Origin of the sequence: Microbacterium sp. 22195 (assembly GCF_052056515.1) — a bacterium.
Classification (GTDB): domain Bacteria; phylum Actinomycetota; class Actinomycetes; order Actinomycetales; family Microbacteriaceae; genus Microbacterium.
Genome location: NZ_JBQEPE010000005.1, coordinates 1 through 55,397, shown reverse-complemented (window position 1 = coordinate 55,397; position 55,397 = coordinate 1). Strand labels below are relative to the sequence as shown.

The following is a 55,397-nucleotide window of genomic DNA, read 5'->3' as shown; positions in this document are numbered from 1 at the left end:
CCGCGACGTGCTCAGCACCCGCCTGCCGAGCAGATGGTTCCCCGTGCCTCCCACCACGGCGCCCACACCGAACGGCAGCGCCTTGCCGACGAACGACGCACCGCCGCGCGTGGCGAACTGCCGGATGAAAGCCGACTTCAGCCTGTCCACGATCGGGCCGACCGCGGCTCGGGGCAAGGACTTCGTGACCAGTTCGCCCCAGTAGGCCGCGCGCGTGTCGCCCTTGCCCGACGCCTGGCGGGTCAGCTGCCCGATCAGGTCGACGCCCTCCTTGCCGAGCATCAGCGCCATGACCAGTGCGCGGGCGCGCTCCGGATCCTGGATCGCGATGCCATGCACCTCGGCGACCGACTGAGCGAACAGCGCCGTCGACTCCATGAACCCGACCGTCTCGACTCCGGACAGCGCCAGTGTGATTCCCGTGCCGATGCCGGGGATCACCGCAGTCGCGCCGACCGCGGCGCCGCCGGTGGTCACGGCGGCGAGATAGCGGGTCTCGAGGATACGCACGATCTCCTGCGGCGTCGCATCCGGATGCCGAAGACGGATGCTGCGGATGTGCGCGACGACGAGCGGGCGCTGCACCGAGAGGACGCGGTCGAGGCCGCGCGCCGAGAACGAGCGCTCGTCGGCGACGCTCGGCGGCGCCGGAGCGAGCGCGGGCTCGTCCAGGATGTGGAGCTTGTGGACCTTCTCTGGCATGGGGCGATCCTATGCGCGGCATCCGCGAGAACGCCGAAAAGCCCCGCCCCTTGACAGGGCGGGGCTTTCAGTGCTTCGACAGCCTCGGCGACCCGGAGATCACACGAAGAGGTTCGCGCGCTCCAGGTCCTCGGCGAAGTCGACCTCGACCGCGTACAGGTCGGAGACGTCCATCGGCTCGAGCAGCAGGCCGTCCTCGGCGATCGACAGCTCGAGGCCGCGCTCGAAGTAGTCCTGGTCCTCGACGCGCTGCAGCTGGCGCATGAACGCCTTCTTGTCGGCGGACGAGATGTAGTTGATGCCCACGGCCTCGCCGAGACCGCCCTTGACCGTCTTCGACAGCTCCTTGATGAAGCCCTCGGCGGTCACGGTGTACTTGACCTCCTCGTCGCTCACCTTGGAGGTGTTGACGGTGACGAACGACTGGTCGCGCTCGATGTACTCGATCGCACGGCCGAGGATGCGCGGGTCGAAGACCACGTCGCCGTTCATCCAGAGCACGCCGCCCTTGCCGGTCGCGCTCAGTGCGCGCAGCAGGCTCTTGGAGGTGTTGGTCACGTCGTAGCGCTCGTTGTGCACGTAGTTCGCGGACGGGAACGCCTCGATGATCGTCTCGGCGCGGTAGCCGACGACGGTGGTGATGCGGGCGTCGCGTCCGAACGCAGCGCGGATGTTGTCGTGCTGCTGCTGCATGATCGTGCGGCCGTCGCTGAGCTCGGTGAGCGGCTTGGGCAGCGCGCGACCGAGGCGCGAGCCCATGCCTGCTGCAAGGATGACGGTCTGAAGAGTCACGGTTTCTCCTAAAAAGAACTTGTGTTCACTGTCGATTCATCGACGGGACACCTCTTCGTGCCAGGAACATGCTACTGATCGCACCTGGGAAGACCCGGGTCGCTGTGGTCGCCGTTGCTGTTTCGTGATGGTTCGCACACGTAACACTCAGGGTTCCGTGCGGCCGAATTCTGCGGTTTCCGACCATGACCCTCGCTCCGGGAACATTGCCTGCCGCTTGATACCGTAGTACGCGTGACAGCTTCTCTCGACTCCGGGGCCGACCGCGACGACACCTCCCAGCCGGGAAGCGCGGACGCCGCCGCTGCCCCCGCCGCCGCGAAGAAGCCAGCGCGCACGCCGGCGAAGCGTGCCGCGACGCCCCGGAAGACCGCCGCGAAGAAGGCGGATGCCGAATCCGTCGACGGCACTGCGGATGCCGCGGCGAAGAGCCCGCGCGCCCGGACGTCCACGACCCGGACCACCGCATCCAGGTCCAATGCCGCGAAGTCCACGGCGGCGGCGACGGCGGCGAAGACCGCTGCTGTGAAGAAGGCGGCCACGAGCACGGCTGCCGCGAAGACCGCTGCCACGAAGCGCACTGCCGCGACGGCGGCGGCGAAGACCGCTGCGGTGAAGAAGGCCACTGCCGCCACCGCGTCCGCGCGGGCGACCACGAAGGCCGCCGCGGCGAAGACCGCCGCGGAGAAGACGGCGGCCGCTGCGAAGAAGACCACGACGACGCGGGCATCCGCGACGACGAGGAGCAGCACGGCGGCGAAGGCGACGACCGCGACGAAGACGGACGCCGCGAAGCCCCCCACTGCGAAGACGACCGCGACGAAGACGGCCACGACGAAGACGACCACGCCGAAGAGGACGATTGCGTCGGCGGCGAAGAAGACCACGGCGAAGACGGCCGGCTCCAAGGCCTCGGCACGCTCCACCACGGCATCCCGCGCGGCCACCTCGAAGACAGCGGCGGCCGCGCCCGCACCTGCCGACGACGTCGTGACGTCTCCCGCGGCATCGCAGGCCGAGCCGACCGCGGAGGCCCCGATCGCCTACATCCCGGCTCTGCCCTCCTCCGGCGGACAGGCAGCGGATGCCGCTGAGGCGCCCGCTCGCCGCCAGACCGCCGCCTCGAACAGCGGATCGGCCGCCACGGAGGCCCGGGCGCCCCGCACTCCGGCGGACACTCCCGCTGCGGAAGCATCCGCGCCCGCCGTGGCATCCGATTCCGTGCCTGCAGCGTCCGATCCCGCCGCCGCTGCCCAGGCCTCTCCCGCAGCGTCCGAGCCGGCGGCGGTCGATGTCGACGCGGCCGCGCCCGCCGCCTCCGCGGCGGCACCCGACGCCATCACGAAGCCGTCGCCCGCCTCTGTCGAGTCGCCGCCGGTCGATGCGGCGCCCGGCGACGAGGTCCCGGCCGAGCCGGCGGCGGCGTCCGCAGTCGTCGTGCCGGACGCCGAACTCGTCGTGCCGGACGCCGAACTCGCCGAGCCGGTCCCCGCGTCCGCTGCCGAGCAGCCTGCCGAGCCCGAGGCGACGCCGGCGGCCACCCGCGCTCCGCGCCCTGCGTCCGCTCCGGCCACCGGCGCGGAGGCGATCCTCATCCGTGGCCTGGTCAAGCGCTTCGGCGACGCGAACGCCGTCGACGGCATCGACCTGACCGTGCCCGCCGGATCGTTCTACGGACTGGTGGGGCCGAACGGCGCGGGTAAGACCACGACGCTGTCGATCATCGCGGGGCTGCTGCGTCCCGACGCCGGCACGGTGCACATCAGCGGCATCGACCAGAAGGCGAACCCGCTCGGCGCGAAGCGCGTGATGGGCGTTCTGCCGGACCGGCTGCGCACGTTCGACCGCCTCACCGGCCGCCAGCTGCTGCACTACTACGGCCAGCTGCGGGGTCTGCAGCGTGCGGTCATCGAGAAGCGCGTCGCCGACCTGGCGCGCGCGTTCGACCTGAGCGAGGCGCTGAGTCGCGTGGTCTCCGACTACTCGGCCGGCATGACCAAGAAGCTCATGCTCGCGGGCGCCCTGATCCACTCGCCGCGTGTGCTCGTGCTCGACGAGCCGTTCGAGGCCGTCGACCCGGTCTCGTCGAGCGTGATCCTCGACATCCTGCGCTCCTACGTCGCCCACGGCGGCACGGTCATCCTCTCCAGCCACGGCATGGACCTGGTGGAGCAGGTGTGCACGCGCGTCGCGGTGATCGTCGGCGGCGAGGTGCTCGCCGAGGGGACCGTGGACGAGGTGCGCGCGGGCCAGACGCTCGCCGCGCGCTTCGTCGAGCTCTCCGGCACGGGCGGCGAAGTGGAGGGGCTGGAGTGGTTGCACACGTTCTCCGACTGAGGCTGGCGCTTGTCGCGGGCGCTCTGCGCGGCGAACGACTCGTGCGCAGCGTGCTCGCGGTGCTGGTCACGGCTGCGATCACCGTCGCCGTGTGCCTGGCCGTGCTCGGCCTGGGCAGCGCACCGCTGCCCACCGCGCGCGCGATCATCGTGTTCAGCGCCGCCGCGGCGTTCCTCGCCTTCTTCCTGGGCCCGATGCTCACCGGCACACAGGACCAGCTGGACCCGCGACGCTTCGCGCCCTTCGGCGTGGACGAGAAGCGGATGCCGTGGATCCTGGCGCTCGCGTCCCTGGTCAGCGTCCCGAGCACAGCGCTCCTCGTCGTCCATGCGTTCTTCGTCGCCGTCTCGATCACGGTCGGACGCATCGCGTGGCCGGTGGCGGTGCTGGCAGGACTCGTCGGTGTGATCTCCACCGCGCTGATCGCCCGCATCGGCATGGCGATCAGCGCCATCGCGCTGCCCGAGCGACGCTCCCGCGAGCTCACGGTGCTCTTCTGGATCCCCATCATCGTCGTCGCGTTCCCGGTCGCCGCGTACGTCTCGTCGATGGAGTGGAACGGCCATGTGCCCGACGGGGTCGCCGCCGTGACCGCGGCTGTGGGCTTCACGCCGCTGGCCGCCCCGCAGGCGTTCCTGTTCCACGTCGCAGCCGGCGAGGTCGGAGCCGCGTGGGGCAGCGGCCTCATCGCCGTGGCGACGCTGGCCGGCATCCTGGCGCTCTGGGCGTATCTCGTCCGGCGGATGCTGACGACCACCGAGCGTCCGTACGCGGCGCGCGAGCGCTCGGGCCTCGGATGGTTCTCGGTGCTGCCGGCCAACGCCTTCGGCGCCGTCGCCGCCCGCAGCCTGGTCTACTGGATGCGCGATCGCCGCTACATCGTGAACATCCTCATCGTGCCGATCGCCGGAGTGCTCACGGTGTTCCCGCTCATGGTGGCCGGCGTCCCGCCGTGGGCCGCCGCGCTCGTGCCCGTGCCGCTCATGGCGCTGTTCTTCGGCTGGCTGCCGCACAACGACGTCGCGTACGACTCCACCGCGCTGTGGGTCCACATCGCAAGCGGCGTCCGGGGACTGCCCGACCGGCTCGGACGGCTCGTGCCCGTGCTGCTGGTGTCGATCCCCGTGCTGGCGATCGCCGTGTCCGTGACCCTCGCATTCGTCGGGAAGTGGGAGCTGCTCCTGCCGCTCATCGGAGTGGCCGCAGCGCTTCTGCTCACCGGGCTCGGCATGTCGAGCATCGCCTCGGTCATCGCGCCGTATGCGGTGTCGCGTCCGGGGGACAGCCCGTTCCAGCAGCCGCAGCGCTCGTCCTCGCACGGGTCGTGGGGAGCCGCCGGCACGTTCGTCGGGGCGCTCGTCTTCAGCATCCCCACGCTGTGGCTGTTCGTGCTGACCGTCGTGGACGGCGACCGGCACGCACCGGCGACGTTCTGGACCGGCGTCATCACGGGTGTGCTCGTCCTGTTCGGCGGTGCGGCGATCGGCGGCGCGATCTTCGAGCGCAGCGGCGCGCGCCTGATGGAGTTCGCCGAGACCACCTGAGCCCCCGGGAACCGGGCCCCGGGCGGATCATCACGGCTAGAATCGGCGCATGAGTACTCCGCTGGACAGCCCCGATCAGGGTGGCGTGGCAACACTTGATCGCGAACTCGAAGAGCTCCTCCGCGAGGAGAACCTCGAGCCCGGCGACCATGAGCGCTTCTCGCACTACGTGAAGAAGGACAAGATCCTCGAGTCGGCCATCACCGGCAAGCCGGTGCGTGCGCTCTGCGGCAAGAAGTGGACCCCGGGGCGCGACCCCGAGAAGTTCCCGATCTGCCCGACCTGCAAGGAGATCTACGAGAGCATGCAGTTCTAGACGACGACCGTTCTAGTCGACGTCGACGCCCTTCGACTCGTCGCTCAGGAACCGATCGGCCCCTCCGGGGCATCAACAAAGTGGGTCGGGATCGCAGGGTCCGACTTGCTGAGCGCGAGGGCGCGCACCGGCAGCTCCTCGCGCACGCGCAGGTGATGCTCTCGGGCGGAGGCAGTGCCGTCGTGCCCCTCGTACGCGCTGTCGATCTCGCCGTTCTCGACGAGCACGACCTGCAGGGCGCGGGCATCCGGGTGGGATGCCGCCGTGTCGACCCGCTCGAATCCGTCGGCGACGGAGATCGTCTCGGCGACGGCGACGCCGTCCTCCAGCGTCCGGAACGCGGCCTTCCGCCCGCCCTTCGAACCCTTGTCGGCGGATGCCTTGGCCACGGCCACCCAGCCGCCTGCGGCGTCCTGACGCGCGACGAGCTTGTAGACCATTCCGGCGGTCGGATAGCCGGAGCCGGTGACCACGGAGGTGCCCACACCGTACGCATCCACGGGTGAGGCGGCCAGGGCCGCGATCGCGTACTCGTCCAGATCGCTGGTGACCGTGATCTTCGTCTCGGTGGCGCCGAGCTCGTCCAGCTGGGCCCGCACCTCACCCGCGACGATCGGAAGGTCGCCGGAATCCAGGCGCACCCCGCCGAGGCCCGTGCCGGCCACGCGGATCGCGGTCTCGACCCCGGTGCGGATGTCATAGGTGTCCACCAGCAGGGTGGTGCTCGCCCCCAGGCTCTCCACCTGGGCGCGGAACGCGTCCTCCTCACTGTCGTGCAGCAGCGTCCAGGAGTGCGCGGCCGTGCCCATGGTCGGGATGCCCCACCGGCGGCCCGCCTCGAGGTTGCTCGTCGCGCCGAAGCCGGCGATGTAGGCCGCACGCGCGGCGGCGACCGCGGAATGCTCGGCGGCACGACGCGAGCCCATCTCGGCGAGCGGACGCTCACCGGCGGCGATGCTCATCCGGGAGGCGGCCGTCGCGACCGCCGAGTCGTGGTTGAGCACGCTCAGCGCCAGCGTCTCCAGCACCACGGCATCCGCGAAGGTGCCCTCCACGGTGAGGATGGGGGAGCCCGGGAAGTACAGCTCGCCCTCGCGGTAGCCGAGGATCGTCCCGGTGAACCGGTAGTCCTCCAGGTACTCGACCGCAGCGGCGTCCACCACGTCGTTGTCGCGCAGATACCGCAGCTCGTCCTCCTCGAAGCGGAACTCGCGCAGCAGAGAGAGCAGCCGTCCGGTGCCGGCGACGACGCCGAAGCGGCGTCCGCCGGAGAGCCGGCGGGAGAACAGCTCGAAGACGGAGGGCCGGCTCGCCGTGCCGTCGCGGAGCGAGGCGGCGAGCATGGTCAGTTCGTAGCGGTCGGTGAGGAACGCGGAGCTCATCCGCTCAGTGTATGCGGCGCGCGCTGTCGCAGCCTGCCCGGTGACGGATTCCGCGCGCTGTGCCGCGCCTTCGAATCGGGGATACTGATGTCCGTGCCCGATGACTCCGAACGACGTGAGATCGAACGACTCGCCAACTCCGTGCTCTGGCCCGGATTCCTCGGCCGCGAGGTACCCGGCTGGCTCGCGGATGCTCTCCGTGACGGACTCGCCGGTGTCGTCTACTTCGCGCAGAACCTCGGCGGCGACATCGCGGCGCTGAGCGCCGAGATCCACCGCATCGCCCCGCACGCCCTGATCGGCATCGACGAGGAGGGCGGCAGCGTCACACGGCTGGAGACGACCACCGGGTCCACGATCCCCGGCGCCGCCGAACTGGGCGCGCTGGACGATGTGGAGGCGACGCGCGCCACCGGCTACGAGATCGGGCGCCGCGTGGCCGCGATCGGCGCCGACGTCGTGATCGCCCCCGTCGCCGACGTCAACACCGACCCCCGCAACCCGGTGATCGGCGTGCGCGCCTTCGGATCGGACACCTCGCTGGTCTCGCGGCACGTGGCCGCGGCAGTCACCGGCATCCAGGCCGCGGGCGTCGCCGCCTGCGCCAAGCACTACCCGGGACACGGCGACACCCACACCGACTCGCACCACGACCTGCCCCGGATCACTCTCGACCAGGACGAGATCGAGCGGGTTCACCTACCGCCCTTCACCGCCGCAGCGGATGCCGGGGTGCTGTCGATCATGACCGCGCACATCGCAGCACCGCAGTGGGGTGATGCGCCGGCCACCCTCAACCCCCTGGTGCTCGGACGACTGCGCGCGACCGGTTTCGACGGTGTGATCGTGACCGATGCGCTCGACATGGCCGCGATCCGCGAGAGCGTCGGCATCGGCGGCGGGGCCGTGCGCGCGCTCGCCGCGGGCGCGGACCTGCTCTGCATCGGCAACCCCACGAACCCCGGCGACGCGATGCTGGCCGACCAGGACCAACGCGACTACCGCGAGGCGCGGGATGCCGTGGTGGCCGCCCTGCGCTCCGGCGAGCTGCCGCGCGAGCGGGTCGAGGAGGCCGCGCGGCGGGTGGCCGCGATGGCCGCGGCGGTGCGGGACCGCGGTCCGGCCGCCGAGGTGCCCTTCCACGGTGACGCGATCGCCGACCGAGCGCTGCGCGTGGACGGTGCGTTCACCGCGTTCGATGACGCGCCCACGACGGTGATCGACCTGCGCCGGGCATCCAGCCTCGCCGTCGACAGCGCCGCCTCGCACGTCGCCCTGGCGCTCGCCGCAGGCGGCGAGATCATCCGGATGGACGCTGAGCGGGCCGCGGACGACGACATCGACGCGGCTGTGCGCTCGGCCGGTGCCGGACAGAGCGTCGCGCTCGTCGACCGCATCGACGTCGGGTCTCCGCAGCGGGTCGCGCTCGACCGCATCCGTGGCACGATCCCCGCCGTCGTGGCCGTCAACGTCGGGCTCCCCGTCGCGGACGCGGGAACCGTCATCACGGCATCCGCAGCGAGCCTGCTCGCGGCGCGAGCCGCCCGACGAGCGCTGCTCGTCTCCCACTGAACCCGAAGCCGCACCATCACAGACCCGAACAGGAAGAAGGACGAGATGTCCGACCGCGAACAGCTGCGATCCACCCTCGAGACGCTCTCGACCGAGCGCGTCGATCCCGCGTTCGCCCAGCTCGACCTGCTCGGCACCTCGGATCAGGTCGCCCTCATGGCGGAGCAGGGCGTCGTCGCGGCGCAGGCGGTCGCGTCCGAGCGGGAGAGCATCGCGCGCGCCGTGGACGGCATCGTCGGGCGCCTGCACCGCGGCGGCCGCCTGGTGTACATCGGCGCCGGCACCGCGGGGCGGATGGGCGTGCTGGATGCCAGCGAGATCCCGCCCACCTTCGGCACCGACCCCTCGCTGGTGACCGGCCTGATCGCAGGCGGGGAGCACGCGCTGCGCAACGCCGTGGAGAACGCCGAGGACGACATCGACGCGGGGGAGCAGGCGGGACGCGAGCTCGGTCCCGACGACGCCATCGTCGGGATCTCGGCATCCGGCCGCACCCCCTACGTCGTCGGCGCGCTGCGCGCCGCACGCGAGCAGGGCGCCTTCACGGTGAGCCTGGCCTGCAACCGCGACTCCGAGATCTCGAAGCATGCCGACGCGCCCATCGAGGTCGTCGTCGGGCCCGAGGTGGTGGCCGGCTCCACGCGGCTGAAGGCGGGCACCGCGCAGAAGCTCGTCATCAACACGCTCTCCACGCTCGCGATGGTGCAGTCCGGCAAGGTCTACGGCAACCTCATGGTCGACGTGCAGTCCACGAACGAGAAGCTGCGTGCCCGCGCCGAGCGCACCGTCATGCACGCCACCGGCGTCACCCCCGAGGCAGCCGCTGCGGCACTGGCATCCGCCGACGGCTCCGTGAAGCTGGCGATCGGCATCGTGGAGACGGGAGCGGATGCCGAGACCATGCGCCGTGCGCTGGACGCCGCCGGCGGGAACCTGCGTCAGGCACTCGCCGCGACCTCGTCCACGACCCGGGGTGCTGAGGACGCCGAGTAGGCTTGGGGATCATGAACGACGCGCCCATCGGCATCTTCGACTCCGGAGTCGGCGGGCTGACGGTCGCCAGGGCCATCCGCGCCCAGCTGCCCCAGGAGTCGCTCGTCTACATCGGCGACACGGCGCACTCGCCGTACGGGCCGAAGCCGATCGCCGACGTCCGCCGGTACAGCCTCGAGGTACTCGACACGCTGGTGGACCAGGGCGTGAAGATGCTCGTGATCGCCTGCAACACGGCATCCGCGGCCATGCTCCGCGACGCGCGGGAGCGGTACGACGTGCCCGTCGTCGAGGTGATCGGCCCGGCCGTGCGACGCGCGGTCTCGACCACCCGCAACGGCCGCATCGGCGTGATCGGCACGGTCGGCACGATCGGATCGCGCGCCTACCAGGACATGCTCGAGGTCAATGAGCGCCTCGAGGTGTTCACGGCCGCCTGCCCGCGCTTCGTCGAGTTCGTGGAGGCCGGCATCACCGGCACTCCCGAGGTGCTCGCGGTCGCCGAGGACTACCTGGCGCCGCTGCGGGACGCCGAGGTCGACACGCTCGTGCTCGGCTGCACGCACTACCCGTTCCTGCGCGGCGCGATCAGCTACGTGATGGGGGACGGGGTCTCGCTGGTCTCCAGTGACGACGAGACCGCCGCGGACGTCTACCGGCAGCTGGTGCGACACGACCAGCTCGCCCCCGCGGACGCCGTTCCCACCTACACCTACGAGGCGACCGGCGACTCGACCGAGGACTTCACCGTGCTCGCCAACCGGCTCATGGGCCACGAGGTGCGCGACGTGCAGCTCGTGCAGACCGGCGTGATCACCCTGCCGGACCTGTCCGGCGTCGACGGCGCCGACGCGCTGCGGCCCTGAACTCCCGAACCCCTTCCGAGAGGACACCATGTCAGACATCGTCCGCGCAGACGGCCGCAGCACCGACCAGCTCCGAGAGGTGACGATCGAGCGCGGCTGGTCCGCGCACGCCGAGGGCTCGGCGCTCGTCAGCTTCGGCGGCACCAAGGTGCTGTGCACGGCGTCGTTCACGAACGGCGTGCCGCGCTGGCTGACCGGCAAGGGCAAGGGCTGGGTCACCGCCGAGTACGCGATGCTGCCGCGGGCCACCAACTCGCGCAACGACCGTGAGAGCGTGAAGGGCCGCATCGGCGGTCGCACGCACGAGATCTCCCGCCTGATCGGCCGCGCGCTGCGCGCCGTCGTCGACACGAAGGCGCTCGGCGAGAACACGATCGTGATCGACTGCGACGTGCTGCAGGCCGACGGCGGCACCCGCACCGCCGCGATCACCGGCGCCTACGTCGCCCTGGCCGACGCCATCGAGTGGGGCCGCGAGAAGAAGTTCATCGGGAAGAACGCGACGCCGCTGCTGGACTCGGTGGCCGCGGTCTCGGTCGGGATCATCGACGGCGAGCCCATGCTCGATCTGGCATACGTCGAGGACGTGCGCGCGGAGACCGACATGAACGTGGTCGTCACCGGCCGCGGCCTGTTCGTCGAGGTGCAGGGCACCGCCGAGGGCGCGCCCTTCGACAAGCGCGAGCTGGACGCCCTGCTGGAGCTCGGCGTGAACGGTTGCGCCTCGCTCGGGGAGCACCAGCTGGCTTCGCTGGCGGCGGAGCGATGAAGGTCGTCCTCGCAACGCACAACCCCCACAAGGTCGCCGAGTTCCAGCAGATCGTCGCCGCCACCCGTCCCGACCTCGAGGTGATCGGCTACGACGGCCCCGAGCCCGTCGAGGACGGCGTGACGTTCGCCGAGAACGCGCTGATCAAGGCGCGTGCGGCCGCTGAGCACACCGGGCTGCCGGCGCTCGCCGACGACTCCGGCATCTGCGTCGACGTCCTCGGCGGTTCTCCGGGCGTGTTCTCGGCGTACTGGGCGGGGCAGAAGAAGGACGCCACGGCCAACCTCGAACTGCTGCTGGATCAGCTGCACGACATCGCCGACCCGCATCGCGCAGCGCAGTTCCACTCGACGATCGCGCTGGTGACCGCCGACGGCACGGAGCGCACGGTGCAGGGCATCTGGCCCGGCCGCCTGGCGCACCGCCCCGCCGGCCCCGGCGGATTCGGTTACGACCCGATCTTCATCCCGGACGGTCAGGACCCCGCATCCGAGCGCACCGTCGGCGAGTTCACGGATGCTGAGAAGCAGTCCCAGTCGCACCGCGCCCGCGCGTTCCAGGCGCTGATCCCGCTTCTCGCGGCGCTCTAGGGGCTATTGAGAATCATCCCCATTCCCGACTAGGCGGAATCGGCGCTGACCGGCGTCTTCCCGGCCTAGCCTGGAGGCATGCACGATCACGCACCCGCCCCGGGCGGCATCCGCGACGCCGGTCATCGGCGCCTGCTCGCCGTCTCGCTCGGCCTGACCGCCACCATCATGGTGGTGCAGATCGTCGGGGCCATCCTGTCGGGGTCTCTCGCGCTGCTGGCCGATGCCGCGCACATGTTCACGGACTCCTCGGCGCTCGTGATCGCGCTCATCGCGACGGCGGTCGCCGCGCGGCCCGCGGATGACCGGCGCACCTTCGGCTACCAGCGCGCCGAGGTGTTCGCCGCGCTCATCAACGCCATCATCCTCATCGTGCTGACCGTGAGCGTCGCCGTCGGCGGCGTGAACCGCCTGCTCAACCCGGGCGAGGTGGAGGTGGCTGGTCCCGTCATGCTCACCGTCGCCGTCGTCGGCATGCTGGCCAACGGCACCTCGATGTGGCTGCTCAGCCGTGCGCAGGAGAAGAGCATCAACGTCCGCGGGGCGTACCTGGAGGTCATGGGCGACCTGATCGGCTCGGTGATGGTCATCATCGCGGCGATCGTGATCGTCACCACGGGCTGGATGCCCGCTGACGCGATCGCCTCCCTCGTGATCGCCGCGATGATCGTGCCCCGCGCGATCTCGCTGCTGCGCGAGGTCTTCTCGGTGCTCGCCGAATCCGCGCCCAAGGGTATGTCGGTGGACGACATCCGCACGCACCTGAAGGGGTACGAGGGAGTCGTCGACGTGCACGACGTGCATGTCTGGCAGCTCACCCGCGGCGCCCCGGTGTTCACCGCGCACGTGAGCGTCGCCTCGTCCGTCTACGCGCAGGGGCGTTCTGCGGATCTGCTCACCAGGCTGCAGTCGTGCCTCGCCGACCACTTCGACGTGGAGCACTCCACGTTCCAGCTAGAGCCGGCCGGACACGATGACTGCGAGGCCACGCACGCCTGATCAGGACTCCCGGCGCACCTCTTCGGGGGACTTGTCCGGGCGCAGTCCGCGCCAGCGCGAGTGCCGCAGGATGCCACTGGGCGACCAGTTCGCGAACTCGACCTCGCCGACCAGTTCGGGCCGCACCCACTCGGCATCGGATGCGTCCGGTGCGGGCACGCCGTCCAGGCCCGGAGTGCTCGTGCGCAGCAGGTCCAGACGTGCGTTCAGGTCGGTCAGCATCCGATCCGTGAAGCCGGTGCCGACCCGGCCGACGTACCGCAGATCACCGTTCTCGTCCGGCACGGCGAGCAGCAGCGAGCCGATGCCGTCGCGCCGGTTGCCCTGACCGGGACGGATGCCGACGATCACCACCTCCTGCGTGCGGGTGTGCTTGAGCTTCAGCCACGACGACGACCGGGCGCCCGAGCGGTAGGCGGACTCCGGATCCTTCGCGACGACGCCCTCCAGTCCGTATCTTCCGCTCATCTCCATGGCTGCGTCGAGGTCATCGAACACGGGCGGCACCTGCACCGGCGCATCGAGATCGGATGCCAGCTGCTCCAGCAGCTCGCGCCGCTGCCGCAGCGGCAGGCGGGTGAGGTCGTGGCCGTCCAGGCGCATCAGGTCGAACAGCAGGTACACCACCGGCGTGCGCACCACCTCCCGCTCGATCTCGCGGCCGCGCGTCAGGTGCATCCGGTTCTGCAGGCGGGTGAAGCTCGGCCGGCCCTGCGCGTCGAACGCGACGATCTCGCCGTCGATCACCGCATCGGATGCCGGCAGGTGCGGCGCGCCGTCGGCGGTCAGCTCCGGATAGCGCGCGGTGATGTCCGTGCCGCTGCGGGCGCGGAGCGTGAGCCTGCCGTCTGCCCAGGTCCCGATCGCGCGGACGCCGTCCCATTTGATCTCGGCCCAGTCGTAGCCGCGGGCGAGGCCGGGGGAGCCCGTCTCCGACAGCATCGGCCGGATGGGGCCTTCTTCTGACGCGGGTGCTTCCGCGGGGATGGCGGCGTCTCGCGTGGGGAGACGACGGCGGCGTTCAGGCGAGGGGTCTCTTCGTCGCCTTTCCGGTGCAGGCGGGGAACCGCCGCCGTCCTTCATCCGGTGCAGCAGCCACTGCGACTTCTCGCCCTCGCCCTCGGTGCGGATGAGAGCGAGCCCCGCCGATCCCAGACGCCCGCCCGCCTGCCCGGTGAACGTGCCGATCACCTCGTCGTCGCGCCACTTCTCCAGCGCCACGGTGCCGGTGTCCCACACGGTCATGGAACCGGCGCCGTACTCCCCGCGCGGGATCTCGCCCTCGAAGGTGAGGTACTCCAGCGGGTGCGGCTCGGTCATCACCGCCAGGTGATTGCGATCCGGCGTCTCCGGAACGCCCTTGGGCACCGCCCAGCTGATCAGCACGCCGTCGCGCTCGATGCGCAGGTCGTAGTGCAGGCGGCTCGCGTGGTGCTCCTGGATCACGAAACGCGGGGCGCCGGAGGCACCGGCGACGGCCGTGGTCGGCATCGGCTCCGGCGTCTTCGCAGCATCCCGCTTGGCGAGATAGGAGGTGAGTGCCGTGCTGGGCGGTGCGAGGGCCGCGAGCGGATCGATCCCGGCATCCACCCGCTCCAGGACCTCTTCGAACTCCAGCTGGCGGAGCCCGGGATCGTCCAGTTCCTCCCAGGTGCGCGGGGCGGCGACCCACGGGCGGGCGCGCCCGCGCAGCGAATAGGGTGCGATGGTCGTCTTGGAGGCGCTGTTCTGGCTCCAGTCGATGAAGACCTTCCCCCTGCGCGCGGACTTCGCCATGGTTCGCGTGGCGAGGTCGGGATGATCCGCCTCGATGAGCCGGGCGAGCTCCTTCGCGACGGCGGACACCTCGTCGCTGCTCTGCAGTCCGGTGCCGTCATCGGAAGTGGGCAGACGGGCGTACAGGTGGATGCCCTTGCTGCCGCTGGTCACCGGCATCGGCTCCAGCCCCATGCCGGAGAGGATGCCGCGGGCGATCCGCGCCACCTCCGCGCACTCCGCGAGACCCACGCCGGGGCCGGGGTCGAGGTCCAGCACCAGTCGGTCGGGCCTGCCGCGGCCGCCGGAGTGCGTGAACCGCCACTGAGGCACGTGCAGCTCCAGCGCGGCGATCTGCGCGAACCAGACCAGGGTCGCGGTGTCGTCGGCGAGCGGATACTCCTTGGGCCCGTCGGAGTGCTCGATCGGCATCCGCCTGACCCAGTCGGGCGCCCCCTGCTCGAGCTGCTTCGTGAAGAAGCTCTCGGCCGGGGCATCCGTCGTGCCCACCCCGTCGACCCAGCGCTTGCGGGTGACCGGCCGTCCGCGCACGTGCGGCAGCATGACCGGCGCGACCCGCGAGACGTAGGCGAGGATCTCGCCCTTGGTGGTGCCGGTCTCCGGATACACGACCTTGTCGAGGTTGGTGACGCGCAGGCGTCGGCCGTCGATCTGCACGACCTGCCCGCTCGCTGCCATGGGGACAGATTAGCCGGGCGGCGCAAGCCCCTGGCCGGAACCACTGTGACTGGTGATACTTGTGTGATGAGGAGCATCTGGAAGGGCGCAGTGACCTTCGGCCTGGTGAACGTGCCGGTGAAGGTCTATTCGGCGACCGAGGATCACGACATCTCGCTGCACCAGGTGCACGCGGAGGACGGCGGTCGCATCCGCTACCAGCGCGTGTGCGAGATCGACGGCGAGACCGTGCCCTACGCGGACATCGACCGGGCCTACGTCGACGACGACGGGCAGACCGTCGTGCTCACCAAGAAGGACCTCGACGCCCTGCCGGCCGAGAGGAGCCGTGAGATCGACGTGGTGGAGTTCGTGCCCACCGAGCAGATCGACCTGCTGACCCTCGACCGCGCCTACTACCTCGAACCGGACTCCAAGTCGCCCAAGGCCTATGTGCTGCTGCGCCGCACCCTCGAGCAGACCGACCGCACGGCGATCGTGCGGTTCACGCTGCGGCAGAAGACCCGCCTGGCCGCCCTGCGGGTGCGGGGGGACGTGCTCGTGCTGCAGACGCTGCTGTGGGCGGACGAGGTGCGCGAGGCGGCATTCCCGTCGCTGGACGAGGACGTGAAGATCAGCGACAAGGAGCTCGAGCTCTCGGCATCGCTGGTCGACAGCTACTCCAGCGACTTCGAGCCGGAGTCGTTCGTGGACGAGTACCAGAAGGAGCTGCGCACGCTCATCGACGCGAAGATCAAGGCCGGCGAGACCTTCGACGCGGCCGAGACCTTCGCCGAGGAGGGCGAGGGCGACGGTGGCGAGGTCATCGACCTGATGGAGGCGCTGCGCGCCAGCGTCGAGCGCTCCAAGGCGGAACGCGCCGGTGGGAAGAACGATGCCGGGAAGAAGGACACCGAGAAGTCCGGGAAGTCAGGCGGGCGCAAGAAGGCGGGCTGACGCCGTCGCGAGCGACGCCGTCAGCCCGCCTTCTCGGGGATCAGTGCTTGCCGTCGCCGTCCAGGTCGGGGGCGCGGTCGAAGACCTCGGGGTCCAGCTGCAGCGCGGTGGTCGCGGGAGCGGACGCCTCGCCCTCCCGCACCTCCTTCTTCACCTTGCGGCGCTCGCTGAGGTAGTGCCACAGCGTCAGCACCGCGGTGCCGGCGACGGCGGCGAGCAGGATCAGGTCGATGTACTCGACGACGAGGTCGCGGATCCACGGGATGTACGCGATCAGGTAGCCCACCATCGTGAGCCCGAAGCCCCACAGCAGCGCGCCGATCAGGTTGTACAGGGAGTAGCGCTTCCAGGGCATGTGCCCCACGCCCGCGGCGACGGGCGCGAACGTGCGCACGATCGGTACGAAGCGGGCCAGGATGACCGTGATGCCGCCGAAGCGCTCGAAGAACGCGTTGGTGCGCTCGACGTTCTTGCGGCTGAAGAGCCCCGATTCCTTGCGCTCGAAGATCGCCGGGCCGCCCTTGTGGCCGATGAGATAGCCGACCTCGCCGCCCACGAACGCGGCGAGGGCGATCAGCAGCGTCACCACCCAGATGTTCACGCCGAACACGTTGTTGGTGTGCGTCAGCAGCCCCGCGATGATCAGCAGCGTGTCGCCGGGGAGCAGGAAGCCGATGAGGAGGCCCGTCTCGGCGAAGATGATGAAGCACACGACCAGCAGCGCCCAGGGACCTGCGACGGAGATGATGTGTGCCGGGTCGAGCCAGGGGATCAGCGCTGTCGGCGCCTGGATGAGCGAGTGAAGCAAGAGAGGTTCCCGTCGGTCGTGCAGCGGCGGATGGAACAGGGGATGGAACAGGGGATGCGTGCGGGAGATGGGACTTGAACCCACACGCCCAGGGGCACAGGAACCTAAATCCTGCGTGTCTACCGATTCCACCACTCCCGCGCGTCAGCAAGTCTACTGATGGAGGGTTACGGGTTCCCGTACATCTGCCGAGCCGTGGGGCTGTGGATAACTTTGACGCGGGTTTCGCGGATTCTGTCATGATGCCCGCGTGAGTCATCCGTCCCTGGTCGTCGCCGAGCGAGTCCGGCGGCGCCTGCGCCTCGAGCACACCGACCCCTCGTCGCATCCGGACGAGGCCAGGCACATCGCGCAGACCGAGGTGCGGCGCCACAACGACCTGGCCCTGCAGCGCGGCGAGGCGATCATCGACGATGAGGCGGCGCTGATCCGGGACGTGCTGGCGTCCGTCTCCGGATTCGGAGCTCTGCAGCCCCTGCTGGACGATCCGGAGATCGAGGAGATCTGGCTGAACGGCCCCGACCGCATCTTCGTCGCGCGGGACGGCGCGACCGAGCGACTGGATCTGCGGCTGACGGACGCCATCGTCCGCGATCTCGTGGAGCGGATGCTGCAGTCCACCGGCCGTCGCGTGGACATCAGCCAGCCCTTCGTCGACGCCTCCCTGCCGGACGGCTCCCGTCTGCACGTGGCGATCGCGGACGTGGTGCGCGGCTCCTGGGCGGTGAACATCAGGAAGTTCCTGCCGCAGCACCGCACCCTGGAGTCGCTGGTCGCGCAGGGGTCGGTGCCGGCGCACATCGCCGAACTGCTCCGGGGAGCGCTGCTCGAGGGGCGGAGCATCATCGTCTCCGGCGCCACGCACGCGGGCAAGACGACCCTGCTGGGCGCCCTGCTGGCATCCGTCGCCGACAGCCAGCGGATCATCACGGTGGAGGAGACCTTCGAGCTGGCCGTCGAGGGGCCCGACGTGGTGGCGCTGCAGGGCCGGCAGGCGAGCCTGGAGGGCACCGGCGAGATCACGCTTCGGCGACTCGTCAAGGAGGCGCTGCGCATGCGCCCCGACCGGATCGTGGTGGGCGAGGTGCGCGATGCGGAGGCACTCGATCTCGTGCTGGCTTTGAACACCGGCGTGCCGTCGGCGGGAACCATCCACGCCAATTCCGCGGACGAGGCACTCGAGAAGCTCGCCCTCCTGCCGCTGCTCGCGGGGCGCAACATCGATCGGGCGTTCATCGCGCCGGCGCTGGCCACCTCGATCTCGTACGTGGTGCACTGCCGGCGGGAGCCCGACGGGTCGCGGCGCGTCGTCGAGGTCGTCTCGCCGACCGGCCAGGTCGCGGACGGTCGCATCCTGACCGTTCCGGTCCATGGCGCGGAAGGGCCCAGATGACGCTGCTGATCGGTGCGGTGCTCGGGGCCGGGCTGCTGCTGTGCGCGTCGCCGTGGCTGTGGCCGCCACGGGAGCGGGCGCCGCGGGCGGTGCAGCGCGGCCGGCTGCGACGGCTGCTGGAGGAGGCAGGATTCTCGCGCACCTCGACGCGCACACTCGTCGTGACGATGGTCGGGGTCGGGCTGGTCGCAGCGGCACTGGCATGGCTGTTCACCGGTCTGCCGGTGCTCGCGCTCCTGGCCGGGCTCGCGGCCGGCTCCGCTCCTGTCCTGTATCTGCGCGGCCGCCGTCTTCGTCTGCGCAAGGCGCGCAGACAGCTGTGGCCGGATGTCTGCGACCTGCTGGTGGCGGCGATCCGCGTCGGGCTGTCCCTGCCCGACGCCGTGGCGAGCCTCGCCGATTCCGCGCCCTCGGCCGTGCGTCCCGCGTTCGCGGTCTTCGCCCGCGATCTGCGCGCGACCGGGCGTTTCGAGACCAGCCTCGATCGGCTGAAGGTCACGCTCGCCGATCCCATCGCCGACCGCATCATCGAGACGCTGCGGATGGCCAGGCAGGTGGGTGGCACCGAGCTGACCGGAGTGCTGCGGGCTCTCTCCTCGTCGGTGCGGGCGGACGCCGCGCTGCGCGGCGAGGTGGAGGCCCGGCAGTCGTGGATCCGCGGAGCCGCAGTGCTCGGCGCGGTCGCGCCGTGGGTGATCCTCGGGCTGCTGGTGTCGCGCCCGGAGGGACGGGAGGCGTACGCCAGCACGGAAGGCGTGATCGTCATCGTCGTGGGCGCTGCGGTTTCGCTCGTCGCCTACCGGATCATGCTGCGCATCGGCCGCCTCGCCGAGCCTGCGAGGTGGTTCGGGTGAGTGCCGTGACCGACCTCGCGCTCGCCGTGCTGCTGGGCGGCGCCTTCGCGCTGGGCGTGCTCGGCGTGCTGTCGGCGCTGCCGCGCTGGGGCGCCCTGCCGCTCGACCGCCGCATCGCGCCCTACCTGCGTGACGTGGTTCCCGACGAGGTCATGCCCTCCGGCATCCTGCCGCGCGTCGGGATGCTGCCGGTGCACGGTCGCACGGTGTGGGAGCGCGTGAAGTCGGCGTTCGAACGGATGCTGGGCGGCGGCGACGCGCTGGCGCTCCGCCTCGCACAGGCCGGTTCCCCGCTCAGCCCCGCTGCCTTCCGCGGACGTCAGCTGGCGTGTGGCGTGGCCGGGCTCGTCGCCGGCTCCCTGCTGGTCGTGCTGATCGCCGTCGCCGGCCGCATGACGCCGCCCGCCGTTCTGCTGCCGCTGCTCTCCGCGGCCGGCGTCGCTGTCGCGTACGACATGCAGCTAACCGCACGGGCGAGATCGCGTCGGGCGCGGCTGGCCGACGAACTGCCCACCACCCTGGAGTTCCTCGCGCTGTGCCTCTCGGCGGGGGAGTCGCTGCTGGATGCACTGCGGCGAGTGTCCGGGATCGGCACCGGTGAGCTCACCGAGGAGCTGCGGCACGCCGTGCTGGCGGTGCACACCGGTTCGCCACTGGCCGACGCGCTGGGCGAGACCGCCACCCGGCTGCAGCTGCCCGGCCTGACGCGGGCGGTCGACCAGATCATCGCTGCGCTCGAGCATGGTGCGCCGCTGGCCGCCGTGCTGCACTCCCAGGCCGCGGACGCCAGAGACGAGGCCAAGCGCGTGCTCATCGAGCAGGCCGGCCACAAGGAGATCCTGATGCTCCTGCCGCTGGTCTTCCTGATCCTGCCGCTGAGCGTCCTCTTCGCGATCTACCCCGGCCTCTTCATCCTCCGGCTCGGCCTCGGCTGAGCCTCACGACCAACGACCGACACGAGACAGACACGAACGAGGAGCAGACATGACGACGCTCAGGAGATGGTTCACCGCAGGCAGGACGCTCGCCGAGGACGAGACCGGGGATGTTCCGGGCTGGGTGCTGGTGACCTTGATGACCGCCGCGCTGGTCGTGGTGATCTGGGCGGTCGCGGGGCCGGCGCTCGTCGACCTCTTCCAGCAGGCGATCGCCCGCGTCTCCGGCATCTGACGCCCATGCGACCCTCCGCAGCGCTCGCCGACGAGCGCGGCTCCAGCCCCGTCGAGTTCGTGCTCGTCGGTGCGCTGCTGACCGCGCTGGTCCTTTCGGTGCTGCAGGTCGCGTTCGCCGTCTACGTGCGCAACGTCGTGCACGACGCGGCCGTCGAGGGCGCGCACTACGCCGCGCTGGCGGACACCACCCTGGACGAGGGGGCGGAGCGCACGCGCACCGTGATCACCCGTGCCGTCGGCGGCGACTACGCCGGGGACGTGTCGGTCGGCCAGGACCGGAGCCTGGGCCACGAGAGCGTCGTGATCCGCGTGCGCACCTCACTGCCGGTGCTCGGCCTGATCGGCGTGCCCTATGGGATGGAGGTGGAAGCGCGTGCACCCGTGGAATCGTTCGGCGACGACTGAGCGGAGCCACACCGGCACCCGGAGCGGCTCCGCCGAGCAGGGGATCCTGTCGGATGAGACCGGCTCCGCAGCACTGGAGTTCATCACGGTGGGCGTGCTCCTGCTGGTGCCGCTGGTCTATCTCGTCCTCATGCTGGGCGCCATCCAGGAGCAGACCCTGGGCGCGGAGGCCGCGGCCCGCCACACCGCCCGCGTCATCGGGCAGGCACCGGACGCTGCCACCGCCGGCGCACGCGGAGAAGCCGTGCTGCAGAGCGTGATCCGCGAGTACGGCATGGACGAGGACACCGTCGAGGTCGGGATCGCCTGCCGGCCCGCGACGGCCACCTGTCCCGCCGCGGGCAGCACGGTGATCGTCACCGTCACCACGCGGGTGAGCCTCCCGTTCATGCCGCCCCTGTTCGGGCTGGACCGGATCGCCGCGATCCCCGTGCAGGCGGAGTCCGCGCAGAAGATCTCCCGGCTGTGGGGGAGCGGATGATCGCCCGGCTCCGCGCGCTCGCCGATGACGAGGACGGCAGCATCCTGCCGCTGATCCTCGGCTACATGCTGCTGGCCGTCGCCGTGGTCTTCGCGTGCGTCTGCGCCACCGACCTGTACATCGCGCAGAAACGGCTCGACTCGCTCGCCGACGCCGCTTCGCTCGCCGGCGCCGACGGCTTCACGCTCGAGGCGACCGAGGGGAGCGTGCGCGCCGAGCTCACGGACGAGAAGGTGCGCGAGCAGGCGGATGCCGTGGTCACCGCGGTCTCGCCGGAGACGCGGCTCGTGTCGGCCGGCACGCCCGACGGCGTCTCTGCACGGGTCACGGTCGCCACCGTGTGGCATCCGCCTCTGATCTCCCCGTTCGTGCCTGACGGCGTGCCTATCGAGGCCACCGCCACGACCCGCACCGCGCTGCGCTGAGTCTCAGTCCCGCTCAGGCCGCGGCAGGTACCTCGGCGTCCAGCGCAGGAAGCCGGCCGCGCCGACCAGCGCCACCACCCCCATCAGCCCGGTGGCCAGCGACAGCGTCGCCGCCGCGGTGATCGCCGAGACCAGCACCGGCGCCAGGGCGCCGCCGGCATCCGTCAGCGTCCGCCACGACCCCAGGAATGTCGCAGGATCGCGCTCGGGGGCCAGGTCCGCGCCGAAGGTGAGCAGGATGCCGCTGGAGAGCCCGTTCCCGACACCCAGCACCGCGGCCAGCAGGCCGTACCAGAGCAGTGCCGAGTCCAGGTCGTGCGTGAACGACAGGGCCGTGAAGCCCAGGCCCATCAGCAGCAGCGCCGGCATCGCCGCCCAGATCCGCCCGAACCGGTCCATCACCTGGCCGCTCGCGTAGAACAGGGCGAAGTCGATCGCGCCGGACACGCCGACGACCAGGGCGATGGTCGTCGCGTCGAGGCCGAGCGAGACACCCCACAGCGGCAGGACCACCTGCCGCGCCGAGCGCACCGCCGACAGGCAGGCCGCCGAGATCCCGAGCCGCGACAGCACGCCGCGGTAGAACCACATCGTGCGGAACACGCCGCGCTGGTCGCGCACCGGGATCGAGCCCGTGACGACCTCGCCGGTGTCCTCCGCGATCGCGGCGCCCGTGGGCTTCAGCAGCGCGGGCATCGTGCGCTCCGGATCGGGGCCGAACAGCACCAGCACCACCAGCACGGCCACGCAGCCCAGCAGGAACCACACCGTGGAGTGCTCGGTGCGCGTGAGCTGGATCAGACCCGCCGCCACGAACGGACCCACGAACACGCCGAACCGGAAGCATCCGCCCAGCAGCGACAGCATCCGGGCGCGGAACCGGATCGGCACCCGCGTGGTCATGAACGCATGACGCGCCAGTCCGAACGACGCCGCGCAGAAGCCGAGCAGGAACACCGCGGCGGTCAGCCAGCCCAGTGAGGGCGCCCAGAGCATCCCGATTCCGGCGAGGATCGCGGCGACGCCCGCGTAGACCATGGTGAGCCGCTCGCCGATCTTCGTCACCAGCCAGCCTGCCGGAAGGTTGCCGCACAGCTGCCCGACCACGAGCATCGCGGCGACGAGCGCTGCCAGCGGGACATCGGCTCCGAGCTCGGTGGCGAACACCGGGATCAGCGGGATCACGGCCCCCTCGCCGAGCGCGAACAGCACCGTGGGGATGTAGACCATGGGTCCGAACCGCCTGATGATGCTGCCTGCGCTGTCACTCACCCCTTCACGCTAGCCCGCGCGGCGCGGAATCATGCGCGCGGCGCGATAGGCTGGGGTGCCATGTTCGAACTCGATCTCTCCGCCGACATCCAGGCCCTGCGACACACCTTCGGCGACATCCGCGAGGTCGTCGACGTCGATTCCCTCAACGCCGACATCGCGCGGCTCAGTGAAGAGGCCGGCGCGCCCGACCTCTGGGACGACCCCGAGAAGGCGCAGAAGGTCACCAGCGCCCTCAGCCACAAGCAGGCCGACCTCAAGCGCGTCACCGAGGTCGAGCGCCGCCTCGACGATCTCGACGTGCTGGTCGAGCTCGCCAACGAGATGCAGGACGAGGACTCCGCCGAGGAGGCTCGCAAGGAGCTCGCCGCGCTGACCGAGACGATCAACCAGCTCGAGGTGCAGACCCTGCTGGACGGCGAGTACGACGACCGCAACGCGATCATCACGATCCGCTCGGGCGCCGGCGGCGACGACGCCACCGACTTCGCCGAGATGCTCATGCGCATGTACCTGCGCTGGGCCGAGCAGCACGGATACCCCGTCAAGGTGATGGACACCTCCTACGCCGAGGGCGCCGGCATCAAGTCGACGACCTTCGAGGTCACCGCCCCCTACGCCTTCGGCACCCTGTCGGTCGAGGCCGGCACGCACCGCCTGGCCCGCATCAGCCCGTTCGGCTCCGCCGACAAGCGCCAGACCTCGTTCGCCGCGGTCGAGGTCATCCCGCTGATGGAGGAGGCCACCGAGGTCGACATCCCCGAGGGCGACATCCGCGTCGACGTCTTCCGCTCCTCCGGCCCCGGCGGCCAGTCGGTCAACACCACCGACTCCGCCGTGCGCATCACGCACCTCCCCACCGGCATCGTCGTCTCGATGCAGAACGAGAAGTCGCAGATCCAGAACCGCGCCGCGGCCATGCGCGTGCTGCAGACCCGCCTGCTGCTGCTGCAGAAGGAGGAGGAAGCGGCGAAGAAGAAGGAGCTCGCGGGCAACATCACCGCCAGCTGGGGCGACCAGATGCGCTCCTACTTCCTCTACGGCCAGCAGCTGGTCAAGGACCTGCGCACCGGCCACGAGTCGGGCAACCCGGCCAGCGTGTTCGACGGAGACCTCGACGACTTCATCTCGGCGGGCATCCGCTGGCGCAAGCGCAAGGAAGAGGACTGAGCGCAGGCGAGTGTCGCTGAACCGACCACGGCGGGCCGCGCTTAGGCTCGAAAGGCCATGATCCGGTTCGAGAACGTCACCAAGCGCTATCGCGGCACCAAACGCCCCGCCCTCTCCGATGTCGACTTCAATGTCGAGGCCGGCGAGTTCGTGTTCCTCGTCGGCGCCTCCGGCTCCGGCAAGTCGAGCTGCCTGCGACTCATCCTCCGCGAGGACGTGCCCACCACGGGCCGCGTCGCCGTGCTCGGGCGCGATCTGCGCTCGCTCGCCAATCGCAAGGTCCCCTACTTCCGTCGCCACATCGGCTCGGTGTTCCAGGACTTCCGGCTGCTGCCGTCGAAGACCGTCTACCAGAACGTCGCGTTCTCGCTGCAGGTGATCGGCACCTCGCGCGGCTTCATCCAGCAGGCCGTGCCCGAGGCGCTCGCGCTGGTCGGGCTGGACGGCAAGGCCAAGCGGATGCCGCACGAGCTCTCCGGCGGTGAGCAGCAGCGCGTGGCGATCGCGCGCGCGATCGTGAACCGTCCCAAGGTGCTGCTCGCCGACGAGCCGACCGGAAACCTGGACCCCGCGACCTCCGTCGACATCATGCAGCTGCTGGCGCGCATCAACGCCGGCGGCACCACCGTGCTGATGGCCACCCACGAGGCCGCGTTCGTCGACCAGATGCAGCGTCGCGTGATCGAGCTCAAGGAGGGCGTCATGGTGCGCGACGAGCTCGGCGGCGGCTACGGCGACACCTCGAGCATCCCTCGCCTGCGGCCCGAATCGATCCCCGGCGCTGCCGCGGCGGCCGCGCTCACCGCCGTGCAGGAGGTGCAGCGGCAGACCGTCGCGACGCCCGTCATCACCCCGGATGCCGCTGCTACGCGCGCGCCCGAGACGCCCGCCGCCGAGCGTGAGGACGTCGTGCCGCCCGCTCCGCCGGAGGAGAACCCCTATGCCGCGGCGACCCCGCGCACGAATCCGATCGTCATCCCCGACGTGAAGGTCGACGAACTGGGGGTCGCCGATCGCCTCGGCCTCTCGGACGGCGGCGACGAGGAAGTGGGTCCGACCTCATGAACTTCGGACTCATCGTCGGCGAGGCCCTGCTAGGCCTGCGTCGCAACCTCTCCATGGTCATCTCGGTGGTGCTCGTCACCTTCGTGTCGCTCACCTTCGTCGGCGCCGCCATCCTCATGCAGACGCAGATCAGCACGATGCGCGCCTACTGGGGCGAGAAGGCCGAGGTGACGGTCTACATGTGCTCGCCCCTGTCGACCTCGTCGACGTGCGTCGGCGGCGAGGCCACCCAGGAGCAGATCGACAAGGTCAAGCAAGCCCTGGAGGGCGACGCGCTCGCCCCGCTGATCAGCTCGGTGCGCTTCCAGTCCAAGGAGGACGCGTACGACGACATCGTGGCGCAGCTCGGCGAGGAGCAGGCCAGCGTCATCGGCGTGCAGAACACCTCGGTGGACTTCCGCGTCACGATGAAGGATCCTCAGCAGTCCGAGGTGATCACGGAGGCGTTCTCGGGCGAGGCCGGCGTCGATGCGGTCAAGGACCAGCGCAAGCTGCTGGACCCGCTGTTCTCGGCCCTCACGGTCGCGACGTACATCGCCGTGGGCGTTGCCGTGCTCATGCTCATCGCGGCCGTGCTGCTCATCGCCACCACCATCCGGTTGTCGGCCTATGCCAGGCGCAAGGAGATCGGGATCATGCGTCTGGTCGGCGCGTCCAACGGATCCATCCAGACGCCGTTCGTGCTGGAGGGTGTCTTCGCCGCGTTCCTCGGCTCGGTCTTCGCCAGCGCGGCCGTGCTCGCAGGCGTCCACTTCGGCGTGGAGGGCTATCTCGCGGACCGCGTGCCCTTCATGCGTCCCCTGGTCGGCATGGAGCAGGCCGCGTTCGTCGTCCCGGTGCTGATCGGGATCGGCATCCTGCTGTCGGCCCTGTCTGCCGGCTTCGCGATCCGTCGCTGGCTGCGCACCTGACCCGGTATATGCTGGTGGGCTGTCCCATCGTCAGGAGAAGAACATGCCCAGGGAACGCGGTGAGAAGGTCGTCGCGACCAACCGTCGCGCACGTCACGACTACAACCTCGAGAAGTCGTACGAAGCGGGCCTCGTGCTCACCGGCACCGAGGTCAAGTCGCTGCGTCAGGGGCGCGCGAACCTCAGCGACGGCTACGCGTACATCAAGGGCGGCGAGGCGTTCCTCGACGCCGTGCACATCCCGGAGTACTCCCAGGGGCACTGGACCAACCACTCGGCCAAGCGCATCCGCAAGCTGCTGCTGCACCGCGACGAGATCCACAAGCTCGAGCACGCCGTCTCGGCCGGCGGCTACACGCTGATCCCGCTCCGGCTGTACTTCTCGGACGGCCGGGCCAAGGTCGAGATCGCTCTCGCGAAGGGCAAGCGCGAGTACGACAAGCGCCAGACCCTGCGCGAGCGCCAGGACACCCGCGAGGCCGAGCGCGCCATGCGCACCCGAAACCGCATGGGGGAATGACCTCGGAGATCGCCGATCCCCGGGCTACGCGTCGCGCAGCTCCCGCTTGAGGATCTTCCCGCTCTGGTTGCGGGGGAGCGCGTCGATGAACCGCACGGCCTTCGGAACCTTGAACGAGGCGAGCCGATCCTTCACATGCGCGATGAGCTCATCCTCCGCGACCGCGGCATCCGGCTTGAGCACCACGCATGCGACGATCGCCTCGATCCACCGCTCGTCGGGGACGCCGATCACCGCGACCTCGGCCACCGCGGGGTGCGTGTAGATCGCATCCTCCACCTCGCGGGACGCGACCATGATCCCGCCGGTGTTAATCGCGTCCTTGATGCGGTCGACCACCGTCAGGTACCCGGCCTCGTCACGGACCACGAGGTCACCGGAGTGGAACCAGCCGTCGCGGAACGCCTCCGCGGTCTCCTCGGGCTTGTCCCAGTAGCCCAGCGCCAGCTGCGGTGAGCGGTACAGCACCTCGCCGGGAACGCCGTCCGGCACGTCCTGCCCGTTCTCGTCGACGACACGGGTCTCGACGAACAGGATGGCGCGGCCCGCCGATGCGGGCCGCTCCTCGTGCTCCTCCGGGCGGAGCACGGTCGCCAGCGGGCCGATCTCGGACTGTCCGAAGCAGTTGTAGAAGCCCAGTGCCGGATACCGCTCGCGCAGGCGGTTCAACACGGTGACCGGCATGATCGACGCACCGTACTGCGCCTTGGCGAGCGAGGAGAGATCCGCGGCGTCCAGGTCGGGGTGGTTCGCGAGCGGAACCCACACGGTCGGAGCCAGGAACAGCGACCCGATCCTCTCCTCGGAGACGGTGCGGAGGATCCGGGGGATGTCAGGCGCGGGGAGCAGCCGCACGGTCGCGCCGATGGCGAGATAGGGGAGCATGAACACGTGCATGGCCGCCGAGTGGTACAGCGGCATGCAGATCAGCGGCGCGTCGTCGGGTGCGAGGTCCAGCGCGACGATCACCGCCGAGTACTCGGCGACGAGAGCCGAGTGCGTCAGCATCGCTCCCTTCGGCTGCGATGTGGTGCCGGATGTGTAGAGCAGCTGCACCAGGCTCTCGCCGTCCACGTCCGCGGGGAGCTCCACGGCATCCCCGGCGCTCGCACGCGCGAGGAAGGAGTCCTCCTCGTCGCGCAGAGCGACGACGATCTCGACATCGGTGTCGGTGCGGACGGCGTCGAAGTGCTCGCGCAGCTGCGGGTCGACCAGCGCCGCTCTCGCTCCGGACTGGGCGATCAGATAGGCGAGCTCGGCCCCGTGCAGCGCGTAGTTGACCGGGACGTGCACTAGCCCCGCGCGCGCGATGGCGAGGAACGCGATGACATAGGCATCCGAGTTCGTGCCGTAGGTGACCACGCGCTCGCCGGCGGCGAGGCCGCGGTCGCGCAGGCCCGCCGCGGCCCGTGTGACCGCGTCGTCGAGATCGCGATAGGTCCACTCCCGTCCTTCGAAGCGGAGGGCGATCGCGCCGGGAGTGCGGGAGGCGGTGCGTCGCAGGACGCCGTCGACCGTGTTGGTTCGCCAGGGCTGCGGGGTGGACATCGTCGTCATGACCATCACGCTAGCCGCTTCGACGGGCTCCAGTGGAGGGTCCCAGGGCCGAGGTGCGGATGCTGCGCTCAGGCCGGCGAGAATCCGAACGTCTCGCCGAGGAACCGCAGCTCCGCCTCCAGCGCCGTGACGATGGTCTCCGCCCGGCGGAAGCCGTGCCCCTCGCCCTCGAACAGCAGGTACTCGTGCGGGATGCCGCGCGCCGCCAGGGCGTCGCGGATCGCCTCGGACTGCGAGGGCGGCACGACCTTGTCATCCGCACCCTGCAGCAGCAGAACGGGGACGTCGATGCGCTCCGCATGGCTGAGCGGCGACCTCTCGATGTACACGTCCTCGGCCTCGGGGAGCGGGCCGACCAGGCCGTTCAGGTAGAACTTCTCGAAGTCGTGGGTGTCGGATGCCAGCATCCGCAGGTCCGCGACGCCGTACCGGCTGACGCCCGCGCCGAACGCGCCTCCGCGGACCAGCGCGCAGAGCACCGTCCAGCCGCCGGCGGAGCCGCCCTTGATCGCGATGCGGGCGGGGTCGGCGAGTCCGGCATCGGCGAGCCCGCGCGCCGCGGCGATCACGTCGTTCACGTCGACCACGCCCCACTGCCCGTCCAGCCGCTCGCGGTAGGCGCGGCCGTAGCCGGTGGAGCCGCCGTAGTTCACGTCGAGCACGCCGATGCCGCGGCTGGTCCAGTAGGCGTAGGCCGCGGATGCCGCACCCGAGACGTGCGCGGTGGGCCCGCCGTGCACCATGACGATGTACGGGGGCCGCTCGTCCGCCGGGGCGGCCGCATCCGGGTTCGTCGGGCGGTAGTCGAAGGCGTGCACGGGGCCGTGCGCGCCTTCGAACGTGACCGGGCGGGCCACGGGGAACCACCTGGAGTCGACCGGGTCGCCCCCGCGGATCGCCGTCGTCTCGCCGGACTCCAGGTCCACGCGCCACAGCCCGCGGTCCACGCCGGCGCCCGCGCCCGAGATCAGCACCCGGGAACCAGACACGTCGTCGATGCTCGCCTCGCCGGTCACGGGGATGTCGATCGGGCGGACCTCGCCCGAGTCCGGGTCGATCAGGACGATCTCGTCGGCGCCGTTCGTGCGCACCGCGACGATCCGCCCGTCCTCCAGGACGCCGTACCAGCGGTTGCCGAGCACCCACAGTCCGCCACCTGTGTCGGCGTCGGCCAGGGCGTACGTCTCCGTCGTGGCGGGCGGCGTCGGCGCAGGCGGCGGCGTGTCCGCCCCGAGCCGCGCGAGGTGCAGGTTCCACCGTCCGGTGGCGTCGTCGGCGTACAGCAGCTCGTCGTCGGTGAGCCACTCGGGCTGCAGAGCGGCGCGGGCGGGAATCGTCGTGTCGGATCCCGATCCGAGGTGCACGACCGAGACGACGGCCTGCTCCCACGGCATCCGGTGCTCCGTCCACTGCACGTAGGCCAGGCGTGTGCCGTCCGGCGACAGGGACGGGTGGGCGTAGAACCCCGAGCCGTACGTGGACACCCAGGCGGGGGAGTCGTCGTCGGCGGCCGATCCGTCAGTCGGGATCTCCGCGATGCCGCGCCAGTGCTGCTCGCCGCGCAGATCCTCGCGCACGGCGAACAGCCGTCCCTGCTGCAGCGACAGTCCGCCGTGCTGCGGGCCGGGCGCTGTCAGCGGCTCGGGGACGCCGCCGTGCGGCATCCGGTACACGCGCTGGTCGCCCGCGTTCACGAAGTACAGCGTGCCGTCGGCATCCGCGGTCCACGCCCCGCCGCCGTACTCGTGCACGCGGGAGCGCGCGTTCCACGGCTCGGGAAGGACCTCGGCGCCCGAGGAGCTGCGGACGGTGACCCGTCCGCCCTGCGAGGGCACCGACTCGCCCCACCAGATCTCCTCGCCCACGAAGCGTGCTCCGTCGATCCGCGGCGCGGACGAGGAGACGTCGGCGGCGGAGAACGGCGAGGGCCAGGAACCGTAGGGCAGAGTCATGGCTCGAGCCTATCCAGATGACGTCATGTGTCCGGCGCTGACACATGGCGTCACACAGTGTGCACCAGGCCGCGTCGCCGTTCTACCGTGCTGGAACAGCCCCGTCCGGAACAGTGAGGAGACAGCCATGAATCGCGTGCCGTTCTCCTTCGAGCTGTACCCGCCGCGGTCCACCGCCAGTGCGCAGGCGCTGCACGACACGATCGACCGGCTGGCCGAGGCCGGCCCCGACTTCCTGTCGGTCACCTACGGCGCCGGGGGATCGACCGGCGGGCGGTCTCTGGAGGTGCTGCGCTACATCCGCACCCGCACCGACGTCGAGCCGCTCGCGCACCTCACCTGCGTCGGCAACACCTACGCGGGGGCGGCCCGGCTCATCCGCGAGTTCCTGGATGCCGGCATCCTCAGCTTCCTCGCGCTGCGCGGCGACCCGCCTGCGGGCCTGGGCGAGGGCGAGTCGTTCCTCGGCGACCTGGAGAGCTCCGCGCAGCTGGTGCAGCTGATCGACCGGGTGCAGGCCGAGCGGGCGCCCTACGAGGAGTCGCCCGTGCCCGGGAACCCGGGTGCCGTGCGCGTCGCTCCGCGCCGCAGGGTGAACATCGCCGTGGCGGCTTTCCCCAACGGGCATCCGCGCTCCGCCTACAGCAGCCAGCACGTCGACGCGCTGCTCGCGAAGCAGGCGGCGGGCGCCACGCTCGCCATCACGCAGCTGTTCTTCCACCCCGACCACTACCTCGCGTTCGTCGAGCGCGCGCGGCGTGCGGGCGTGACGATCCCCATCCTGCCCGGCATCATGCCGATCACCTCGCCGAGCCGTCTCGCCCGCGTGCTCGAGCTCACCGGGGAGGAGCTGCCCGGTGAGCTGTCGATCGCGCTCGAGGTCGAGCCCACCGCGGAGGGACGCCGCCAGATCGGCATCGACTGGGCATCCGATCTCGCCCGGGAGGTCGTCGCGGGCGGCGCGCCGGGTGTGCATCTCTACGCCTTCAACCAGCACGAGACCGTGCTGGACGTCCTCGCCCAGGCCGGCATCCTGGCCGACCGATGTCTTTCGCCAGCCACGAAGTAAAGGAAACACCATGACCGCTTTCCCCGCCGGGACGATCCTCGGCTACCCCCGGATCGGACGCCGCCGCGAGCTGAAGAAGGCCGTCGAGGCGTTCTGGGCCGGGCGCATCGACGAGAAGCAGCTCGAGACCGCCGCCGCAGAGCTGCGCGCCGCGAACCGCGAGCGCCTCGCCGAGCTCGGACTCGGCCGCGATGACTCGTCGATCCCGGAGTCCTCGTCCTTCTACGACCAGGTGCTCGACGCCGCCGTCACCGTCGGCGCCATCCCGGCCCGCTTCGAGGACCTGCGCGACGAGGACGGCAGCATCGGCCTGCCCGCCTACTTCACCGTCGCCCGTGGCGAGGGCGACCGCGCCCCCGCCGAGATGACCAAGTGGTTCGACTCGAACTACCACTACCTGGTGCCGGAGATCGGCCCGGAGACCGTGTTCTCGTTCTCCAGCGACCGGCTGGTCCGCGAGGTCGTCGAGGCGGCCGAGGCCGGCTTCCGCACCCGCCCGGTCATCGTCGGCCCGGTCACGCTGCTCGCGCTGGCCAAGGCGTCGGATGCCGCTCCCGAGGGCTTCGACCCGCTCTCGCGCCTGGACGACGTCGTCGCCGTGTACGCCGAGCTGCTCGCCAAGCTGAAGGCCGCCGGCGCCGAGTGGGTGCAGCTCGACGAGCCGGCCCTGGTCAGCGAGTCGCTGCCGGCCACGACCGCCCAGCTGGCGGATGCCGCGCAGCGCGCGCTCGCGGCTCTCGGCGGCTCGACCGAGCGTCCGTCGATCGTCGTGGCGGCTCCCTACGCATCGCTCGACGAGACGCTCGCCGTGCTCGCCGCGGCGCCCGTCGAGGCGATCGCCATCGACCTCGTGCGCGGTGCCGTTCCGGCATCCCTGCCCGACCTCGCGGGCAAGACGATCGTGGGCGGGGTGATCGACGGCCACAACATCTGGCGCGGGGACCTGGCCGGCGCCTTCGCCAAGCTCGAGGCGCTGCGCGAGCTCGGCGCGGCATCCGTCTCGGCATCCACCTCCACCTCGCTGCTGCACGTGCCGCACGACGTGCAGGACGAGTCCAAGCTCGACGCGCGCCTGGTGTCGTGGCTCGCCTTCGCCGACCAGAAGGTCGGACAGGTCGTCACCCTCGCCCGCGGCCTCGCCGAGGGCCGCGAGGCGATCGCGGAGGAGCTGGACGCGGCATCCGCCGCCCTCGCCGACCGGCGCGACGCCCCCGGCGTGCGTGACGGCGCCGTGCGCGCCCGCGCCCTCTCGGAGGCCGACTTCTCCCGCGACTCCTACGCGGACCGCGAGGCCGCCCAGCTGGCGCTGGACCTGCCCGCGCTGCCGCTGACCACCATCGGCTCGTTCCCGCAGACCGCCGACATCCGCCGCGCCCGCGCGCAGTTCGGCCGCGGCGAGGTGCCCCAGGACGACTACGAGGCGTTCCTCAAGGCGGAGATCGACCGCGTGGTCGCGCTGCAGGAGGACCTGGGGCTGGACGTGCTCGTGCACGGCGAGGCCGAGCGCAACGACATGGTGCAGTACTTCGCCGAGAACCTGGACGGCTTCGCGGTGACCGAGAACGGCTGGGTGCAGTCCTACGGCTCACGCGCCACGCGCCCGTCGATCCTGTGGGGCGACGTGTCGCGTCCGGCGCCGATCACCGTCTCCTGGGCGTCGTACGCCCAGTCGCTGAGCGCCAAGCACGTCAAGGGCATGCTCACCGGTCCCGTCACGATCCTGGCCTGGTCGTTCGTGCGCGACGACCAGCCGCTCGGGGAGACCGCCAACCAGGTCGCTCTCGCCCTGCGTGACGAGATCACTGACCTCGAGGCCGCGGGCATCGCGATCATCCAGGTCGACGAGCCGGCCCTCCGGGAGCTGCTGCCGCTGAAGAAGGCCGACCAGCCCGCCTACCTGGACTGGTCCGTGAACTCCTTCCGCCTGGCCACCGGTGGCGCTGCGGCGGCCACTCAGGTGCACACGCACCTCTGCTACTCGGAGTTCGGCGTCGTGATCGACGCGATCCGCGCGCTGGACGCCGACGTCACCTCGATCGAGGCCGCTCGCAGCCGCATGGAGGTCGTCGCCGACATCGCCGAGTACGGCTTCGACCACGGCGTGGGCCCGGGCGTCTACGACATCCACTCGCCGCGCGTGCCGAGCGTCGACGAGATCGAGTCGCTGCTGCGCCGCGCGGTCGACGAGCTGCCGCTGCGTCAGCTCTGGGTCAACCCGGACTGCGGTCTGAAGACCCGCGGCTACGACGAGACCGTCGCCTCGCTGCGCAACATCGTCGAGGCGACGCGTCGCGTCCGCGAGGACGTCGTCGTCCCGGCCTGAGCCGGATCCCCGCAGGGGCCGTGCAAGCCCCGCGGGATCACTGGTACGGATGGGCCCCGCTCCTCGGAGGAGCGGGGCCCATCCGGGTCTTCAGCGCAGGTGGTGCACCTGCTGCAGGCCGTACACCGGGGTGTCGATGCCGGCGTGCCTGGCCTTCAGCTGCAGCGCCAGGTACAGCGAGTAGTGCCGCGACTGGTGCAGATTGCCGCCGTGGAACCAGAGGTTCGGCTGCTGCGTCGGCTTCCACATGTTGCGCTGCTCGCCCTCCCAGGGGCCGGGATCCTTGGTCGTGTCCGAGCCGAGCCCCCAGCACTTTCCCACGGTGTCGGCGACATCCTGACTGATGAGATCGGCCACCCAGCCGTTCATCGAGCCGTAGCCGGTGGCGTAGACGACCAGGTCCGCCGGGAGCACGGTGCCGTCCTTCAGCACCACGGCATCCTCGGTGAGGTGGTCGACGTCGCCGTGCGCAAGCTTGACCTCACCGTCGGCCACCAGCTCGGCGGAGCCCACGTCGATGTAGTAGCCGGAGCCGCGCCGCAGGTACTTCAGGAACAGGCCTGAGCCGTCGTCTCCCCAGTCGAGGTCGAATCCGGCCGCCGTCATCCGGTCGTAGAAGTCCTTGTCGCGCTCGCGCATCTTGTCGTACAGCGGGATCTGGAACTCGTGCATGATCCGGTAGGGCAGCGACGCGAAGATGAGGTCGGCCTTCTCGGTGGTGACGCCGGCGGCGAGAGCGCGCTCGGAGTACAGATCGCCGAGGCCGATGTCCATCAGGGTGTCGCTCTTGACGATGTGCGTCGAGGAGCGCTGCACCATCGTCACGTCCGCACCGTGCTCCCACAGCGCCCCGCAGATGTCGAAGGCCGAGTTGTTGCTCCCGATCACGACGACCTTCCTGCCGCTGTAGGCGTCGGGGCCGGGATGCTGGGACGAGTGCTGCTGCTCGCCGCGGAACACGTCCTGGCCGGGGAAGACAGGCACGTTCGGCTTGCCCGACATGCCCGTCGCGAAGACCAGCTGGGTCGGATGCAGGGTCAGCGGGGCCCCGTCGCGCTCGATCTCGACGGTCCAGGTGCCGGATGCCTCGTCGAAGGCCGCTGAGGTCGCGGTCGTGTTCGACCAGTACGGCACCTCCATGACCTTCACGTAGGACTCCAGCCAGTCGCCGACCTTGTCCTTCGGGGCGAAGACGGGCCAGTTCTCGGGGAACTTGATGTACGGCAGGTGGTCGTACCAGACCGGGTCGTGCAGGCAGAGCGACTTGTAGCGCCCGCGCCACTGATCTCCAGGACGCGGGTGCCGGTCGATCACGAGCGCAGGGACGCCGAGCTGGCGCAGCCTGGCGCCGAGCGCGATGCCGCCCTGTCCGCCGCCGATCACGAGCGCGTAGGGCTGGGTCTCGGTGCCCAGCGACGCCTCCTCGGCCTGGCGGCGCTCCAGCCACGACACGCGGTCGCGTCGCGCCCCGTGCTCGGCGCCCTTCGGGCGGCGCTCGCGCAGGGGCTCCTCGTGGCCCTTGAGCTCGTACATGGTGGTCAGCAGCGTCCACGCCTTCGGGCCGTCCTCGTAGACGATCCGGACGAGACCCCGGCCACGGCCCACCGCGGTCTCGAACTCGAACCAGGCGGACGTCACTCCGTCGGCGGTCTCGGGCTCCTCGGTGAATCGGAAGCCGTGCGGGGCGGTGCCCTCGAGCGTGGCGGTGAGGAGGTCGGCGACGCCCGCGGGGTTCTCGACCGTGGTGATGTTCCAGGAGAAGGCGATCAGATCGCGCCAGAAGCTGGTCGCCGCAAAGAGCCCGGCGGCGCGCGCGACATCGCGGGCGAGCAGGGCATCCTCGAAGGCCGCCAGCCAGGTGCGGGCCGGATCGTCGGATGCGGTCATGGTCGGCATCGTCGCCGACCGCTCATCGAGTTGGGTCATGCGTACAGTGCACTCGGCTGCGCTCGCGCCGTGAAGCGTTGCACGGTGTTGCAACGTGGCCCGGGATACGCTCCCCGCCATGGCAACGTCGCCTGATCTCGCAGACCTCGCCCGCCGTCTCGTGCGCGTGCACGATGCTGTGCTCTCCGGCAGTGCGCCTCCGCACGACCCGCGGGAGGTGGTCGCGCGGTCGTGGCGCCGCACGATGAGCCTGGGCGTGGATGCCGATGCCGTGCGCCGCGTCGAGCCGATGGCAGCCTCGGCGCTGGAGGATCTGCGGCGTCGTTCGCGGCTGTCCGACGTGATCGACGAGCTGCGCGCCCCTCTGCTCGCCGCCGCCGACGCCTCGTCGTATCTCGTCGTCGTGACGGACGCCGACGGTGTGGTGCTGTGGCGCAGCGGCGCGCCGAGGGTGAAGCTGCACGCCGATCGGCTCGGCTTCGTGGACGGTGCGCGATGGACGGAGAGCATCGTGGGGACCAACGCGATCGGCACCGCGCTCGTCGAGGATGCGCCCGTGCAGCTGTTCTCGGCCGAACACTACGAGAACGCGCAGGTGCCCTGGTACTGCACCGCCGAGCCGATCCACGACCCGATCGACGGGACGCTGCTCGGCGTCGTGGACGTCAGCGGCCCCGCGCTGACGCTGCATCCCGCCATCCGCGCGCTGGTGTCGGCGGCGGCGAGGATCGCCGAGGCATCGCTCTGGCGCCGGCACAGCATGCGGCTGGACCGTCTGCGCAGGGCCGCGCAGCCTCTGCTGGCCGGCGTGCAGGGACCGGCGCTGGTCGTCGACGACCACGGCTGGGTCGCCGCGCAGCAGGGGCTGTCCGCCCGCGACCGGATCGAGGTCCCGCACGCGGATCGCACCCTCGCCGTGCCCGGACTGGGTGTGTGCGTGCCCGAGCGCCTGCCGGAGGGCTGGCTGATCAGACCCGCGGCGGACACCTCTGTGGTGGCGGTGCTCGACCTCAGGGGCGCGCAGGCGTGCATCGAGGTGCGGGCCGACGCATCCACCTGGCGCGTGCCGCTCACGCCGCGGCACGCCGACATGCTCGCCCTGCTCTCGGATGCCGGTCCCGCCGGCGTCACGGCCGCCGACCTCAGCCGTCGCCTGCACGGCGACGTCGACCATCAGGTCACCGTGCGCGCGGAGTTCTCCCGCCTGCGACGCTCGGCGGGCGCGCTGGTCGCCGGCGCGCCGTACCGGATCGCGGACGGAGTCCTGCTGAGCGTGCGGCGGGGATAGCCGATCAGACGGCGCGCAGCACCGCCACGACCTTGCCGAGCACCACGGCCTCGTCGCCGAGGATCGGCTCGAACGCCGAGTTGCGGGGGAGCAGCCAGGTGTGGCCGTCCCGCCGGCGGAAGGTCTTGACCGTCGCCTCGCCGTCGATCATGGCCGCGACGATCTCGCCGTTCTCGGCGTTGCTCTGCGTGCGCACCACCACCCAGTCCCCGTCGCAGATGGCGGCGTCGATCATGGACTCGCCGTTGACCTTGAGCATGAACAGCTCGCCCTTGCCGACGAGCTGGCGGGGGAGCGGGAAGATCTCCTCGACCTGCTGCTCCGCGGTGATCGGGATGCCGGCCGCGATCTGGCCGACCAGGGGGACCAGGGCCGCGTCTCCGACGGCGGGAGCGGAATCGGCGGGATTCTCCGTGCTCGTGCCGGGGAGATCGATCAGCACCTCCATGGCGCGGGTCTTGCCGGGATCACGGCGGAGGTAGCCGCTGAGCTCGAGCTGGCCCAGCTGGTGGGTGACGCTGGAGAGCGACTTGAGCCCGACGGCGTCACCGATCTCGCGCATGCTCGGCGGATAGCCGTACCGGGCGATGGAGGTCTGGATGACCTCGAGGATCGCGATCTGCTTCGCGCTGAGGCTCTTGCGGCGACGCGTGCGCGGAGCCTCGGATGCGGGGGTGGCGTTCTCGCTCATCGGTGCTCCTTCTCAGCGGGCCGGACCGGGCTGGATCCGCGTCATCGCGGGCTTCCGGTTCGAATGTCGGTGGCCAGTGGTGTGCTGTCCATATCGAAACCGTATCCGAGATATCGCGGAAAACGGAAGATCTGTTCGAGCGTGTCGGCGACATTCTCGGACGGGTTTCGAAGAATTCTTGACAGATGTTCGATATCGAAGATAGATTCGGAACACAGCTTCGCATCCGGCGTCCCCGGCCGGATGCCGGATGCGAAAGCTGTACCGGTCCCGCCGATCGGCGGGAAGAAGAAGAGGAGCCTCACATGAGCACCATCAGCATCCAGAGCCCCGCGATCCTTCGCGCCTCCGCAGGTGCCTCCACGCGTGCGGTGCGCTCGACGAAGCTCCGCCTCACGGTGCGCGGTCGTCGTGTGCTGGCGGCGGTCGCCGCTGCCCCTCTCGTCGCGGGCATCGCGTTCTCGGTGCTGGCGGGCGGTTCGGCACTCGCCTCGGGTGAGCAGAACGCCGGGGTCTCCTTCGAGACCGTGACGGTGCTCCCGGGCGACACCCTGTGGTCGATCGCGTCGGAGATCGCGCCCGGCGTCGACCCGCGTGACGTGATCGACGACATCATGAGTCTGAACAACCTCAGCAGCGGTGCGATCCAGGCCGGTTCCGAGATCGCCATCCCGACGCAGTACTCGCACTGATCGTCATCCGGGAACTGGCCCGGATTCCGCGCTCTACCATGGGAAGAGTGACCTCTCTCGACGAGCTGCCTCTCCGCGACGATCTGCGCGGGCTCACCCCCTACGGCGCCCCGCAGGCTCCTCTGCCCGTGGCGCTGAACGTGAACGAGAACACGCATCCGGTGCCGGAGTCGGTGGTCGGCGACATCCTCGACGACATCGCCCTGGCGCTCAGCGACGTCAACCGCTACCCCGACCGCGAGTTCACCCAGCTGCGTGAGGCCTTCGCCGCCTATCTCGGCCACGAGCTGACCGCCGACCAGATCTGGGCGGGAAACGGCTCCAATGAGGTGCTGCAGCACATCATGCAGGCGTTCGCCGGGCCGGGCCGCACGGCCTTCGGCTTCGCGCCGACCTACTCGATGTATCCGCTGATCACGCAGGGGACCGGTGCCGGCTGGATCGCCGGCACGCGCGAGGACGACTACAGCATCGCGCCGGAGGACGCGGCAGCCCAGGTCGCAGCATCCGACCCCGACGTCGTGCTGCTGTGCTCGCCGAACAACCCCACCGGAACGCCGCTCGGGCTGGACGTGGTCGAAGCCGTGTACGAGGCCGCACGCGGCATCGTGGTCGTCGACGAGGCGTATCACGAGTTCGCGCCGAAGGACGCGGCATCCGCTCTCTCCCTGCTTCCCGGCCGTCCGCGGCTGGCGATCTCCCGCACCATGAGCAAGGCGTTCGCCTTCGCGGGCGCGCGAGTCGGATACCTGGCGGCCGACCCCGCCTTCATCGACGCGCTGCGCCTGGTGCGCCTGCCGTACCACCTGAGCGCCCTGACCCAGGCGGCCGCGACGGCAGCGCTGCGCAACTCCGCGACGATGCTGCGCATGGTCGACGAGATCGTCGAGCAGCGCGACCGGATCTCCGCGACCCTCGAGGCGCTCGGCTATGCGCCGCACCCGTCCTGGTCGAACTTCGTGCTCTTCGGTGGGATCGACGACCCCAAGGCCGTGTGGCAGGCGCTCTACGACCGCGGCGTGCTGATCCGCGACGTCGGGATCCCCGGCCACCTGCGGGTCACGGCCGGCACAGAGGCCGAGACCACCGCCTTCCTGGACGCACTCGCATCGATAGGATCACCAGCATGACCGCGCCCCGCACCGCCCGCCGCACCCGCAGCACGTCCGAGTCGACGGTCGAGGTCGAGCTGAACCTCGACGGCACCGGCCGGAGCGACATCAGCACCTCCGTGCCGTTCTTCGACCACATGCTCACGGCCTTCGCGAAGCACTCGCTCACCGACCTCACGGTGCGCGCGACCGGGGACACGCACATCGACGCCCACCACACGGTCGAGGACGTCTCCATCGTGCTCGGCCAGGCGATCCGCGAGGCGCTCGGCGACAAGTCCGGCATCTCGCGGTACGGCGACGCGCTCGTGCCCCTCGACGAGGCCCTCGCTCAGGCCGTCGTGGACATCTCGGGTCGCCCCTTCCTCGTCCACGAGGGCGAGCCCGCCGGTTTCGAGATGCACCTCATCGGCGGGCACTTCACCGGCTCGCTCGTGCGGCATGTCTTCGAGGCCATCACCTTCAACGGCGGCCTCACCGTGCACGTGCGCGTGGTCGGCGGCCGCGACCCCCACCACATCGCCGAGGCGGAGTTCAAGGCGTTCGCACGCGCGTTCCGCCAGGCCAAGGCCCTCGACCCGCTCGTCGACGGCGTCCCCTCCACCAAGGGCGCGCTGTGAGCACCGGTCCTCGCGTCGTCGTCTTCGACTACGAGTCCGGCAACGTCCACTCGGCGGTCAAGGCCCTGGCCGCCGCTGGTGCGGACGTCGAGCTCACCGGCGACCGGGATCGTGCGCTCGAGGCCGACGGGCTGTTCGTGCCGGGCGTCGGCGCGTTCTCGGCCGTGGTCGACGCGCTGCGCAGGCACGGCGGTGACGAGATCATCGACCGCCGGCTCGCGGGCGGCCGGCCGGTGCTCGGCGTCTGCGTCGGGATGCAGGTGATGTTCGAGCGCGGTGTCGAACGCGGGCTGAACACCGAGGGTCTGGGGGAGTGGCCGGGCACGGTCGCCGAGCTGGATGCTCCGGTGCTGCCGCACATGGGCTGGAACACGGTCGAGGCGGGCGAGGGCAGCGTGCTGTTCCGCGGCCTCGAGCAGGAGCGCTTCTACTTCGTGCACTCCTTCGCCGCGAAGACCTGGGGGATCCAGGTCGAGCCGCCGTTCCCGCAGCCCGCGCTGACCTGGGCGACCCACGGCGAGAGATTCCTCGCGGCCGTGGAGAACGGCCCGCTGTCGGCTACCCAGTTCCACCCGGAGAAGTCCGGGGACGCGGGCATCCGGATGCTGCGCAACTGGGTGGAATCGCTCGGCTGAGCGTCACCCGACGCCGCTCATGTTGAACCGCGCACAGGCGCGGACTAGTGTCTTCTCTCGTGTCCGCACGTCGCGGCCATCCTCGAACCAAGGACGTCATGAACGACTTCGCACAGTCCCCCTCGCTGATCCTGCTGCCCGCAGTCGACGTCGCGGGAGGGAAGGCGGTGCGTCTCACCCAGGGTGAGGCGGGCACGGAGACCAGCTACGGCGACCCGATCGACGCCGCAGGCGAGTGGGTCGACCAGGGCGCGCAGTGGATCCACCTCGTGGACCTGGACGCGGCCTTCGGGCGGGGCAGCAACGCGCCCATCCTGCGCAAGGTCATCAAGCAGTACCGCGGTGTGAACATCGAGCTCTCCGGCGGCATCCGCGACGACGCCAGCCTCGAGGCGGCGCTCGAGTCCGGCGCGAACCGCATCAACCTCGGCACCGCGGCGCTCGAGAACCCCGAGTGGGCGGCCGACGTCATCAGCCGGTACGGCGAGGCGGTCGCCGTCGGTCTCGACGTGCGCGGCACCACGCTGGCCGCACGCGGCTGGACGAAGGACGGCGGCGACATCTGGGAGGTGCTGGAGCGCCTCGAGGAGGCGGGCTGCAGCCGCTACGTCGTCACCGACGTGACAAAGGACGGCACGCTGCGCGGCCCGAACCTGGAGCTGCTGCGCGAGATCACCTCGCGCACGCCCAAGCCGGTGATCGCCTCCGGCGGGGTCTCGAACCTCGACGACATCGCGGCTCTCCGCGAGCTCGTGCCGCTCGGCGTCGAGGGTGCCATCGTCGGCAAGGCGCTCTACGCCGGGCAGTTCACGCTGGCAGAGGCGCTGGATGTCGCCGGCCTCTGACGACGCCTGCGATCACGGGGCGAACCGAGCTGATTCCGCCGGCGTGCCCTGGGCCGGCCGGAGCTTCGAGCCGAACGCCCGCGCCGCGGATGACGGCTCCGCCGACCCCGCGCTGCTGGACGCGCTGCTGCGCTTCCGCGCCGGCACCGGAACGCAGACGGAGGTCGTCGACGCGTTCCGGCCCGCGCGCGTGCTCGTGCCACTGGTCGCCGAGAAGGGCGACGAGGGCATCGGCCCGACGGGCCTGAAGGTCGACAAGACGCAGGAGCTGTCGATCGTCACGGTCGCGGCGCCCGACGGACGCCGGGTCCAGCCCGCGTTCTCCTCGGTCGACACCATGCGCCGGTGGGATGCCCAGGCCCGCCCCATCCCGGTGGAGGCGGCGCGCGTGGCGCTGTCGGCCGCAGGCGAGGAGACCGACCTGATCGTGCTGGATCCGGCATCCGACACCGAGTTCGTGTTCCGGCGCCCCGCGGTGTGGGCGATCGCGCAGGGCCAGCCCTGGGAGCCGAGCTTCCTCTCGCCCGAGGTCTTCACGGCGCTCCGCGAGAGCATCGCGCACGAGCTGGCCGTGATCGACGTCTCGGTCGCGCCGGGGGATCCGGATGCCCGGATGCGCGGCCCGGAGCTGATCGTGACGCTCGAGCTGATCGACGGCCTGGACCGCGAGACCCTGGACGCCGTGCTGGCGCGGCTCGCACAGCGCTGGGCGGCCGACGACCGCATGGCGGTGCTGGTCGACTCGCTGACCGTGAAGCTCACCCGCTCCGCCGGCTGACAGCATCCTGCTCTCGGCAGACTTCTCGCCGCGTAGCCGCGCAGATCTGCACAACTCCGCAGGAATCCTTTGTAGATCTGCGGAACCGTGCAGATCTGCGGGGTTGTGTCGGGGCTGAGACTTGATGCCGCTGTGGTCGTGGCATGCGCGGACTGCTCGAGGTGCTGGGGCTGTGCGCGCCTGCACCCGGTGAGGCGGGTCCCGAGAGCACCCGGATGATGTCCAGCCAGGACGAGGGCATCTGGGGTTTCTCGTTCCTCGACGGCCTGCCTGAGGACGTGACTCTCAGAGTCACGGATGCCGACGGCACCGTGCTGAAGGAGTCCGACCATCACATCGTCTGGACTCACTCGACCGAGCGATGCGGCGGCCCCTCGACTGCAGATCCGATCGGGTTGCGCCCCTGACGAGCATCCCCTCGTGTACACCTGCCGCGGACTTGTACGCCATCCGCGGATGAACACGCGGATTCCGTCCGCGCGAAGCGCACATTCCCGCGCGAAGCGCTCATCCTCCCCACCTCATTCCGGAGTCACACGGGACGCGCGCCGAGGAGGTCGGGAGGTTCCCGGAGCGAGCATCGGGGAGGGACCCGCGAAGCGGGAGGGGTCACCCGTTCTGCGAGCGCAGGGAACCTCCCGACCTCCGACAACAACGAGGACTCAGGTGACCGGCCCGGTCCACTTCTCGCCCGGACCCTTGCCGATCGGGTCCTGGATGGGGGAGGCCTCGCGGAAGGCGAGCTGAAGGGAGCGCAGTCCGTCGCGCAGCGGGCTCGCGTGCGCGCTGCTGATCTCGGGGGCGCCGGCGGTGATCAGGCCGGCCAGTGCGTTGATGAGCTTGCGGGCCTCGTCGAGGTCGAGCTGCGCATCCGGGTCGTCCGCGAGTCCCAGCTTCACGGCGGCCGCGCTCATCAGATGCACGGCGGTCGTGGTGATCACCTCGACGGCCGGAACGTCGGCGATGTCGCGCGTCGCGGCGGCTGCGGCTTGCTCCTGCTCCGCCCAGCGCTCGTGGCGGTCATCGGCGTGCTCAGCAGGAATCGTCACTTCGGGATGCTTTCTGGTAGACTTCTGCGGGCTTCGGAGCTTTTCGCTCCGATACGAAAGAGGATTCATTCCCACCCGCGCTTGCCGTTCAAGGCTACCGGGTTCCACACCCCGCCGGACTCCGGTGGAAAGGGTGTCACAAGCCGGTGCTTCTGAATGCGTCGGCGGGTGGGGAGACTCCGATTTCGCTCAGGATGCAGACAGCATCCGGATGGCCGAAACCACGTCTAAGGAGCTCCGCATCAGCGATCCCCGTACCAATGAGCGCATCCGCGTCCCCGAGGTCCGCCTCGTCGGCCCCGCGGGTGAGCAGATCGGTGTTGTCCGCATCGAGGCAGCGCTGCGTCTGGCCCAGGAGGCAGATCTCGACCTGGTCGAGGTCGCCCCGAATTCCAAGCCGCCCGTGGTCAAGATCATGGACTACGGCAAGTTCAAGTACGAGGCCGCGCAGAAGGCGAAGGAAGCACGCCGCAACCAGGCGAACACCATCCTCAAGGAGGTCCGCTTCCGCCTGAAGATCGAGGCTCACGACTACACGACCAAGCTCAAGCGCGCCGAGGGCTTCCTGAAGTCCGGCGACAAGGTCAAGGCCATGATCCTGTTCCGCGGTCGCGAGCAGTCGCGTCCCGAGCAGGGCGTGCGTCTGCTGCGCAAGTTCGCCGAGGACGTCGCCGAGTTCGGCACCGTGGAGTCGAACCCCACGATCGACGGTCGCAACATGGTCATGGTCGTCGCTCCGCTGAAGAACAAGTCCGAGGCCAAGGCCGAGCAGAACGCCGTGCGCACCGCCAACAAGCAGGCGGCCCGCGAGGCGAAGAACGGCACGGGCGCGGCATCCGCCGAGCCCACGGACGAGACCGCGGCGTAAGCCGCCCCACAGCTCCCGCTCCTGGCGGGTAACCCACCGTCGCCCGCCAGGGCGCCACACGAAGGAAGAGAAGATGCCGAAGCAGAAGACCCACTCGGGTGCGAAGAAGCGCTTCAAGATCACCGGCAGCGGAAAGCTGAAGAAGCAGCAGGCCGGCATGCGCCACAACCTCGAGCACAAGTCGAGCCGCCAGACCCGTCGCCTGAACCAGGACCAGGTCCTCTCCAAGGCCGACACCAAGGTCGCCAACAAGCTTCTCGGCCGCGGCTGAGCGCCCGAACGCAGGAATAGGAACACAGGAAAATGGCTAGAGTCAAGCGCGCGGTCAACGCGCACAAGAAGCGTCGCGTCATCCTCGAGCGCGCCTCGGGCTACCGCGGTCAGCGTTCGCGTCTGTACCGCAAGGCGAAGGAGCAGGTCACCCACTCCCTCGTCTACGCGTACCGCGACCGTCGCAAGCGCAAGGGCGACTTCCGTCGTCTGTGGATCCAGCGCATCAACGCCGCTGCCCGCCAGAACGGCATCACCTACAACCGCTTCATGCAGGGCCTCGGCCTCGCGGGCGTGCAGGTCGACCGTCGCATGCTGGCCGAGCTGGCCGTCACCGACGCCGCCGCGTTCGCCACGCTGGTGGACGTCGCCAAGAAGGCGCTTCCCTCGGACGTCAACGCTCCGAAGGCCGCTGCCTGATCTGAACGATCCTGAGAACGGGCGTCTCCCTGCGGGGAGGCGCCCGTTTCCGCATCCCGGCCCCCGATAGAATGGGCCCGTGCTCGAGAACCCCCGCTCTCCCCGAGTCCGTGCCGTCGCCAAGCTGACCAAGCGCAGCGCCAGGACCGAGACGGGACTCTTCCTGCTGGAGGGACCGCAGTCGGTCCGCGAAGCGCTGAACTACCTCCCCGGCGCGATCGTCGAGCTGTACTCCACGCCGTCGGCGTGGGAGAAGCACTCCGATGTCCGGACGCTGGCGTCGGAGCACGGCATCGACGTCGAGTACGTCACCGAGCAGGTGCTCGCGGCGATGGCTGACACGGTCACGCCGCAGGGCATCGTCGCTGTCGCGCGGCAGACGCCCACCTCGGTGCGCGACATCTTCGCGGCGGGGCCGCGGCTTATCGCGATCTGCGAGGAGGTGCGCGATCCCGGCAACCTGGGCACGATCATCCGTGCCGCGGATGCCGCGGGAGCGGATGCCGTGGTGCTGACTGGCCGCACCGTCGACCCGTACAACCCGAAGGTGGTCCGCTCGACCACCGGTTCGCTGTTCCATCTGCCGTTCTCGGTGGGCGGCGATCTGAACGACGTCGTCTCGCGCGCCCACGACGCGGGCCTCCAGGTGCTCGCCGCCGACGTGAAGGGCGATGACCTCCTCGCCGCGCGCGCCGAGGGCGTGCTGGAGCGTCCCACGGCATGGCTGTTCGGGAACGAGGCGCGCGGGCTCGAGGACGACATGCTCGACCTCGCCGACCGGGCCCTGAAGCTGCCGATCTACGGCCGGGCCGAGTCGTTGAATCTCGCGACCGCGGCCAGCGTGTGCCTGTACGAGAGCGCCTTCGCGCAGCGCGTGGCCGGATGAGCCGATGCGCATCCTGATCGTCGAGGACGACGATCGTGTCGCCGAGGCGCTGCAGGCGTTCCTGAACCGCTCGGGCTATGCGACCGTCCGAGCCGTCGACGGCGCCCAGGCGCTCGGGCTGCTCGGCTCCGACACCGAGGTCGTGCTGCTGGATCTGGGGCTGCCCGACATGGACGGCATCGACGTCTGCCGCCGCATCCGTGCGCAGAGCGGGGTGCCCGTGATCATCGCGACCGCGCGCAGCGACGTGCAGGAGCGCATCCGCGGCCTGCGCGCCGGTGCCGACGACTTCGTCGTCAAGCCCTACGACGTGCGGGAGCTCCTCGCCCGCATCGAGGCGGTCACGCGCCGGCTGCACCCGCTGGACTCCCACCATCCGGCGTCGGGCGACCGGTCGCTGATCGAGGTGAGCGACGTGAGCATCGACCTGGTCGCCCGACGGGTGCTCGTCGGCGGCACCCCGGTGGAGCTGACGCGCAAGGAGTTCGACATCATCGCCGTGCTCGCGCGCTATCCGGGGGTCGCCGTGCCCCGCGACCGGCTCATCCGCGAGGTGTGGAACACCGACTGGCAGAGCTTCGCGCGCTCGCTGGAGGTGCACGTCGCCTCGATCCGCCGCAAGATCGGGCGGGCGTCTCTGATCGAGACCGTCCGCGGCGTCGGGTACCGCCTGGAGGCCTGACCGTGCGCCGCAGGCTGATCGTCGTCTTCCTCGTACCGCTGGTGCTCGTGCTGATGGTGCTCGGGGGAGCGTACGCGTGGAGCGCGGCGCGCAGCGTGCAGCAGGAGTTCTATGCCGAGCAGCTGGGCGATCTCAGCTACTTCACGACCACAGCCCGCCAGGCGCTGCTCTCGGGCAGCGCGGAGGTGTTCGACGGCGAGGCGCAGCGCTATCGGGAGCTGTACGGCACCCGCGTCGTGATCGTGGATCGCGCCGGTCGGCCCTGGGCGCCGTCCACCGCGCAGCCGGTGTTCGACAGTCCCGAGATCGAGGCGCAGATCAAGCTGGCACTGTCGGGCCGCCGGGGCGAGCTGCCGCAGAACGCGCTGCCCTGGCAGTTCTCCGACCTGTCGCTGGTGGAGCCGGTGTTCGACGGCGGCGACGTGATCGGGGCGGTCGTCATGTCGGCGAGCGTGGACGTGCCCCGTGCCGAGATCGGGCGGCAGTGGCTGCTGATCACGGCCGTCGCCGCCCTCGTGATCGCGGTGGGCCTGCTCGTGGTGTTCCGGCTGGCGGGCTGGGTGCTGCGCCCGGTGCGACGTCTGGACCGGGCGATGGAGGCGATGGAGCGCGGTGACATGGAGGCGCGGATCGCGGATGACACGGGGCCCGCCGAGCTGCATCGCATGATCCTGATGTTCAACCGGATGGCCGACGAGATCGAGCGGGTCGTCGCCCGTCAGCAGGAGTTCGCCCTGAACGCCTCGCACGAGCTGCGCAATCCGCTGAACGCGTTGCTGCTGCGGGTGGAGGTGCTCGCCGCCGACCTCGGCACGGCCGGTGCGGCCGACGTGGAGAAGATCCGCGAGGAGGGGCAGCGGATGACGCGGATCCTCGACACCCTGCTCGGCTTCGCCCGCGGCGCCGTGCGCGCATCAGACTTCGAGGACGTCGACCTCACGGCGCTGGTCGCCCGGCGGGGCGAGGCCTGGCGCGAGGTCGCCGCACGTCGCGGCATCCGCTTCGGCGTGCACGAGGCGCAGGACGTGCGGTCCCGCGTCGACGAGGCGATCGTGGAGAGCGCCCTGGATGCGGTGATCGACAACGCCGTGAAGTTCTCTCCGGACGGCGGCCTGATCGAACTGGCCGCCGTGGCGACGGAGGAGGGCGCCCGCATCTCGGTGCGCGACCACGGACCGGGGCTGGACGCCGACGAGCTCGAGCAAGCCGCAGACCGGTTCTGGCGCAGTGCCCGCAACCAGAACGTCCCCGGGTCGGGGCTCGGGCTCGCGATCGCGATGGATCTGCTGCGCTCTGTGGGCGGCCGGCTGACCGTCGAGTCACCGGACGGCGGCGGCCTGAGCGTGTCCTTCGACCTTCCCGCTCCGGGGGAGAGATGAGCAACGGAGCGAAGAGGGCGGGACGGATGCTGGCCGTCGTCGCGGCGGCGCTCATCGTGCTCGGCGTCGCGGGGTGCGCGCCTTCGCGGCCGTCGTGGACCGAGCATCCGCTGCGCATCGCCGGCGGCAGCGTGACCGGCGTCTACTACGACTACGGCACGCAGCTCGCGGAGGTGCTGCGGAGGGACCTCGACGTCGACGCGCAGGTGATCGAGACCAACGGCTCGGTGGACAATCTGCATCTGGTCGGCGCGGGGCAGGCGCAACTCGGCTTCGCGCAGAGCGACGCGATCGCGGATGCCGTGGCGGGCACGGGCGATTTCGACAGGGCCCTTCCGATCCGTGCGGCGGCCCGGCTGTACGACGAGTACGTCCACGTCGTCGTACGTGCCGACTCCGGCATCCGGAGCATCTCCGAGCTCGCCGGCCGCACGGTCTCCCTCGGCGGCACCGGGTCGGGCGTGAGCGTGGTCGCGCGCCGGGTGCTGGAGGCGTCGCAGGTGCCGGCCGGGAGGGTGCGGGATGTCGGGATGGGGCTGGACGCCTCGATCGCGGCGCTCACCGACGGACGCATCGACGCGTTCTTCTGGGTGGGAGGCCTGCCCACCCCCGGCATCGAGAGGCTGGCGGGGCGCCTGCCGATCCGTCTGCTGTCGATCGGCCCCGACGTGGTGGAGAGAGCGGATGCCGCGCATGCCGGCGTCTACCGATCGGCGGAGTTCCCGGTCGGCACGTACGGCAGCGACGAGTCCACCGTCGCGATGACGGTGCCGAACTATCTGGTCACCTCCGCCGACGTCCCCGACGCGCTGGTGCGCGACGTGCTCGCCGAGCTCTTCTCGGCGCGTGCGGAGGTCGCCCGCAGCGTGCCGGCCGCCGCGCTGCTGGACCGGCGGCTCGCGATCTTCACCGATCCGATCGAGCTGCATCCGGGAGCGGCGGAGTACTACCGCGACTCGCGGCGCTGATTCTGCACCACACTCAAGAAACACTCAAGGGACTGGTCCGTCCGCGCATCCGTGCATAGTCTGAACGGGTCAGCGGATTCGATGGGGAGCCCTGATTCCACCTGTGCTCCCTTCGACCGGTCGGTCCCATGGGAGGCACAATGAGCACAGCCGAATCGCTGGTCGTCGTCGAGGGCGTCCAGAAGCACTACGGCGAGTTCCACGCGCTGAAGGACATCAACCTCACCGTCGACAAGGGCGAGGTGGTCGTCATCATCGGTCCGTCCGGCTCCGGCAAGTCGACGCTGTGCCGCACGATCAACCGCCTGGAGACCATCACCAGCGGGTCGATCCGCATCGACGGCAAGCCGCTCCCCGCCGAGGGCAAGGGGCTGGCGAACCTCCGTGCCGAGGTCGGCATGGTGTTCCAGTCGTTCAACCTGTTCGCGCATCTGACGATCCTCGAGAACGTCACGCTCGGCCCGATCAAGGTGCGCGGGCTGAAGAAGGCGGATGCCGAGAAGGAGGCGATGGCGCTCCTGGAGCGCGTGGGCGTCGCCCAGCAGGCGTCGAAGCTCCCCGCGCAGCTGTCCGGTGGTCAGCAGCAGCGCGTCGCGATCGCCCGCGCCCTGGCCATGCATCCGAAGGTGATGCTCTTCGACGAGCCCACCAGCGCGCTCGACCCGGAGATGATCAACGAGGTCCTGGACGTCATGGTCGGCCTCGCCAAGGAGGGGATGACGATGATCGTCGTCACCCACGAGATGGGCTTCGCCCGGAAGGCCGCCAACCGCGTGGTCTTCATGGCCGACGGGCAGATCGTCGAGGAGGCGACGCCCGAGGAGTTCTTCACGCACCCGAAGAGCGACCGCGCCAAGGACTTCCTGTCCAAGCTCCTCACTCACTGACCTTCCCGCGCGGAGATCCCGCGCACCCACAGCACACGAAGGAGAACACCATGCGACGCACGAAGGCACTCGCAGGAATCGGCATCGTCGCCGCGGCGCTGCTCGCGCTGACCGGCTGCAACAGCGGAAGCCCGTCCAACCCGGGCGGCGGCGGCGACAACGGCGGTGGCGGGGACAAGCCGCTGTTCGAGGTCGCCAAGGACGTCAAGCTCGACGGCAGCCCCACGTTCGACGCCATGAAGAAGCGCGACGGCGTGGTCATCGGCGTCAAGGAGGACCAGCCCGGTCTCGGCTACCTCGACGCCACCACGGGCGAGCGCACCGGTTTCGACGTCGACATCGCGCGCTGGATCGCCGCATCGCTCGGCTTCGACGAGAAGCAGATCACGTTCAAGCCGATCGCCTCGGTCAACCGCGAGCAGTCGATCGTGAACGGCGACATCGACTACTACGTCGGCACCTACTCGATCACCGACAAGCGCAAGACGCAGATCGACTTCGCCGGTCCGTACTTCGTCACGGGCCAGGGCCTGCTGATCCGCAAGGGAGACCCCGACGCCGACAAGCTCGAGGACTTCAACGGCAAGACGGTGTGCTCCGCGACCGGCTCCACGCCGATCCAGAACATCAAGGCCAACTTCCCGCAGATCAAGACGCAGGAGTACGACCTGTACTCCGCCTGCGTGCAGGACCTGCTCGACAAGAAGGTCGACGCCGTGACCACCGACCAGGCCATTCTGATCGGCTTCGCGGCCCAGTACCCGGACGAGCTGAAGGTCACCGGCGGTCTGTTCACCGAGGAGCGCTACGGCGTGGGCCTGAAGAAGGGCGACACGGCGCTGCAGCAGCACATCAACACGCTCTTCACCGACGGCCACGACACCTGGCAGAAGATCTTCGACAAGAACCTCGGGAAGTCCGGCATCAAGGTCGAGCAGCCCAAGGTCGACTGACCCGGCTGCTGTCCATCAGCGATGGGCGGCCCCGGCACCACGGGGTCGCCCATCGACACGAAGGCATCGTCACGAAGGAAGGGTGGCATGGACGTCATCTTCGGCAACCTCGACCTGTGGGGTGAGGCGATCGGGAACACCCTGCTGGTGTTCTTCGTCGGCGGCATCATCGCGCTGATCCTGGGCATCATCGTCGGCGCGATGCGCGTCTCGCCGGTGCCCATCGCCCGCGCCGTCGGCACCGTGTACGTGAACCTCATCCGGAACACCCCGCTGACGCTGGTCTTCTTCTTCTTCGTGTTCGGCTACCCGCAGCTGGGTCTGCCCGACCTGTCGAACACCGTGCTGGGCATCCTCGCGATCGGCATCTACACGGCGACCTACGTCGCCGAGGTCCTGCGCGCGGGCATCAGCACCGTCCCTGTCGGCCAGGCCGAGGCGGCCCGCGCGATCGGCCTGCCGTTCGGGCAGGTGATGACGCTGGTCATCCTGCCGCAGGCCTTCCGCACGGTGGTCCCGCCGATGATGAGCGTGTTCATCGCCCTGCTGAAGAACACCACGGTGGCGGCCGGCTTCTCCATCGCCGAGCTCGCCGCCCTCCGCGCCACCATCAACGACGCACCCGACCGCCCTGGCAACCCGATGGAGGTGCTGCTCTGGGTCGCGGTGGTCTTCGTCATCCTGGTGATGGTCATGAGCACCATCCAGCGGCATCTCGAGAACAAGTGGAGGATCGTGCGATGAGTTCCGTGCTCTACGACGTCCCGGGCCCCCGGGCGATCGCCCGCAACCGCATCCTCGCCGTCGTCACCGTCGTGGTGGTCGCAGCGGTGATCGGCTTCGTGGTCTACCGCATGGCGGCCACCGGGCAGTTCACCGCCGACAAGTGGTACGTCTTCACCTTCACCAATGTGTGGATGAGCATCCTCAAGGCACTCGGGCAGACCCTCGGCGCGTTCGCCCTGGCCGCCGTCCTCAGCCTGGCGCTGGGTTTCCTGCTGGCGATCGGGCGCCTGTCCGAGCACGCCTGGGTGCGCGTGCCGGTCACCGTGCTCACCGAGCTCTTCCGCGCCGTCCCGGTGCTGGTCTTCATGATGCTGCTGTACTACGGACTTCCCGTGCTCGGCGTCCGGATGGACCCGTACTGGGCTGTCGTGCTGGGACTGATGGTCTACAACGGCTCCGTGCTCGCCGAGGCGCTCCGCGCCGGCATCGAGTCGCTTCCCAAGGGCCAGAAGGAGGCCGGCTACGCGATCGGCCTGCGCAAGAGCGGCGTGATGGCGCTGATCCTGCTGCCGCAGGCCATCCGCGCCATGCTGCCGGTGATCGTGGCGCAGCTGGTGGTCACGCTGAAGGACACCGCGCTCGGCTTCATCATCACCTACCCCGAGCTGCTGTACTACGCCAAGCTGCTCAGCTCGCAGCAGGGCCGGCCGATCCTGCAGTCCGCGTTCGTCATCGGTGCGATCTACATCGCGATGTGCCTGATCCTGTCGGGCGTCGCGAAGTGGCTGGAGATCCGCACGCGGCACTCGCCGAAGCTGAAGGGCTACACGCCGGATGCCGGTGGTGGCGATCCTCGTATCCACGACGGCTCGACCGTGACCGAGGTCATCGCGATGCAGCGCGCCGGCGGAAAGTTTGATCAGGGGAACGCGCCGAGCCTCTGAGCTCACCGACGTCCACATCTCCGGAGGGGAGCGAGAGGGCGGGCATCCGATCGGATGCCCGCCCTCTTCGTGTCACCCGGCGATCACTTCGCGATCACGCCGTCGTACACGTTCTCGAACCGCCGGCGCAGGTCGTCGTAGTAGTCGCGCTGCGCGGCATCCGGCTCGGTGAGGCTCGTCTGCGGGATCGTGGCGAGCGGATGCTCCGCCTGGAGGACCGACAGCGCCAGCGCGGCGGCGCCGCGCATGGTCACGCGCTTGACCTGGACCACCTCCACCGGGAATCCGAGAGCCTGCGCCACCGGATGCATGAAGCCGGGATAGGCGCTGGTGACGCCGCCGGACGCGATGACGCTCCGGATGCCGGGGGCGACCTCGAGCAGCTGTTCGAAGACCCGCGCATAGGAGATCGCGATCCCCTCGACGGCTCCGCGCCACAGCTCGCGCGGACCGGAGGCCGAGGAGACGCCGGTGAGCACGGCGCGCGCGTCGCCCGCCCAGCCCGTCGCGCGCTCGCCGGTAAGGAAGGGCAGCACGAGCGGGGTGCCCTCGGCGGGAGCCGCGCGGAACACCTCGTCGATCTGCTCGTAGGTCAGCGGGGCCAGTGTCGACTGCAGCCACAGCGTGACCCGGCCGACATCGTTGAGCGCACCGCCGACGATGGACTGCGTCTTCGACACGCGGTACGCCCACAGACCCGTGGGGAGCACGTCCGGCGTGCCGTCGACGATCACCCGGATCGCGCCCGACGTGGCGGCGGACATGGCCGCCACGGACGGCGTGCTCGCCCCGACGCCGATGTTCGAGGCGTAGCCGTCGGGGACGGCGGGGAACCAGGCCGCGCCCTCGAGCGCCGGCCAGCGCCGCAGCGCCTCGGGGGAGACGTCGGTGATCGGCTCTGAGGGGTCGACCACGGGCGCGAACCGGCTGCGGTCGACACCCACGGCGGCCAGCAGCTCCTCGTCGAGCTCGCAGGTGTGGCGGTTGAGGATGCCCGCCCATGCCATCGTCGAGGTCGCGGCGCCCTCGATGCCGGCGAGCTTCGCGTACACGTACTCGCCGAGCGAGAGGAACTTCGCCGTCTTGGCGAACACCTCCGGGAACTCGTCCTGCAGCCACAGCAGCCGCGGCAGGTGGTAGCTGGTGTGCAGCCGGGTGCCGGTGCGCTGGTGCACCTCATCCTCGTCGAGCTGCGATCGCAGCTTCGCGAGATGCTCCGACGACCGCGAGTCGGCGTAGGTGATGCAGGCGGTGAGGGCGTCGCCGTCGGCATCCACGCACACCAGCGACGAGGCGAACGTGTCCATGACGACCGCCTTGACCAGCCCGGGGTCGATGCCCTTCAGCGCGCCGTCGATGACCTCGCCGACCTCGCGGACGATCTGGTCGGCGTCGACCTCCGCCGTGCCGTCCGCCGCCTCGATGAAGGCGTGCTCGGCCTTGACCAGATGCTTCTTGATCGGACGGGCGTACGCGTCGTAGAGGCATCCGCGTGTCGAACCCGAGCCGATGTCGATCGCGAGCACATAGGGCGCCGGTGCGGATACCAGGGCGATGGCCTGCGTCGTCGGGATCGGTTCTTCGGCCATTGAATTCGCCTCTCGCGCGTGTGAGTCGTTCTCGTCGCCGATCCTACCTGGGAGTATCGTGTGCGCTACGTTCCGGGACGGCCCCGCCCCGACGCAGCGAAGGAGTCCGAGAATGCAACTGCTCGCACACGCGGCACCACTCCTGAACGGGGTGCTGGCCGCGGATCCCGTCAAGCCCGCGGCGGGCACCGCTCAGCTGATCATCGCGGCGGTCGTCTCGATCGCACTGATCGTCGTGCTGATCGTCTGGGTGAAGATGCACCCGTTCTTCTCCCTGATGCTCGGCGCCGCCGTCATGGCGGTCGCCGCGAACATGGGCTTCGAGCACGCGTTCACGTCCTTCTCCGCCGGGCTCGGCTCCACGGTCGGCGGCGTCGGCGTGCTGATCGTGCTCGGCGCCGTCATCGGACGCTTCCTCACCGAGTCCGGCGGCGCGGACGAGATCGTGGACACGATCCTGTCCAAGACACCCCTCAAGCGCCTGGGCTGGGCCATGGCGCTCGCCGCGTTCATCGTCGGAATCCCGCTGTTCTTCGAGGTCGGCGTGGTGCTGCTGATCCCGATCGTCATGCTCGCCGCCAAGCGCGCCAAGCTCCCCGTGATCCTGATCGGCATCCCCGCGCTGGCGGGTCTGTCCGCGCTGCACGGCTTCGTGCCGCCGCACCCCGGTCCGCTGATCGCGATCGACGCTCTCAAGGCCGACCTCGGTCTCACCCTGGGCCTGGGCCTGCTGGTCGCGGTGCCCACCGTCATCATCGCCGGCCCCGTGCTCGCGAAGCCCATGGCCCGCTGGGTGCCGGTGCTGGCATCCGACAAGCTGCTCGCCCCGGTCACCGAGCGCGAGGGCAAGCGCCCCGCGTTCGGCGTGGCGCTCTCCGTCGTGCTGCTGCCGGTCGTGCTGATGCTGCTGATGACGGTCGTCACCTCCGCAGGGCTGGACAGCAGCCTGTTCGGGCAGATCCTGGTCTGGATCGGCACGCCGCTGCAGGCCCTGTTGATCACCTCGCTGTACGCCATGATCGTGCTCGGCACGGCCCTCGGACGCTCCATGGGCGAGGTCGCGAAGATCACGGGCGACTCGTTCGCCCCCATCGCCTCGATCCTGCTGATCGTGGGCGCGGGCGGCGGCTTCAAGCAGACGCTCGTCGACTCGGGAGTCGGCCAGGTCATCGGCGGCGGGATCGCGAGCTCCGGGATGCCGCTGCTGCTGGCCGGCTGGCTGGTCGCGGTGGTCATCCGCCTGGCGACCGGTTCGGCGACCGTGGCCACGATCACCGCGGCGGGCATCATGGCGCCCCTGGCCGGCGACCTCAGCGGCACGCACCTCGCACTGATGGTGCTCGCGATCGGCGCGGGCTCGGTGTTCCTCTCGCACGTGAACGACGCCGGCTTCTGGCTGGTGAAGGAGTACTTCGGCCTCACGGTCGGTCAGACCTTCAAGACCTGGAGCCTCATGGAGTGCGCGGTCTCGGTGGTCGGCCTCCTCGGCGTCCTGCTGCTCGGGCTGGTGGTCTGAGCCACGCGGGCACGCCCTTCACCGGCGCGGGGGGCGCGGCCCCCCGCCAGTAAACCCAGTTCTCCCTTCCGACACCCCCCAAA

The 55,397-nt window shown here is 70.3% G+C and carries 56 protein-coding genes and 1 tRNA gene (1 of these 57 running past the window's edge); 43 read left to right on the top strand and 14 right to left on the bottom strand.

All coding sequences use genetic code 11. The features are described 5' to 3' along the window. Together ACTJJ4_RS14420 and ACTJJ4_RS14415 are read right to left on the bottom strand one after the other, a co-directional pair. Positions 1-702: the 5' portion of a hypothetical protein gene (locus ACTJJ4_RS14420; RefSeq protein ID WP_440943971.1), read on the bottom strand. The gene continues 291 nt to the left of window position 1, outside the view; only the first 702 of its 993 coding nucleotides appear in the window; its start codon is at positions 700-702; its stop codon lies off the left edge, out of view. 99 nt (positions 703-801) lie between these two features. Further along, positions 802-1,494: an NTP transferase domain-containing protein gene (locus tag ACTJJ4_RS14415; protein ID WP_440943970.1), complete on the bottom strand. Its 693-nt coding sequence runs from the start codon at positions 1,492-1,494 to the stop codon at positions 802-804. A gap of 234 nt (positions 1,495-1,728) precedes the next feature. Between ACTJJ4_RS14415 and ACTJJ4_RS14410 the strand changes: the two genes are divergently transcribed. The 3 genes from ACTJJ4_RS14410 to ACTJJ4_RS14400 are packed head-to-tail and all read left to right on the top strand — an operon-like array spanning position 1,729 to position 5,691. Continuing rightward, entirely contained in the window at positions 1,729-3,831 is a 2,103-nt protein-coding gene (locus ACTJJ4_RS14410) for an ATP-binding cassette domain-containing protein (RefSeq protein ID WP_440943969.1), read from the top strand. Then, complete coding sequence (locus ACTJJ4_RS14405; RefSeq protein ID WP_440943968.1) at positions 3,807-5,375, top strand: hypothetical protein; 1,569 nt, start codon at positions 3,807-3,809, stop codon at positions 5,373-5,375. Before ACTJJ4_RS14410 ends, ACTJJ4_RS14405 begins: the two co-directional genes overlap by 25 nt. Before the next feature lie 49 nt (positions 5,376-5,424). Further along, positions 5,425-5,691 carry a DUF3039 domain-containing protein gene (locus tag ACTJJ4_RS14400; protein WP_292698650.1) on the top strand — a complete coding sequence of 89 codons (267 nt, stop codon included), beginning with the start codon at positions 5,425-5,427 and terminating at the stop codon, positions 5,689-5,691. A 44-nt stretch (positions 5,692-5,735) separates the two neighbouring features. Here ACTJJ4_RS14400 and ACTJJ4_RS14395 read toward each other — a convergent pair whose 3' ends face one another. Then, positions 5,736-7,175, bottom strand: coding sequence for a nicotinate phosphoribosyltransferase (locus tag ACTJJ4_RS14395; RefSeq protein WP_440944166.1), 1,440 nt, complete (start codon positions 7,173-7,175; stop codon positions 5,736-5,738). On the opposite strand from ACTJJ4_RS14395, the gene ACTJJ4_RS14390 reads away from it, so the two are divergent. From ACTJJ4_RS14390 to ACTJJ4_RS14365, 6 genes are all read left to right on the top strand, one after another. Continuing rightward, positions 7,167-8,645 (top strand): glycoside hydrolase family 3 protein, encoded by a 1,479-nt coding sequence (locus ACTJJ4_RS14390; RefSeq protein ID WP_440943967.1) that lies wholly within the window; start codon positions 7,167-7,169, stop codon positions 8,643-8,645. The genes ACTJJ4_RS14395 and ACTJJ4_RS14390 overlap by 9 nt on opposite strands. A 45-nt stretch (positions 8,646-8,690) precedes the next feature. Continuing rightward, on the top strand, positions 8,691-9,638 hold the full coding sequence (murQ, locus tag ACTJJ4_RS14385) for an N-acetylmuramic acid 6-phosphate etherase (protein ID WP_440943966.1): 948 nt from the start codon (positions 8,691-8,693) through the stop codon (positions 9,636-9,638). 11 nt (positions 9,639-9,649) lie between these two features. Continuing rightward, positions 9,650-10,504 (top strand): glutamate racemase, encoded by an 855-nt coding sequence (gene murI / locus ACTJJ4_RS14380; RefSeq protein ID WP_292698644.1) that lies wholly within the window; start codon positions 9,650-9,652, stop codon positions 10,502-10,504. Between the two features lie 28 nt (positions 10,505-10,532). After that, on the top strand, positions 10,533-11,273 hold the full coding sequence (gene rph / locus ACTJJ4_RS14375) for a ribonuclease PH (RefSeq protein ID WP_440943965.1): 741 nt from the start codon (positions 10,533-10,535) through the stop codon (positions 11,271-11,273). After that, on the top strand, positions 11,270-11,863 hold the full coding sequence (gene rdgB / locus ACTJJ4_RS14370; RefSeq protein ID WP_440943964.1) for an RdgB/HAM1 family non-canonical purine NTP pyrophosphatase: 594 nt from the start codon (positions 11,270-11,272) through the stop codon (positions 11,861-11,863). The genes rph and rdgB overlap by 4 nt, the downstream gene beginning before the upstream one ends. Before the next feature lie 78 nt (positions 11,864-11,941). Next, on the top strand, positions 11,942-12,862 hold the full coding sequence (locus tag ACTJJ4_RS14365; protein WP_440943963.1) for a cation diffusion facilitator family transporter: 921 nt from the start codon (positions 11,942-11,944) through the stop codon (positions 12,860-12,862). On the opposite strand, the gene ACTJJ4_RS14360 is transcribed toward ACTJJ4_RS14365, so the two are convergent. Beyond that, on the bottom strand, positions 12,863-15,316 hold the full coding sequence (locus tag ACTJJ4_RS14360; RefSeq protein WP_440943962.1) for an ATP-dependent DNA ligase: 2,454 nt from the start codon (positions 15,314-15,316) through the stop codon (positions 12,863-12,865). A 66-nt stretch (positions 15,317-15,382) separates the two neighbouring features. Here ACTJJ4_RS14360 and ku point away from each other — a divergent pair, with 66 nt between their 5' ends. Next, on the top strand, positions 15,383-16,252 hold the full coding sequence (gene ku, locus ACTJJ4_RS14355; protein ID WP_440943961.1) for a non-homologous end joining protein Ku: 870 nt from the start codon (positions 15,383-15,385) through the stop codon (positions 16,250-16,252). A gap of 40 nt (positions 16,253-16,292) precedes the next feature. Here ku and ACTJJ4_RS14350 read toward each other — a convergent pair whose 3' ends face one another. Beyond that, positions 16,293-17,060, bottom strand: coding sequence for a DedA family protein (locus tag ACTJJ4_RS14350; RefSeq protein WP_440943960.1), 768 nt, complete (start codon positions 17,058-17,060; stop codon positions 16,293-16,295). A gap of 59 nt (positions 17,061-17,119) precedes the next feature. Then, positions 17,120-17,201: transfer RNA gene (locus ACTJJ4_RS14345), tRNA-Leu, on the bottom strand. A gap of 109 nt (positions 17,202-17,310) precedes the next feature. Here ACTJJ4_RS14345 and ACTJJ4_RS14340 point away from each other — a divergent pair. The 7 genes from ACTJJ4_RS14340 to ACTJJ4_RS14310 are packed head-to-tail and all read left to right on the top strand — an operon-like array spanning position 17,311 to position 21,790. Further along, positions 17,311-18,453, top strand: coding sequence for a CpaF family protein (locus ACTJJ4_RS14340; protein WP_440943959.1), 1,143 nt, complete (start codon positions 17,311-17,313; stop codon positions 18,451-18,453). Beyond that, the gene (locus tag ACTJJ4_RS14335; protein ID WP_440943958.1) at positions 18,450-19,307 is read left to right on the top strand and encodes a type II secretion system F family protein; all 858 of its coding nucleotides are present in this window, start codon (positions 18,450-18,452) and stop codon (positions 19,305-19,307) included. The genes ACTJJ4_RS14340 and ACTJJ4_RS14335 overlap by 4 nt, the downstream gene beginning before the upstream one ends. Further along, positions 19,304-20,242, top strand: a complete 939-nt coding sequence (locus ACTJJ4_RS14330) for a type II secretion system F family protein (protein WP_440943957.1) — start codon at positions 19,304-19,306, stop codon at positions 20,240-20,242. Before ACTJJ4_RS14335 ends, ACTJJ4_RS14330 begins: the two co-directional genes overlap by 4 nt. Positions 20,243-20,291: 49 nt before the next feature. Then, a complete protein-coding gene (locus ACTJJ4_RS14325; RefSeq protein WP_292698626.1) occupies positions 20,292-20,477 on the top strand; it encodes a hypothetical protein in 186 nt (61 codons plus the stop codon). A gap of 5 nt (positions 20,478-20,482) precedes the next feature. Then, entirely contained in the window at positions 20,483-20,884 is a 402-nt protein-coding gene (locus ACTJJ4_RS14320; protein WP_440943956.1) for a TadE family protein, read from the top strand. Further along, on the top strand, positions 20,853-21,365 hold the full coding sequence (locus ACTJJ4_RS14315) for a TadE family protein (RefSeq protein WP_440943955.1): 513 nt from the start codon (positions 20,853-20,855) through the stop codon (positions 21,363-21,365). The genes ACTJJ4_RS14320 and ACTJJ4_RS14315 overlap by 32 nt, the downstream gene beginning before the upstream one ends. Then, the gene (locus tag ACTJJ4_RS14310; RefSeq protein ID WP_440943954.1) at positions 21,362-21,790 is read left to right on the top strand and encodes a pilus assembly protein TadG-related protein; all 429 of its coding nucleotides are present in this window, start codon (positions 21,362-21,364) and stop codon (positions 21,788-21,790) included. The genes ACTJJ4_RS14315 and ACTJJ4_RS14310 overlap by 4 nt, the downstream gene beginning before the upstream one ends. A gap of 3 nt (positions 21,791-21,793) precedes the next feature. Here ACTJJ4_RS14310 and ACTJJ4_RS14305 read toward each other — a convergent pair whose 3' ends face one another. Beyond that, positions 21,794-23,020 (bottom strand): MFS transporter, encoded by a 1,227-nt coding sequence (locus ACTJJ4_RS14305; RefSeq protein WP_440944165.1) that lies wholly within the window; start codon positions 23,018-23,020, stop codon positions 21,794-21,796. Between the two features lie 102 nt (positions 23,021-23,122). On the opposite strand from ACTJJ4_RS14305, the gene prfB reads away from it, so the two are divergent. From prfB to smpB, 4 genes are read left to right on the top strand one after another with little or no spacing between them, the layout of a single operon-like run. Further along, positions 23,123-24,232, top strand: coding sequence for a peptide chain release factor 2 (gene prfB, locus ACTJJ4_RS14300; protein WP_292698616.1), 1,110 nt, complete (start codon positions 23,123-23,125; stop codon positions 24,230-24,232). 57 nt (positions 24,233-24,289) lie between these two features. Further along, positions 24,290-25,297: a cell division ATP-binding protein FtsE gene (ftsE, locus tag ACTJJ4_RS14295; protein ID WP_440943953.1), complete on the top strand. Its 1,008-nt coding sequence runs from the start codon at positions 24,290-24,292 to the stop codon at positions 25,295-25,297. Then, positions 25,294-26,208 carry a permease-like cell division protein FtsX gene (gene ftsX, locus ACTJJ4_RS14290; RefSeq protein ID WP_292698612.1) on the top strand — a complete coding sequence of 305 codons (915 nt, stop codon included), beginning with the start codon at positions 25,294-25,296 and terminating at the stop codon, positions 26,206-26,208. Before ftsE ends, ftsX begins: the two co-directional genes overlap by 4 nt. Before the next feature lie 43 nt (positions 26,209-26,251). Beyond that, positions 26,252-26,728, top strand: coding sequence for an SsrA-binding protein SmpB (gene smpB / locus ACTJJ4_RS14285; protein ID WP_285635932.1), 477 nt, complete (start codon positions 26,252-26,254; stop codon positions 26,726-26,728). A gap of 24 nt (positions 26,729-26,752) precedes the next feature. Here the strand turns inward: smpB and ACTJJ4_RS14280 are convergent, their stop codons facing one another. Beyond that, positions 26,753-28,285 carry a fatty acyl-CoA synthetase gene (locus ACTJJ4_RS14280; protein ID WP_440943952.1) on the bottom strand — a complete coding sequence of 511 codons (1,533 nt, stop codon included), beginning with the start codon at positions 28,283-28,285 and terminating at the stop codon, positions 26,753-26,755. Between the two features lie 68 nt (positions 28,286-28,353). Beyond that, complete coding sequence (locus tag ACTJJ4_RS14275) at positions 28,354-30,237, bottom strand: prolyl oligopeptidase family serine peptidase (RefSeq protein WP_440943951.1); 1,884 nt, start codon at positions 30,235-30,237, stop codon at positions 28,354-28,356. Positions 30,238-30,364: 127 nt separating this feature from the next. On the opposite strand from ACTJJ4_RS14275, the gene ACTJJ4_RS14270 reads away from it, so the two are divergent. Both ACTJJ4_RS14270 and metE read left to right on the top strand, forming a co-directional pair. Beyond that, entirely contained in the window at positions 30,365-31,306 is a 942-nt protein-coding gene (locus ACTJJ4_RS14270) for a methylenetetrahydrofolate reductase (protein WP_440943950.1), read from the top strand. 10 nt (positions 31,307-31,316) lie between these two features. Continuing rightward, complete coding sequence (metE, locus tag ACTJJ4_RS14265; protein WP_440943949.1) at positions 31,317-33,629, top strand: 5-methyltetrahydropteroyltriglutamate--homocysteine S-methyltransferase; 2,313 nt, start codon at positions 31,317-31,319, stop codon at positions 33,627-33,629. A 90-nt stretch (positions 33,630-33,719) separates the two neighbouring features. Here the strand turns inward: metE and ACTJJ4_RS14260 are convergent, their stop codons facing one another. Then, entirely contained in the window at positions 33,720-35,555 is a 1,836-nt protein-coding gene (locus tag ACTJJ4_RS14260) for a flavin-containing monooxygenase (protein WP_440943948.1), read from the bottom strand. A 79-nt stretch (positions 35,556-35,634) separates the two neighbouring features. On the opposite strand from ACTJJ4_RS14260, the gene ACTJJ4_RS14255 reads away from it, so the two are divergent. Then, positions 35,635-36,804: a GAF domain-containing protein gene (locus ACTJJ4_RS14255; RefSeq protein WP_440943947.1), complete on the top strand. Its 1,170-nt coding sequence runs from the start codon at positions 35,635-35,637 to the stop codon at positions 36,802-36,804. Between the two features lie 4 nt (positions 36,805-36,808). On the opposite strand, the gene lexA is transcribed toward ACTJJ4_RS14255, so the two are convergent. Beyond that, positions 36,809-37,495, bottom strand: a complete 687-nt coding sequence (gene lexA, locus ACTJJ4_RS14250; protein WP_440943946.1) for a transcriptional repressor LexA — start codon at positions 37,493-37,495, stop codon at positions 36,809-36,811. Between the two features lie 41 nt (positions 37,496-37,536). Beyond that, positions 37,537-37,800, bottom strand: coding sequence for a hypothetical protein (locus ACTJJ4_RS14245; protein WP_440943945.1), 264 nt, complete (start codon positions 37,798-37,800; stop codon positions 37,537-37,539). Here ACTJJ4_RS14245 and ACTJJ4_RS14240 point away from each other — a divergent pair, their 5' ends adjacent. The 7 genes from ACTJJ4_RS14240 (at position 37,801) to ACTJJ4_RS14210 (ending at position 42,584) form a co-directional block, all read left to right on the top strand. Beyond that, positions 37,801-38,187, top strand: a complete 387-nt coding sequence (locus tag ACTJJ4_RS14240) for a LysM peptidoglycan-binding domain-containing protein (protein WP_440943944.1) — start codon at positions 37,801-37,803, stop codon at positions 38,185-38,187. 47 nt (positions 38,188-38,234) lie between these two features. After that, a complete protein-coding gene (locus tag ACTJJ4_RS14235) occupies positions 38,235-39,317 on the top strand; it encodes a histidinol-phosphate transaminase (RefSeq protein WP_440943943.1) in 1,083 nt (360 codons plus the stop codon). Continuing rightward, on the top strand, positions 39,314-39,919 hold the full coding sequence (gene hisB, locus ACTJJ4_RS14230) for an imidazoleglycerol-phosphate dehydratase HisB (protein ID WP_440943942.1): 606 nt from the start codon (positions 39,314-39,316) through the stop codon (positions 39,917-39,919). The genes ACTJJ4_RS14235 and hisB overlap by 4 nt, the downstream gene beginning before the upstream one ends. Next, positions 39,916-40,554 (top strand): imidazole glycerol phosphate synthase subunit HisH, encoded by a 639-nt coding sequence (gene hisH, locus ACTJJ4_RS14225; RefSeq protein ID WP_440943941.1) that lies wholly within the window; start codon positions 39,916-39,918, stop codon positions 40,552-40,554. Before hisB ends, hisH begins: the two co-directional genes overlap by 4 nt. 98 nt (positions 40,555-40,652) lie before the next feature. Beyond that, on the top strand, positions 40,653-41,399 hold the full coding sequence (priA, locus tag ACTJJ4_RS14220; RefSeq protein WP_285635904.1) for a bifunctional 1-(5-phosphoribosyl)-5-((5-phosphoribosylamino)methylideneamino)imidazole-4-carboxamide isomerase/phosphoribosylanthranilate isomerase PriA: 747 nt from the start codon (positions 40,653-40,655) through the stop codon (positions 41,397-41,399). Then, the gene (locus ACTJJ4_RS14215; RefSeq protein ID WP_292697980.1) at positions 41,383-42,177 is read left to right on the top strand and encodes an SseB family protein; all 795 of its coding nucleotides are present in this window, start codon (positions 41,383-41,385) and stop codon (positions 42,175-42,177) included. Before priA ends, ACTJJ4_RS14215 begins: the two co-directional genes overlap by 17 nt. Positions 42,178-42,320: 143 nt before the next feature. Next, positions 42,321-42,584, top strand: coding sequence for a hypothetical protein (locus ACTJJ4_RS14210; protein WP_440943940.1), 264 nt, complete (start codon positions 42,321-42,323; stop codon positions 42,582-42,584). A gap of 255 nt (positions 42,585-42,839) precedes the next feature. Here ACTJJ4_RS14210 and ACTJJ4_RS14205 read toward each other — a convergent pair whose 3' ends face one another. Beyond that, positions 42,840-43,220, bottom strand: coding sequence for a DUF1844 domain-containing protein (locus ACTJJ4_RS14205; RefSeq protein WP_440944164.1), 381 nt, complete (start codon positions 43,218-43,220; stop codon positions 42,840-42,842). 217 nt (positions 43,221-43,437) lie between these two features. Between ACTJJ4_RS14205 and infC the strand changes: the two genes are divergently transcribed. The 11 genes from infC (at position 43,438) to ACTJJ4_RS14150 (ending at position 52,209) form a co-directional block, all read left to right on the top strand. Further along, positions 43,438-44,094: a translation initiation factor IF-3 gene (gene infC / locus ACTJJ4_RS14200; RefSeq protein ID WP_440943939.1), complete on the top strand. Its 657-nt coding sequence runs from the start codon at positions 43,438-43,440 to the stop codon at positions 44,092-44,094. A gap of 73 nt (positions 44,095-44,167) precedes the next feature. Beyond that, positions 44,168-44,365 (top strand): 50S ribosomal protein L35, encoded by a 198-nt coding sequence (gene rpmI / locus ACTJJ4_RS14195; RefSeq protein ID WP_193596428.1) that lies wholly within the window; start codon positions 44,168-44,170, stop codon positions 44,363-44,365. A gap of 32 nt (positions 44,366-44,397) precedes the next feature. Next, the gene (rplT, locus tag ACTJJ4_RS14190; RefSeq protein ID WP_285635890.1) at positions 44,398-44,784 is read left to right on the top strand and encodes a 50S ribosomal protein L20; all 387 of its coding nucleotides are present in this window, start codon (positions 44,398-44,400) and stop codon (positions 44,782-44,784) included. 79 nt (positions 44,785-44,863) lie between these two features. Next, a complete protein-coding gene (locus tag ACTJJ4_RS14185; RefSeq protein ID WP_440943938.1) occupies positions 44,864-45,670 on the top strand; it encodes a TrmH family RNA methyltransferase in 807 nt (268 codons plus the stop codon). 4 nt (positions 45,671-45,674) lie between these two features. Further along, entirely contained in the window at positions 45,675-46,352 is a 678-nt protein-coding gene (locus ACTJJ4_RS14180) for a response regulator transcription factor (protein ID WP_440943937.1), read from the top strand. A gap of 2 nt (positions 46,353-46,354) precedes the next feature. After that, on the top strand, positions 46,355-47,731 hold the full coding sequence (locus ACTJJ4_RS14175) for an ATP-binding protein (RefSeq protein ID WP_440943936.1): 1,377 nt from the start codon (positions 46,355-46,357) through the stop codon (positions 47,729-47,731). After that, a complete protein-coding gene (locus ACTJJ4_RS14170; protein WP_440943935.1) occupies positions 47,728-48,699 on the top strand; it encodes a TAXI family TRAP transporter solute-binding subunit in 972 nt (323 codons plus the stop codon). Before ACTJJ4_RS14175 ends, ACTJJ4_RS14170 begins: the two co-directional genes overlap by 4 nt. Positions 48,700-48,839: 140 nt before the next feature. Continuing rightward, entirely contained in the window at positions 48,840-49,586 is a 747-nt protein-coding gene (locus tag ACTJJ4_RS14165; RefSeq protein WP_440943934.1) for an amino acid ABC transporter ATP-binding protein, read from the top strand. A 50-nt stretch (positions 49,587-49,636) separates the two neighbouring features. Next, the gene (locus ACTJJ4_RS14160; protein WP_440943933.1) at positions 49,637-50,539 is read left to right on the top strand and encodes a glutamate ABC transporter substrate-binding protein; all 903 of its coding nucleotides are present in this window, start codon (positions 49,637-49,639) and stop codon (positions 50,537-50,539) included. Positions 50,540-50,626: 87 nt separating this feature from the next. After that, on the top strand, positions 50,627-51,283 hold the full coding sequence (locus ACTJJ4_RS14155; RefSeq protein WP_440943932.1) for an amino acid ABC transporter permease: 657 nt from the start codon (positions 50,627-50,629) through the stop codon (positions 51,281-51,283). Continuing rightward, entirely contained in the window at positions 51,280-52,209 is a 930-nt protein-coding gene (locus ACTJJ4_RS14150) for an amino acid ABC transporter permease (protein WP_440943931.1), read from the top strand. The genes ACTJJ4_RS14155 and ACTJJ4_RS14150 overlap by 4 nt, the downstream gene beginning before the upstream one ends. Positions 52,210-52,292: 83 nt before the next feature. On the opposite strand, the gene ACTJJ4_RS14145 is transcribed toward ACTJJ4_RS14150, so the two are convergent. Further along, positions 52,293-53,798, bottom strand: coding sequence for a gluconokinase (locus ACTJJ4_RS14145; RefSeq protein ID WP_440943930.1), 1,506 nt, complete (start codon positions 53,796-53,798; stop codon positions 52,293-52,295). A gap of 112 nt (positions 53,799-53,910) precedes the next feature. Here ACTJJ4_RS14145 and ACTJJ4_RS14140 point away from each other — a divergent pair, with 112 nt between their 5' ends. Further along, complete coding sequence (locus ACTJJ4_RS14140) at positions 53,911-55,314, top strand: GntP family permease (protein ID WP_292697963.1); 1,404 nt, start codon at positions 53,911-53,913, stop codon at positions 55,312-55,314. Positions 55,315-55,397: the final 83 nt, after the last annotated feature.

Coding starts and splice junctions, on each gene's coding strand:
- ACTJJ4_RS14145 (WP_440943930.1), bottom strand. CDS start 53,798: ATGGCCGAAGAACCGATCCCGACGACGCAGGCCATCGCCCTGGTATCC.
- metE (WP_440943949.1), top strand. CDS start 31,317: ATGACCGCTTTCCCCGCCGGGACGATCCTCGGCTACCCCCGGATCGGA.
- ACTJJ4_RS14400 (WP_292698650.1), top strand. CDS start 5,425: ATGAGTACTCCGCTGGACAGCCCCGATCAGGGTGGCGTGGCAACACTT.
- ACTJJ4_RS14365 (WP_440943963.1), top strand. CDS start 11,942: ATGCACGATCACGCACCCGCCCCGGGCGGCATCCGCGACGCCGGTCAT.
- rplT (WP_285635890.1), top strand. CDS start 44,398: ATGGCTAGAGTCAAGCGCGCGGTCAACGCGCACAAGAAGCGTCGCGTC.
- ACTJJ4_RS14310 (WP_440943954.1), top strand. CDS start 21,362: ATGATCGCCCGGCTCCGCGCGCTCGCCGATGACGAGGACGGCAGCATC.
- lexA (WP_440943946.1), bottom strand. CDS start 37,495: ATGAGCGAGAACGCCACCCCCGCATCCGAGGCTCCGCGCACGCGTCGC.
- murI (WP_292698644.1), top strand. CDS start 9,650: ATGAACGACGCGCCCATCGGCATCTTCGACTCCGGAGTCGGCGGGCTG.
- ftsE (WP_440943953.1), top strand. CDS start 24,290: ATGATCCGGTTCGAGAACGTCACCAAGCGCTATCGCGGCACCAAACGC.
- ACTJJ4_RS14270 (WP_440943950.1), top strand. CDS start 30,365: ATGAATCGCGTGCCGTTCTCCTTCGAGCTGTACCCGCCGCGGTCCACC.
- ACTJJ4_RS14210 (WP_440943940.1), top strand. CDS start 42,321: ATGCGCGGACTGCTCGAGGTGCTGGGGCTGTGCGCGCCTGCACCCGGT.
- hisB (WP_440943942.1), top strand. CDS start 39,314: ATGACCGCGCCCCGCACCGCCCGCCGCACCCGCAGCACGTCCGAGTCG.
- infC (WP_440943939.1), top strand. CDS start 43,438: ATGGCCGAAACCACGTCTAAGGAGCTCCGCATCAGCGATCCCCGTACC.
- murQ (WP_440943966.1), top strand. CDS start 8,691: ATGTCCGACCGCGAACAGCTGCGATCCACCCTCGAGACGCTCTCGACC.
- smpB (WP_285635932.1), top strand. CDS start 26,252: ATGCCCAGGGAACGCGGTGAGAAGGTCGTCGCGACCAACCGTCGCGCA.
- ACTJJ4_RS14155 (WP_440943932.1), top strand. CDS start 50,627: ATGGACGTCATCTTCGGCAACCTCGACCTGTGGGGTGAGGCGATCGGG.
- ACTJJ4_RS14150 (WP_440943931.1), top strand. CDS start 51,280: ATGAGTTCCGTGCTCTACGACGTCCCGGGCCCCCGGGCGATCGCCCGC.
- ACTJJ4_RS14255 (WP_440943947.1), top strand. CDS start 35,635: ATGGCAACGTCGCCTGATCTCGCAGACCTCGCCCGCCGTCTCGTGCGC.
- ACTJJ4_RS14170 (WP_440943935.1), top strand. CDS start 47,728: ATGAGCAACGGAGCGAAGAGGGCGGGACGGATGCTGGCCGTCGTCGCG.
- ftsX (WP_292698612.1), top strand. CDS start 25,294: ATGAACTTCGGACTCATCGTCGGCGAGGCCCTGCTAGGCCTGCGTCGC.
- priA (WP_285635904.1), top strand. CDS start 40,653: ATGAACGACTTCGCACAGTCCCCCTCGCTGATCCTGCTGCCCGCAGTC.
- ACTJJ4_RS14305 (WP_440944165.1), bottom strand. CDS start 23,020: ATGGTCTACATCCCCACGGTGCTGTTCGCGCTCGGCGAGGGGGCCGTG.
- ACTJJ4_RS14240 (WP_440943944.1), top strand. CDS start 37,801: ATGAGCACCATCAGCATCCAGAGCCCCGCGATCCTTCGCGCCTCCGCA.
- ACTJJ4_RS14260 (WP_440943948.1), bottom strand. CDS start 35,555: ATGACCCAACTCGATGAGCGGTCGGCGACGATGCCGACCATGACCGCA.
- ACTJJ4_RS14325 (WP_292698626.1), top strand. CDS start 20,292: ATGACGACGCTCAGGAGATGGTTCACCGCAGGCAGGACGCTCGCCGAG.
- ku (WP_440943961.1), top strand. CDS start 15,383: ATGAGGAGCATCTGGAAGGGCGCAGTGACCTTCGGCCTGGTGAACGTG.
- ACTJJ4_RS14360 (WP_440943962.1), bottom strand. CDS start 15,316: ATGGCAGCGAGCGGGCAGGTCGTGCAGATCGACGGCCGACGCCTGCGC.
- ACTJJ4_RS14280 (WP_440943952.1), bottom strand. CDS start 28,285: ATGACGACGATGTCCACCCCGCAGCCCTGGCGAACCAACACGGTCGAC.
- ACTJJ4_RS14335 (WP_440943958.1), top strand. CDS start 18,450: ATGACGCTGCTGATCGGTGCGGTGCTCGGGGCCGGGCTGCTGCTGTGC.
- rdgB (WP_440943964.1), top strand. CDS start 11,270: ATGAAGGTCGTCCTCGCAACGCACAACCCCCACAAGGTCGCCGAGTTC.
- ACTJJ4_RS14215 (WP_292697980.1), top strand. CDS start 41,383: ATGTCGCCGGCCTCTGACGACGCCTGCGATCACGGGGCGAACCGAGCT.
- rph (WP_440943965.1), top strand. CDS start 10,533: ATGTCAGACATCGTCCGCGCAGACGGCCGCAGCACCGACCAGCTCCGA.
- rpmI (WP_193596428.1), top strand. CDS start 44,168: ATGCCGAAGCAGAAGACCCACTCGGGTGCGAAGAAGCGCTTCAAGATC.
- ACTJJ4_RS14160 (WP_440943933.1), top strand. CDS start 49,637: ATGCGACGCACGAAGGCACTCGCAGGAATCGGCATCGTCGCCGCGGCG.
- ACTJJ4_RS14275 (WP_440943951.1), bottom strand. CDS start 30,237: ATGACTCTGCCCTACGGTTCCTGGCCCTCGCCGTTCTCCGCCGCCGAC.
- ACTJJ4_RS14180 (WP_440943937.1), top strand. CDS start 45,675: ATGCGCATCCTGATCGTCGAGGACGACGATCGTGTCGCCGAGGCGCTG.
- ACTJJ4_RS14320 (WP_440943956.1), top strand. CDS start 20,483: ATGCGACCCTCCGCAGCGCTCGCCGACGAGCGCGGCTCCAGCCCCGTC.
- ACTJJ4_RS14165 (WP_440943934.1), top strand. CDS start 48,840: ATGAGCACAGCCGAATCGCTGGTCGTCGTCGAGGGCGTCCAGAAGCAC.
- prfB (WP_292698616.1), top strand. CDS start 23,123: ATGTTCGAACTCGATCTCTCCGCCGACATCCAGGCCCTGCGACACACC.
- ACTJJ4_RS14140 (WP_292697963.1), top strand. CDS start 53,911: ATGCAACTGCTCGCACACGCGGCACCACTCCTGAACGGGGTGCTGGCC.